Genomic DNA, 57,671 nt, shown 5'->3' on the forward strand with positions numbered 1-57,671 from the left:
AGTCGCCGACCAGGACGGTGTCGTTGACCTCGCCGTAGTGGAAGTCGTACTCGGAGTAGACGTTGGCGTTCTGGTTCGCGACGAAGTAGTGGTTGCCGCGACGGACCGCCAGGGTGTCCAGGTTGTTGGCGTCGTTGTCCCAGTCACCGACCAGGACCTGGTCGTTGGCGTCGCCGTACCAGAAGTCGGAGTCCGAGTAGCCGGTGCTGATCGAGTTCTTCACGAAGTAGTGGTTGCCGCGGCGGACAGCCAGCTCGTCCTCGGGGTCGGTGGTGTCGAAGTTGCCGACCAGCACCGTGTCGCCCTTGTCGCCGAAGAGGGCCATGGTGCCCTCGGCGCCGCGCAGGATGAAGCCGTTGCCGCGACGGACGATCGCCTCGTCACCCGGGGTGGCGGCGACGAAGTTGCCGAAGTAGACCTCGTCGTTGGCCTCGCCGTAGGCGAAGGCGTAGGCGGCCATGCCGTTGATGTTGCCGGCGCCGGAGAGGTAGTAGCCGTTGCCCGAGCCACCCACCGGGGCGCCCTGCGCCGCAGCCGGGGTGATGGCGGTGGCGAGGATGCCGGCCGAGAGGCCGGCGGTCAGGAAGCCGACCGCCAGCGCGCGCTTGTTGCTCATGGAATGGGACCCCCATAGATCCGCGCCCCGTGTTGGGCGACTGGCAGAAAGTTAGCAGTCACCGACCGCTGGGCAAGGACGTTCATTGGGCACATGTGTCCGTGTCGCCACCGATCGCGGGCGGTAGTTGTGCACCAGAGGCCTCCGTCGCCTGATCGACCGGAAAGTCTCCACAAAACCGACCCCACGCGGCTGGCAGACCTCTGCCATGGATGGTGGACACGCCGCGTCACCGACCACTGACGTTCTGCGAAACGTGCGGCGGGCGAGATTTCCCGTGGCGCGGCTCAACCACCCCCGGCGTCACACGGATCACTCGGCTCACGCCGACCTGACGCCGGGAGCGGGGCCGACCGGAGGACCACGTCCGGCACGCACCGGAGCGCCTCCTACCCTCTTCGTGAGCGCCGCTGGCGCATCGAGGGGGAAGCACGTTGCCGAGGGAACTGCCCGCCGTGGCCCGGCAGATCGGTCCGGTGGCCGCGGGGCTCGGCGTCCTGGGCCTGGCCTCGTTCGCCTTCCTCTCCGTCTGCGGCCACGCCCTGGGCCCCGCCGAGCTCGCCCCGCTGGGCACGCTGTGGGTGCTCATCAACGCGCTGGGCCCGGCGCTGTTCCAGCCGCTGGAGCAGGAGATCGGCCGCTCGGTGGCGCACCGCGCCGCCTCCGGCCAGGGCGCCCGCCCGGTCTTCCTGCGCGCCGCGCTGATCGCCCTCGGGGTCGTCCTCGTCACCGGCGTGGTTCTGCTGGCCGTCCGCGGCCCGCTGGCCGACGGCGTCTTCCACGGCGAGCACGTCATGGTGCTCGGGCTGTTCATCGGCCTCGTCGGCCTGTGCGCGGAGCACCTCACCCGCGGGGCCTTCGCCGGCTGCGGCTCGTTCGCCCGGTACGGCAGCCAGCTGGCCGTCGACGGCGTGCTGCGGATCGGCAGCGCCGCCGTCCTCACCATGATCGGGGTGGCCACCGCCGGCTGGTACGGCCTCTTCCTCGGGCTCGCCCCCGTCGTCTCCGTCCTGCTCACCGCCGGGCGGCTCGGGCCCGCCGTGCACCCCGGGCCGCACGCGTCCTGGGGCGAGATCGGGCACGCGGTCAGCTGGCTGACCGCCGGCGCGCTGGCGAGCCAGTTCGTGGTCAACGCCGCGCCGGTCGCGGTCAACGTCCTCGCCGGGCCCGGCGACCAGGCCCGTGCCGGCGTCTTCATCAGCGTGCTCGTGCTCGCCCGCGTCCCGCTGTTCCTCTTCGCCGCGATCCAGGCGTCCTTCCTGCCCGGCATGGCCGCGCTGGCCGCGGTCGACGACCGGGCCGGCTTCCGCCGGCGGCTGGAGCTGGTGACCGTCGGAGTCACGGCGCTCGGCGCGGCCGGCCTGGTCGTGATCGTCGCGATCGGCCCCTGGCTGGTGCGCCTGGTGTACGGCCCGGAGTTCATCACGGTGCGCGCCGACCTCTGGCCGCTCGCCGCGGCCAGCGGCCTCTACATGGTCGCCTCGGTGGTGGGGCAGGCGCTGGTCTCGGTGCGCGGTTACCGTTCCTCCGTCGCGGGATGGGCGTGCGGGGCCGCGACGTTCCTCGCCGTCCTCCTCCTGCCGCTGCGGCTGGAGCTGCGCGTCGGGTACGCCTTCCTGGCGGCCAGCGCGGTCGCCGCCGCCGTCCTGGTCGTGGCCGTGCAGCTGCGCCTGCGACACCCCTTGACCCCGGCGCCGGTCGTCCTCGACCCGGTGCCCACCGACCGGAAGGACTCCTCGTGGACGTGACCGCGGTGGTGCTCGCCTACGGGGACCAGCCCTACCTCTACGAGGTGGCCGACCGGATCCTCGCCTCGACCGGCGTCGACGTGGACCTCGTGCTCGTCGACAACGGGTGCACCAGCCCGTCGCTGGACCCGCTGCGCGACCGGCCCGGCGTGACCGTGCTGACCCCGGGGGCCAACACCGGGTTCACCGGGGGCTGCAACCTCGCGGCCTCGGTCAGCACCTCGGAGTTCCTGGCCTTCATCAACTCCGACGCCCTCGTGGAGCCCGACGCGCTCAGCGAGCTGGCCAAGGTCGCCGCGCGGCCGGAGGTGGGGCTCACGTCGGCGAGCCTGCGGCTGGCTGACCGGCCGGAGCTGCTGAACTCAGCCGGGAACCCGGTCCACGTCCTGGGCCTGTCCTGGGCGGGGCACCTCGGCGAGCCGGCCGCGGACTACTCCGTCGAGGCGCCGATCACCAGCGTCACCGGCGCAGCGATCCTGGTGCGGCGGCAGGTGTGGGACGCCCTGGGGGGCTTCACCGAGCCGTTCTTCGCCTACTGCGAGGACGCCGACCTCTCGCTGCGCTGCTGGCAGCAGGGCTGGGACGTGGTGTTCGTCCCGTCGGCCGTGGTGCTGCACCACTACGAGTTCGGCCGCAACGAACTGAAGTTCTACCTGCTCGAGCGGAACCGGCTGGCGATGGTGCTCAGCCTCTACGAGGCCCGGACGCTGCTCCTGCTGGCGCCGGCGCTGCTCGCGTTCGAGTTCGCGACGTGCGCGGTGGCGGCGGTGAGCGGCTGGCTGCCGGCGAAGGTGCGCGGGTACCGGTGGCTGCTGCAGGAGCGGGCGTGGCTGCTGGCCCACCGCCGGGCGGTCCAGCAGGCCCGGCGGCGCGACGACCGGTTCCTGTCCCGGCTGCTCGTCGCCCGCCTGGAGCAGAGCGTGCTGCCGCTACCGCGCGGGAGTGCGTTCCTCAACGGCACCATGGCCGCGTACTGGAGCGTGGTCCGCCGCCTCCTGTGACCGCTCCTGCATGGCCTCGACGTGCCGGAGGGCCGCGTCGGACAGCGCGACCTGGCGGGCCAGCTGGACCAGCCGGGCCTCCTGCTCGCGGAACCGGACGCTGGTGCTGCCGACCAGGTAGATGATCACCAGCGCCAGCACGTAGACCAGCAGGTCGGTGCCGCGGGTGACGCCCACCGCCTCGGCGAGGGTCTGCAGCGCGTCGGGGAACAGCACGGCCAGGACGCCGGCGACCATCGTCAGGGCGGCCAGGATCTTGCGCCGGGCCTGCCCGCGCAGCGACGAGCGCGAGCGCAGGGAGAGGACGACGGCCAGCACCAGCGCCGGCACGAGGAGGAGCTGGATGATCACTTGCGGCCCCAGTGGGTCACTCGGTGGGCGGCCACCTCGGCGAGGATGTTGATGCTGTTGAGCAGCGGCTGGCCCTTGGACTTGGAGTAGTCGGTGTACAGGATGTGCACGGGGTGCTCCACGATCCGGTACTCCGGCCGGGTCAGGTGCTGCTCCAACTGCGAGGCGTACGCCATGCCGGCGTAGGAGAGCTGGACGTCGGCGGCCACGTGCCGGGCCACGATCCGCAGTCCGTTGTGCGCGTCGGTGAGCTTGACGCCGCCGCCGCGGTTGAGCAGCTTCGCCGCCGTCCGCAGGATCACCCGGCGCAGCGGGCTCATCTGGGTCGGGCCGTCGCCCTCGAGGAAGCGGGAGCCCATGACGACGTCGTAGCCCTCGCGGATCTTCGCGATCATGCCCAGCAGGTCGTGGACCTGGTGCTGGCCGTCGGCGTCGAAGCAGGCGATGTAGCGCGCGTCGGTGAGCAGCAGCGCGGCCTCGAAGCCGGTTTGCAGCGCCCCGCCGGCGCCCATGTTGATCGGGTGCGACACCCGGAACGCCCCGGCCTTGTCGATCTCGGTGGCGGAGGTGTCGGTGCTGGCGTCGTCCACGGCGATGACCGACAGCCCGGCCGCGACCAGCTCGGCGATGACCCCGCCGACGACGGGTGCCTCGTTGAAGACCCGCACGATGACCACCGTGTCGTCCCAGGACTCGGCGGGCCGGTTGGGGACCTCGACCGGCCGCGGAGGCCTAACGGTCATCCCGTCCATCGCAACCGATGCTAGGTCGCTCGCCGACCACGGCCGGGCGTCCTCGAGTGCGTGGGCGCTCATCTGCAGGTCCTCCTCGATGGGTGCGGGCCGACCGTCCCCGGCAGCCGCCGGGCGCGCGGCCACCGCGAGGACTGACCGCCGCCGGTGACGACTGCAACCGCCCGGCACGCCCAACCATGCCCGAACCCGCGCACTCCGTACACCGACACCCCGACCGGACCGTTACGTCACAACCACGGACGGTGACTGCTGCCCCACGCGTAGCACCCGCCCCAACTCAGGAGAAGCGGGCTCCGTGCGCCTCCTCGACCGCGGCCAGCAGCTGCTTCACCCGCTCGGCGTCGGCCACCGGGCAGACCATCGTGACGTCGGCGGTGTGCACCACCACGCTGTCCCGCACGCCCACCAGCGCCACCAGGTGCTCGGGGTCGTCGGAGAGCACCACGTTGCCGGCGCTGTCCACGAGCACGGTCAGCCCGCGGGTGGCGTTGCCCGCTGCGTCGGTGGCCAGCGTGTTGGCCAGCGCCGGCCAGGAGCCGACGTCCAGCCACGCGACGTCCAGGTCGACGACGGCGACCCGGCCCGGCTCGGTGGCCGCGGGCTCCAGCACCGCGTAGTCGACGCTGATCTTCGGCAGCGTCGGGAAGACCTCGGCCAGGACGGCGTCCCGCTCCGGACCCGCCGGGGCGGCCACGATGCGGGCCAGCCCCGCCGCGGACTCCGGCAGGTGCTCCCGCAGCGCGTCGAGCACGGTCTGCGCCCGCCACACGAACATGCCGGAGTTCCAGACGTACTCCCCCGACGCGAGGTAGGCCTCGGCGGTCGCCCGGTCGGGCTTCTCGCGGAACGACGCGGCCTCGGCCGCGCCGCGCACCTCGGTCGGCGCGCCCTTCTGCACGTACCCGAAGCCGGTCGCCGGGGAGGTCGGTGTGACCCCCAGGGTGACCAGCGCGCGGGGACGGGCGGCGAGCACGTCGTAGGCGGTGCCCAGCGCCGCGACGAACCGGTCGACCGGCCGGATGACGTGGTCGGCGCTCACCACGGCGAGCTCCGCGTCCGGGTCGACGTCGGCGACGAGCGCGGCGGCGAGCCCGACCGCGTTCGCGGTGTCCCGCGGGACCGGCTCGAGCACCAGCCGGTCCGGGTGCAGCTCGGGCAGCGCGGCGCGCACGGCGTCGGCGTACCGGGCGGCGGTGCACACCCAGATCTGGTCCGCGGGCAGCAGCGTGCGCAGCCGGGCGAAGGCCTCGGCGAGCAGGCTGTGCGCCCCGCCGCCCTCCTCGGCGACCACGTCGAGCAGCTGCTTGGGACGGCTCGCCCGCGACAGCGGCCACAGCCGAGTCCCCGAGCCGCCGGCCATGACGACCGCGTGGCGCACGCGTGTCCTCCTCAGTCCAGTTCGTCGGCGCCGCGCTGGAAGCGGGCCCCGGCGGCCACCCGGCCGCTGACGTACGAGAGCAGCATCCGGGCGCCGAGCCCGGCCCGGAGCCCGGCGCGCAGCGGCGCGTTGCGCCAGCCGGGGTGCTCGGCGGAGAGGTAGCGCAGCGCGCTGGTGTGGTGCACCCGGGCCATCCGCTGCGGCTGACGGCGGGTCGCGTGGCCACCCTCGTGGACGACGACCGCCGAGGGCACGTAGACGTTGAGCCACCCCCGCCGGCCCAGGCGCGCGGCCAGGTCGACGTCCTCGAAGTACATGAAGTAGCCCGGGTCGAAGCCGCCGATCGAGTGGAACGCGGCGACGTCGACCAGCAGGCAGGAGCCGGACAGCCAGCCGGCCGGGCGCTCCCGCGGCGCCTCCCGCTCCCGGCGGTAGCGCGCGGTCCACGGGTTGGCCGGCCAGAACCAGCCGAACGCGGCGTGCCCGATGCCGGTGGACAGCGAGGGCAGGTCCCGCGCAGACGGGTAGAGCTCGCCCTCCGGCGTCCGGATCGCCGGGCCGAGCGTCGCCGCCCGCGGCCAGCGCGCGGTCGCGGCCAGCAGCTCGTCGATGGAGCCGGGCTCGAAGCGGACGTCGGGGTTGGCGACCAGCGCCCAGCCCTCGGTCAGGTCGGCGAGGCCGGCGTTGACCGCCGCGCCGTAGCCGACGTTGCCGCCGGTGCGCAGCAGCCGGACGTTCGCGCAGGCGGCCGCGATCCGCTCGGGCACGCCGTCGGTGGACCCGTTGTCGGCCAGGACGACGTCGGTCGGCAGCGCCGTCGCATCGGCCAGGGACTCGATGAACCCGTCGAGCGCCTCGCCCGGCGAGTAGGTCACCGCGACCACGCGCAAGGAAGTCGTCTGCGGGGAACCGGGCACGTGCCGACCCTGACACACCGCACCGGACAGCGTGCACCCGGCGCCCGTGCGCCGCGCCGACCCCGTGGCCGGTGGTGCCGATGTGACGGAACGGGTCGGCACAGGGGCCCGTCCGCCGGGCTCCGGACGGCCTTCTCCCCCGCCGCCGGGTAACGTCGGGCTCCGTGACTGACGCACGTCCCGACATCGTCATCGTGGGCTCAGGGTTCTTCGGACTCACCGTCGCCGAGCGGGTGGCCACCCAGCTCGACAAGAAGGTCCTGGTGATCGACCGGCGGGACCACATCGGCGGCAACGCGTACTCCGCGCCCGAGCCCGAGACGGGCATCGAGGTGCACGTCTACGGCGCCCACCTGTTCCACACCTCGAACCAGCGGGTCTGGGAGTACGTCAACCAGTTCACCGAGTTCACCAACTACCAGCACCGGGTCTTCAGCATCTACGCGGGCAAGACCTACTCGCTGCCGATCAACCTGGCCACGATCTGCCAGTACTTCGACAAGAGCTACTCCCCCACCGAGGCGCGGGCGCTCGTCGCCGAGCAGGCCGGCGAGTTCGACACCGCGTCGGCGGCGAACCTGGAGGAGAAGGCGATCTCGCTGATCGGCCGCCCGCTCTACGAGGCCTTCATCCGCGGCTACACGAAGAAGCAGTGGCAGACCGACCCGACCGAGCTGCCCGCCGCGGTCATCGCCCGCCTCCCCGTGCGGTACACGTTCGACAACCGGTACTTCAACGACACCTACGAGGGGCTGCCGGTCGACGGGTACACCGCCTGGCTGTCCCGGATGGCCGACCACCCGAACATCGAGGTGCGGCTGTCCACCGACTACTTCGACGTCCGGGAGCAGCTCCCGCAGGACGTGCCGACCGTCTTCACCGGGCCGATCGACAAGTACTTCGACTACCAGGCCGGCGAGCTGGGTTGGCGGACGCTGGACTTCGAGACCGAGGTCCTCCCGATCGGGGACTTCCAGGGCACGTCGGTGATGAACTACGCCGACGAGGACGTCCCCTTCACCCGGATCCACGAGTTCCGCCACTTCCACCCCGAGCGGGACTACCCGACCGACAAGACCGTCGTCGTCCGGGAGTACTCGCGGTCGGCCGAGACCGGCGACGAGCCGTACTACCCGATCAACACGCCCGAGGACCGGGCGAAGCTCGAGGTCTACCGGGAGCTGGCGAACAAGGAGGCCGCGGACAAGCGCGTGCTCTTCGGTGGCCGGCTGGGGACCTACAAGTACCTGGACATGCACATGGCGATCGGGTCGGCGCTGAGCATGTTCGACAACCGCATCCGCCCCTTCTTCGACCAGGGCGGCGCGCTCGACGGCCGCCTGGAGGACTGAGACCCGCCATGACCACCACGCAGAACCCCGTCTCCCCGGAGCGCGTGAGCGAACCGTCGGCGGCCGACCTGGCCTCCGGCAAGGCGGTCACGCTGCTGCAGCGGGTGATCCTCCCCCGCCCCGGTGACCCGCTGAAGGTCCGGTCGCTCTACGTCGACGAGACGGAGAGCCGGCGGGTGAAGTCGGCCAGCCGTTACGACGCCACCGTCGCCGCCGGCAACGAGACCTCCTTCGCGACCTACTTCAACGCCTTCCCGGCCAGCTACTGGCGGCGCTGGACGGTGCTGCCGAGCGTGATCCTGGGCATGCGGGTCTCCGGGCCCGGCCGGGTGGACGTGTACCGGTCCAAGGCCGACGGCAGCATCATCCACGTCACCGGCACGACCACCACGGGCGAGGACCGGACGCTGGAGTTCGAGCTGGACCTGACGCCGTTCGAGGACGGCGGCTGGTACTGGTTCGACGTCAGCGCCGACGACGCCCCGGTCACCGTGCACCAGGCGTCGTGGTGGGCACCCCAGTCCCCCGCCCAGGAGGCGCGGCTGTCCATCGGCATCTGCACGTACAACCGCCCCGACGACTGCGTCTCCGCGCTGAGCGCGCTCGCCGGCGACCCGGTGGTCTCCGCGCTCATCTCCCGGGTGATCGTCGCCGACCAGGGCACCAAGAAGGTCCGGGACGCCGGTGGCTTCACCGCCGCGTCGCAGGCGCTCGGCGACCGGCTGCTGCTGGTCGAGCAGGGCAACCTCGGCGGCAGCGGCGGGTTCTCGCGGACCATGTACGAGGCGCTGAACTCCACCGAGGCGACGCACCACGTGCTGCTGGACGACGACGTCCTGCTGGAGCCCGACAGCATCGCCCGGCTGTTCGCCCTCGCTCGGTTCGCCAAGAGCCCGATGCTGGTCGGTGGGCAGATGCTCGCCCTGCAGGACCGCTCGGTGCTGCACACCATGGGTGAGGTCGTCGCCCCGGACAAGTTCTTCTGGCGGGCCGCGCCCAACACCGAGTACGCGCACGACTTCGCGAAGAAGAACCTGCGCAAGGCGACCGACCTGCACCGCCGGGTCGACGTCGACTACACCGGCTGGTGGATGTGCCTCATCCCGCGCGAGGTGATGGAGCGGCTGGGCTTCGCCCTGCCCGTCTTCATCAAGTGGGACGACGCCGAGTACGGCATCCGCGCCCGTGAGCACGGCTACCCCGTCGCGACGCTGCCCGGGGCCGCCGTCTGGCACCTGTCGTGGAGCGACAAGGACGACACCGCCGGGTGGCAGGCGTACTTCCACACCCGGAACCGGCTGGTCGCCGCGGCGCTGCACACCGAGTACAAGCACGGCGGCACGCTGCTGCGGGACACCTTCAAGTTCGACCTGAAGTTCTTGATCATGCTGCAGTACGCGACGGCCGCGCTGCACCACCGGGCCTACGACGACTTCCTCGCCGGCCCGGAGAAGCTGTTCCCGCTGCTGCCGACCGCGCTGCCCACCGCCCTGGAGCACCAGGGTGACTACCCGGACGGCCAGGTCATCAGCTCCTCCTCGGACCTGCCGCTGCCCTCGATGAGCGGGGTGAAGGCCGAGCGGTTCATGAAGCCGCCGACCACGCCGCTCACCATCGGTCGCACGCTGCTCGCCGCCCTGGTGCACAACGTGCTCCCGCCCAAGCCGCAGGCGGCCGAGCGGCCGCAGCTGAACATCAGCGCGCAGGACGCCCGCTGGTTCCTGCTGTCCCGGCTGGACAGCGCCACGGTCGGCACCGCGGACGGCCGGGGGGTCACCTTCCGCCGTCGGGAGCAGGACACCTTCTGGCGGATGCTGCGCCACTCGGTGCGGGTGCACGTCCGGCTCTACAAGGAGTTCCCCAAGCTCGCCGAGCAGTACCGGGCGCACCTGGGCGAGCTCACCTCCCCGCAGAGCTGGGAGAAGGCCTTCCTCGGGAACTCCGACCCCCGCTGAGCTCCGGCGCAGGACGGCTCCGCACCGCACCGGTGCGGGGCCGTCCTGTTCCCGCGGGGTGGGCCGCAGCGCACAGACGGGGTCGCTCGATCGGCTGACCCGGTGTCACCCGGAAGCGGCGCACCAGCCGGTCTTCGCCGGGCACCCGGCAAGTTTGACGTAGGGTGACGCGATGTTCACGCGGATGGTGGTGTCGTCGGCGTTGCTCGTCGGTGTTTGTGTCATGGGACTCGCGGCCGTCGCGGGGCATCTCCTCGACGTGCCGCTGTCCTACATCACCGGTGACTACCACTGGACGTTCGACACGTCGCCGGCCCTGGGCTCCGTGACCGTGCTCAACGTCATCCTGTGGGCGATCGCCGGTGCCCTGGCTCTCTTCGTGGCGTGGATCCTCCCGGCGGAGCGCCTGGTCATGCGCGTCTTCGGGGCCCTCATGCTCATCCTCGTCGTGGACGACGCCTTCATGCTGCACGAGTCGGTCGGTCCCTACGCCCTGGGCCTCCCGCAGGTGGGGTTCTACGCCGTGTACGCCTGCCTGGGGCTCGGCGTCCTGTGGTTGCTGGCGAGGTCGGGCCAGCGCTCGGTGACCCGGGTGTACGTCCTCGGCGGCGCGCTCCTGGTGACCTCCATCCTCATCGACCTGGTGCGAGCGGACCTCGTGTACATCGAGGACGCCTTCAAGCTGCTCGGCACGCTGGTCCTCGTGACCGTGCCGATCCTGACCTTCGCCGGACGACGCAGCGTGTCCGGCGGCCCGGAGCGGGCCGCGGACGCCACCCGGACCCAGCCGTCCGACAGCTCGTTCGCCTCGGAGGACAGCACCCACTGAGCTCGACCAGGAGGGCCCCGCACCGGGACACCGGTGCGGGGACCTCCTGCTGATTCCAGGTGTGGACGGTCCACCCACAGGTGGCGGTCCTCCGCCACCCAGGGTGGCTGCTGACGGAGCGTGCGGAGCCCGACAGTGGGAGCAGGCCATCGCCGGGGAGTCCGGCGGAGGCAGCCCGATCGGGAGGGCCACCCACATGTTGCGTCAGTTGCCGAACCGCGCGGAGGACGAGTTGGCCACGCAGACGAGTGGGCTCCACGACCACCTGCTCCACGACCACGGCCACACCGAGGGCGAGCTCGAGGGCCTGCCGCTCGCGGACCTGCACCGCTTGGAGCACGTCGAGCACGAGATGGGCCTGCACCACCTCAGCCACCGCCACCCCGCGCCCCTGGGGTCCCGGACGCGCTGATCCGGCGCGGCGGCGGGAGGGACAGCGAGCGGTCACCTGCGGGTGACGACTGGAAGGACGCCGTGGGACGCCTGTCCCGCTGCTGCGTGACGCCCCGATGAGATGACCCCCGCGCGGAGGTGCGGCATGGCCTGCTGGATCGTCGAGCCGAACGCCCTCGGTGGCTGGGACGCCCGCGCGGCGTCGGCCGCCGGGCCGGCCCACCGGGGCTCTTCCAGGGAACGAGCCGAGGACCGAGCACGGTCTCTCGCGGCACCCGGCGACGAGGTGCTGGTGCTCGACAGCCGCGGCCGGGTTCTGGACCGCGTCGTCCAGCTCGTCGGCGCCACCGACCGACCGCGGCGATCACCGGGCGAGGGCCGAGCGCGGCCGTCGGCCGAGCGGCCGCCTCCGCCCTCGGCCGCCGCTGCGCCCGAGCCACCACCGGCCGCACCCGGCAGCCCGTCCCTGCGCGAACGCCTCGACACGGAAGGCGCACGGTGGAACGCGCTCCTGGAGTGGGTCCGGCCGATCGGCATGGTGTTCGGCACGACTGGGGTGTCAGCCGTGATGGCCGACGCGGGCGGAAACTGGATCGTCGTCGTCCTCGGGACGCTGACCTGGTCCGGTGGGATGGCCGGCGCCACATACGCCATCAAGGCCGGCCGGTTGACGCCCCCCTGGGCGGTCGGCGTCGCCGCCGTGTCCCTGCTGGCGGCGCTCGGAGTCGCCCATCTCGTCGGCGTCGGGGTGCTCGACGTGGACCTCCCGCCGATGGAGGTGAACCTGTACCTGCCCTACAAGATCATCTTTGCCTTCGCCTCGGCCGCTGTGCTCGCCTACGGGTTGATCGGCGCAATCCTGAGCGGCCTCATCGGCGTCTGGCTCGGCTGGCGGCTCGCCGAGCGCTTCCCCAACCGCAACCCTCCCGCACACCAGCCGGGCTGAGCGGTCCCGCCCCTCCCCTGCCGGGGCGCAGCTCAGGCGAGAGCGCGGCGCATGAGCACGCGGGGGAACCCGCCCGCGACGGCGTCCGTGTCCGCGGCCTTGGTGAACCCGGCCTTCTCGAACAGGCTCCGGGTGCCGACGAAGGCCATGGTCAGGTCGACCCTGCGGCCGTCGTTGTCGACCGGGTAGCCCTCGACGGCCGGGGCGCCCTGGGCCGCGGCGTAGTCCACCGCCCCGCGGACCAGCGCGTGCGCGATGCCCCGGCCGCGGTGCCCCGGCCGCACGCGGATGCACCACAGGGACCACACCGGCAGGTCGTCGACGTGCGGGATCCTCGTCGAGCGCTCGAACGGGAGCTCCGACCGCGGCGCGACCGCCGCCCAGCCGACCACCTCGCCGCCGTCGTAGGCCAGCACCCCCGGGGCGACCGGGCGCTCGGTCAGGCCGCGGACGTACTCCCCGCGGGCGGGACCGACGAGTTCGCGGTTGGTCCGGGAGTCGAGCCGGTGGCTGAGACACCAGCAGACGCTGGACGCCGGGTTCCTCGGACCGAGCATCGTCGCGACGTCGTCGAACCGGTCGCTGCTCGCCGGCTCGACCTCGATGCCCACCCGCCCACGCTAGCGGCGCTCGCGGGTGCCGGCGTCGCCCGTCCGCCCCTCGACGTCCCGGTAGCTCCAGTCGTACCCGTCGGCCCGTAGGGTGAGGAACAGGACGCCGGGCGTCCCGGCGAGAGCCACCGCGCTGTGCGACTCCCGGTCCTCGTCGAGCTTGCGCAGGTTGTGCCCCCCGTTGCCGGACACGAACTGGACGGTGCCGCCCGCACGGGGCTCCCCGTCCTCGTCCAGCGGCTCGAACCGCTCGTAGTGGTGGTCGTGCGCGTTCAGCACGACCTCCGCGCCGGCCTCGACGGCCGCCTCCCACAGCGGCTGGAGCTCCGGATCGGTCCCGTGGTGCCCGCTGGAGAAGCGCGGCGCGTGCCAGTACACGAGCAGCGGCGCGTCCCCGGCCGCCTCGCCCTCCTCCTCGATGAAGGCGGCCGCCTCGCTGACGCCGGCGTAGTGGTCCACCGAGACCAGGTGCCAGCCGCACACGTCGAAGGCGTAGTTGGGTTCCACGTCGAAGTAGTCGTCGTAGCCCTTCCGCTCCGACCGGTACTCGTGGTTGCCCGGCGTGGGGGCGGTGATGTCCCTGAACTCGCCCCAGGTGGGGTCGTAGAGGTCCGCGTACTCCGCCGCCGTGCCGTCCGGGTAGGCCAGGTCCCCCAGCGCGAGCACCTTCCGGGGCTCGGCCGCGGCGATGAGCTCCGCGGTCCGCTCCGCACCGTCGTCCAGGTCCTCCTCGCCGGCGACGTCGCCGGCGGCCGCGACGACGCAGGCCGTGCCCGGGTCGTCGCCGTCGCCGTCGCCGTCGCCGTCGGGCGGGGTGGCGACGGGGCCGGACGACTCCACCGGGGCCGACGCGCGGTCGGAGGACGTGCACGCCGACACCGCGACGAGGGTGACGGCGAGCACCACAGCGGGCGCCAGGGTCGGCCGGCCAGAGATCATGCCCCCTCAGTACCAGGTCCGGATGTCAGCCCTCGGCGACGACGCGCCGGACGAGCTCGCTGTCGCAGTTACCACCGGTCATGACCGCCGCGGCCACGGCAGCGGCGGGCCGGGCGGTGTCGGCGAGCAGTCCCGCGAGCGCGATCGCGCCGGCCGGCTCCGGCATCTGGTGCGTGGTCCGCCACAGCAGGCGCATGGCTCGCTCGGTCGCCTCGTCGTCGACCAGCACGAACCGGGCGGCACCGCGGAGCATCACGTCGACCGCGTCCTCGTCGGGGACGCGGGTGGCGACGCCGTCGACGAAGGTGTCGGCCACGGGCGTCGAGACAGGGCGCCGGGCCCGGAAGGAGAGCGCGTACGCCGGGGCACCCTGGGCCCCGACGCCGACGACCTCGGTGCGGCGGCCCAGCAGGTCGCGGACGGCGATGTTGGCGCAGAGCCCGGAGCCCTGGCCGACCGGGACGTAGACCACGTCGAGGTCGGGGGCCTGCTCGTGCAGCTCGGCGGCGTAGGTGGCGACGCCGGCGACCAGGTCCCGGCAGAACGATGGCACCAGCTGCAGCCCGCGCTCCTCGGCGAGCAGCAGCGCGTGCTCGCGCGCCTCCTGGAAGTCGCGCCCGTGCACCACCAGCTCGGCGCCGAACCCCTGCATCGCGGCGTTCTTGTCCGGGCTGTTGCCCTCGGGGACGACGATCGTGACCGGGATGCCGTGCACGCGCCCGGCGTACGCCAGCGACTGCCCGTGGTTGCCGCGCGTGGCCGAGACGATGCCGCGCACCGGGCGTCCGGCGTTCCGCAGCCCGGCCACGTGGACCAGACCACCGCGCACCTTGAAGGCGCCGGTCGGCGTGGCGTTCTCGTGCTTGACCCAGGTGGGTGTGCCGGTGACCTGCTCCAGCAGCGGCCAGCGGTACGCCGGGGTCACCGGCACGTGCGGCCGGACGGTGCGCAGGGCGGCGTCGAGCTCGGCGCGCGTGATCACGGGAGGACCCTAGCCAGCGCCCCGGTGGACGATGAGTTCCGGCGTCGGGGACCGTCTCCAGGTGGGACCCTCGACCCGGCGCCCCACGGTCGGCTGGACGACGGAAGGAACCGGGATGACCGAGAGCAGGCACGACGGGGACGCGCGCGACCTCCAGGCCTGGGTGGCGCGGACGTACGACGGCCTCGCCGACCTGCTGGCCGCCGGCCCCGCCGGGACCTGGGACGCCCCGTCGCTGTGCGCGGGATGGCAGGTCCGGCACGTGGTCGCGCACGTGACCATGCCGGCCCGGCTGTCGGCCGAGCAGTTCGGCGCCGAGATGGCGGCTGCGGGCGGCGACTTCACCCTGCTCTCCGACACCGTGGCGGCTCGCGACGCCTCCCTGCCGACCGCCGAGCTCCTGGACGCGCTGCGCTCGCCGGTGCTGCACGGGTGGCAACCGCCGGGCGGTGGCGCGGCGGGTGCGCTCAGCCACGCCGTCGTCCATGCCCTGGACGTGACGGTCGCGCTGGGCCGGCCGGCGGTCGCACCGGCCGAGGCCGTGGTCGCCGTCCTCGACCGGCTCACCGCCGCGGACGGCGCGGTCTTCGGGATCGACCTGGCCGGCGTCCGCCTCGAGGCCGCCGACACCGACTGGAGCTGGGGGGACGGCGCCCTCGTCCGCGCCGACAGCGGCGCGCTGGTCGCCCTGCTGAGCGGTCGCCGGCTTCCCGATGGGCGCGTCCTGCGCCGCCGCTGACCCGGGCCGTCCCGGCTGCCGGGCTCAGCTCAGGGACGGGTGAAGTGCTCCCGGCGGCCGGCGCGGACCAGGCGGAGCCACTCGAGCCACGCGGCCGGGTCCCGGCGGGTGGCCAGGAAGAACCAGCTGAACCGGACGAGCTCCAGCGGCAGCAGCCAGCGCATGCCCGGCTGGGACATCAGGTAGCCGCGGTTGCGGTAGGTGAAGTACCGCTTCACGTCGTTGGCCGGGTACTGCGCCGACAGCCGCCCGCCGAGGATCGGCTCGAACTCCGTCGTCCCCTCGGGGTGCAGGTACGCCGCGGCCGGGCAGGTGCCGAACGGCAGGCCGGACCGGACCAGCCGCCGGTGCACCTCGGTCTCGTCGCCGCGGAAGAACAGCCGGTAGTCCGGGACGCCGACGACGTCGAGCGCGGCCGCGCTGAACAGCGCGCCGTTGAACAGCGAGGCGTAGCGCGGCAGCAGGTCCAGCCCGGCGAAGTCGCTGCGGCGGCGCCGCCAGCGCAGGCCCCGGCGCAGCGGGAACGCCAGCCGGTCGGGATCGGCCATGTCCGTGACCAGCGGCGAGACCTCCGCCAGGCCGTGCCGCTCCGCGCAGTCCAGCAGCGTCTGCAGCACGGTGTCGTCGGCCGGACGCCCGTCGTCGTCGGCGCACCACACCCAGTCCGCGCCCCGCGCGAGGGCGACCAGCATGCCCAGCGCGAAGCCCCCGGCACCGCCGAGGTTGCGCTGGCTGGGCAGGTAGGTCACCTCCAGGCCGCTGGCCCGCACCACCGGCTCGGCCGACTCGTCGGGTCCGTTGTCGACGACCACCACGTGGTCGACCGGGCGGGACTGGGTGGCGATCGCGGCCAGGCTCCCGGCCAGCAGTTCCCGGCGGTGCCGGGTGACGACGACGGCGACCACCTGCGGCCGCGGGCCGGCGGCCGTGGTCACGCGCCGCCCTTGTAGGCGCGCAGCACGTCGTCGAGGTCGCCCTGCTGCTTCACGCGCCCGTGCTCCATCCAGATGGCGGTGTCGCACAGCTCGCGCAGGAACTCGTCGGAGTGCGAGGCGAACACCAGCAGGCCGGAGCGCTCCACCAGCTCCGACAGCCGCTTCTTGGACTTCTCCAGGAAGGCCGCGTCGACCGCCCCGATGCCCTCGTCGAGCAGCAGGATCTCCGGGTCGATGCTGGTGACGACGCCGAGGGCCAGCCGCACCCGCATGCCGGTGGAGTAGGTGCGCAGCGGCATCCGCAGGAAGTCGCCGAGCTCGGTGAAGTCGGCGATGTCGTCGACCCGGGACTCCATCTCCCTGCGGGTCATCCCGAGGAAGAGGCCGCGGATCATGATGTTCTCCAGGCCGGAGATCTCCGGGTCCATCCCGACGCCGAGGTCGAAGACCGGCGCGACCCGGCCGCGCACCTCGGCGACGCCGCGGGTGGGCTCGTAGATGCCCGACAGCAGCCGGAGCAGCGTGGACTTGCCCGCGCCGTTGTGCCCCACCAGGCCCACCCGGGAGCCGTGCTCCAGGTTCAGCGTGATGTCCCGCAGCGCCTCGATCACCGGCACCTTGGCGTCGCTGTCGATGTTGCCGCCGACCATCCCGATGACGGTCTTCTTCAGCGACCGGCTCTTGGCGTCGAAGATCGGGAAGTCGACGCAGGCGTCCTTGGTGGTGATGCCGATCGGAGGAGGGGAGCTCGCGGACACGTTCACACCCAATACGTGACGCGGGACCGGTACCGGCGCAGCACCACCAGGGTGAGCAGCCAGCCCACCACGGTGATGACCAGCACGATGACCCACTGCCGCAGCAGCAGGTCCTGGCCGAGCAACGGCCGGCGGACGATCTCGATGAAGTGGAGGAAGGGGTTGAACTCGGCCAGCCGGGCGCGCTCGGCGATGGTGGGGTTCGGGCTGTTCAGCAGGTCGTCGTAGATCCAGACGATCGGCGTCATGAAGAACATCAGCTGCACGAGGCTCTGCGTGATCGGTGCCAGGTCCCGGAACCGCGCGGTGACCATCCCGAACAGCAGGGCGACCCAGGCGCCGTTGAGCGCCAGCAGCGCCACCGCGGGCAGGGCGGCGAGGATGGTCCAGCTCAGCGGCTGGGGGAAGATCGCCAGCATGATCACGTAGACGAGCAGGTTGTGGGCGAACAGCAGCGTCTGCCGCCAGATCAGCCGGTAGACGTGCACGCTCAACGGGGCGGGCAGGTGCTTCATGAGGCCCTCGTTGGCGATGAAGACCTCGGCGCCCTCGAGGATGCAGCCGCTGATGAAGGCCCAGACGATGAAGCCGACCAGGATGTAGGGCAGCTGGACCGACAGGTCGTTGCCGAACAGCCCGGCGTAGAGGATGCCCAGCGCGATGGCGGTGACCGCCATGCTGATGGTGATCCAGATGGGCCCGAGCACCGACCTGCGGTACCGCTGCTTGATGTCCTGCCAGCCGAGGTGACCCCACAGCTCCCGCTGCCCCCATCCGCCGGTCAGATCGGCGAAGGCACGGGACCACGCCCGTGAGGTGGAGGGCACGGCAGCGCTGGACACGGGACCTGACGGTACCCGTCCCCTCCGGACCGGCTGGACACTTCCGCGGGACGGCGACAACCTCAGCCCCTGGACCCTCAGCGACCACGGCAACCCCACCACGGCCCCGGCTACCCTGATCCGTGGCGGCCGCCCGCGGTGCCGGCCGTCGGATCCGACCACGCTCCAGACGGGACCGCCTGTTCGTGCCTCCTCCGACACCGGTCCTGCTGCTGGTCTCCCTGGCGACGCTTCTCCTGCCCGGCGCGGCGGTCGCGGTCGCCGCCGGGCTCCGCCTCTCCCTCGCGCTGGCGGCCGCCCCGCTGGTCACCTACGGCCTCGCGACGGCGACCGGCACCGTCGCCACCGTGCTCCCGGTCTCCTGGCAGCCCTGGCTCCTCGCGGTCGAGGCCGCCGCGCTGGCGGGGCTGCTGCTGGCGGTGCGCCGGGGACGGCGACGCGCGCCGCGGCCCGGCGGGTGGCCACCGGCGCGGGACCTCGTGGTCGCCAGCGGCGTCCTCGCCGGGGCGGTGCTGTCCGCCGCGGTGCTGCTGGCGGGGTTCGGCGACCTCGGGCGACCCAACCAGGACTGGGACTACACGTTCCACGCGAACGCCACCCGGTTCACCGCCGACACCGGCCAGGTGGCCCCCGCGGCGCTGCGCGCGGTCAACGACTGGGAGTCCTCGTCCTTCTTCTACCCCGACGCCCTGCACGCGGTGGCCGCGGTGGTCCGGGACCTGACCGGCGCGCCGGTCTTCGCCGTGCTGAACAGCGGGACGCTGCTGATCGCGGGGACGGCGGGGCTGGGGCTCGCCGTGCTGCTCCGGGACCTCGGCGCGCCGACCGCCGCGACGGCGACCGCGCCGCTGCTGCTGGCCGGGGCGGCCGGCTTCCCGTACGACCTCGTCGCCCGCGGCCCGGTCCTCCCCTACGCCGCCGGGCTGGCGCTCCTGCCCGCCTTCCTGGCCCTGGTCCGCGAGCTGACCGTGCGGCCGGACCCGGGCCTCACCCTGCTCACCGGCCTCGGGGGCGCGGCGCTGTTCGGGCTGCAGCCGAGCACCGCGCTGGCGGCCGGGCTGGTCGCCGTGCCGATGCTGGTCCAGCAGTGGGCCACCCGGCGCTGGCGTCCTCCGGTGCTCCCCCTCCTCGCCGCGGCGGCCCTGGCCGGGCTGCTGGCCGCGCCGGTGGTCCTCGGCTCGGTCCGCACGAGCACCGGGGGGAACGACAGCGACTGGCCGGCCGTGACGACACCCGGCGGCGCGGTGCTGCAGGCGCTGACCTTCGACGAGGTGACCCGGCGCCCGCAGCTGGTCCTCGCCGTCCTGGTGCTGGCCGGCCTCCTCGTGGTGCGGTCGGCGCGGTACGTGTGGTGGTGCGCGGCCGCCGCGCTGGTGCCGCTCGGGCTGTTCGTGCTCGCCGCGTCGTCGGAGTCCGCCCTCGCCGCCGCCCTGACCCGCCCCTGGTGGAACGACCGCTGGCGGCTCACCGCCTGGCTGGTGCTCTGCCTGGTGCCGCTCGCGGCGCACGGGCTGGCGGCGTCGTCCGGCGCGCTCGCCCGGGTCGCCGGCCGGCTGCGGCGGCCGACGGCGGCCCGTCCCGCCCGGCCGGAGCTCGCCGCAGCGGCCGTGCTGACGGTGGTCGTCGTGGCCTCCGGGGGGTTGTACGCGGGCCCGAACAGCCACCGGGTCAGCGGCGCCTACCAGTCCGACCGGTACCTGGACGCCGACGAGACCGCGGCGATGGCCTGGCTGGCCGACCGGGTGGGCCCCGGCGAGCGGGTGATGAACGACGCGGGCGACGGGTCGGCGTACATGGCCGCGGTCGCCGGGCTGCGGCCGGTGTTCGGCCACCAGGTCAACGCCGAGACCGTGGGCCCGGTGCAGGCGCTGCTCCGCGATCGGTTCTCCTGCCTGGACAGCGACCGGGACGTGCGGCACGCCATCGGGACGCTGGGCATCCGGTACGTGTTCGTGAGCGAGGGCTACGTCCGCCGGAACAGGGAGCGGGCGGAGGGGCTGACCGGCCTCGCCGACTCGCCGTCGGTCGCCCTCGAGCACGCCCGGGGCGCGGTGCGGATCTACCGGGTGCAGCTCGGTGAGCTCAGTGCCGACCCGAGGCCGGCCTGCCGGGCCGGGCAGTCCCCGCCCTGAACGACGACGGGCGCCGGGGTCGTGGACCCCGGCGCCCGTCGGACGAGCCAGACCGTCAGTAGGAGCGCGCAACCCCGACGACGTCGCCGCCGTTCGCGGACTGCCAGCGCCCGGACATCGGCTTGTCGCCGAGGTCACCGAACACCACGGTCAGCTCGGACACCCCGGAGGCGGTGTCGTTGCGCAGGTAGAACACCCCGGCGCGGAAGACCCCGAAGGTGTCACTGCCGTTGCCGTCCCAGTCGCCGACCACGGGGGCGTCGGACGGGTCGCCGAGCGCCGCGGTGCCGTCCGTGGTGGCCACCAGGTTGCTGTTCGTCCAGTGGTACTTGCCGTTCCGCCAGATCGCCACCGTGTCGTAGGTGTCGTCGTTCCAGTCCCCGGCCACGATCCGGTCGCCGGCCTGCCCGAACGGGTAGCGGCCGTCGGCCACACCCGAGGTGTTGCTGTTGCGCAGGAACACCATGCCGTTGCGGTAGACGCCGACCGTGTCGGTGCCGTTGCCGTCCCAGTCGCCGCACACCGGCTGGTCACCCGAGTCGCCGTACAGGAACGCCCGCACCCCGGTGGACGCAGCCACGTCGTCGGTCACGAAGAAGGTCCCCTTGCGGAAGACACCCAGGCTGTCGACGCCGTCACCGTTCCAGTCGCAGGACAGCGGGACGTCGCCGGACTGGCCGAGCGGCACCCCCACGGCCCCGGCGCCCACGGCGTTGCCCGACGCCAGGTGCATCACCGGCTGCACGGCCGCCGGGACGCCCTGGGTCACCCCGGCGATGCTGAACCAGTCCGAGCGGAGCCCGAGCTTGGTCCGCACGTCGGTGCCGGTCGTGGTGACGGTCTTCGTCGTCCCGACGATCTGCACCGCGGTGACCCGACCGCCGTCCGCGCCGAGGCCGTTGCGCTTGGTCACCTTGATCTCGACGAGCTCGCCGACGCCGTAGGCGGTGGCGATGGTCGTCGCGCTGATCGGCTGGGACCAGTTGTGGTACGGGGACGCCGTGTCGCCGAGGTCGACGACGGCGGGGAAGGTGCCCCCCGCGGTGTGGCCACCGGTGGAGGAGCTGAACTCGGTGCGGACGACCGCGCCGTTGCCGCCGCGCAGCACGACCCCCGCGGTGCCCGCGATGGCCGCGTCGGTCCGCCGGTCCTCGATCGACCCGCCGTTGATCCCGGCACCGCCGTAGACCTGGCAGGTGACCGTGTCACAGGTCTTGGCGTAGGTCGTCCTGTTCTCCGACCACGCGTAGGAGCGCGCCGCGACCGCCTGCGCCTTCAGCGCCTCGATCCCCTTGCCGCCAGCGGCGTCGCCCCAGCTGGCCGGCGACTCCCGGGGGACGACGCCGCGCAGGTACTGCTCCATCCACACGCTGTTCACCGTGCGCTGCGCGTTGCTGGCCCACAGCACGGAGAGCTCGCCGCGGTACTGCCGCGTGCCGGTGGCCGTGCACAGGCTGAGCATGCCGCCGAGGTCGTTGCCCGGGTCGACGTTGGGCACGACCCGGCCGTTCTGGGCCGGCGACATCGCGCCGCCGGGGGCCGCGCACCCGCCGGTGACCGAGATCTGGAAGCTGCCGTCGGCGAGTGCCCGCAGCCGCGCGGCGGAGCCCGCCGGCACCTGCACGCCGCCGGCGGTGAAGTTCCGGCCGGAGGTGACCACGAGGTCCGCGCCGTCCTGACCGGACAGGCCGACCGTGATGACGCCGTCGGCCTGGCCGCCCAGGGTCGTGCCGCCGTAGTAGTGGGACACGATGTCGGTGTACTTGGCACCCGTGGTGGCGTACCCGTACGCACCCCACTGGCCCATCCCCCGGCCGTGGCCGTAGCCGTGCCCGGTGAACTGCACGGTGCCGGTGATCGCGGCCGACGCGGGCTCGGCCGGCACCTGCACGACCGCCAGCACCCCCAGCCCGACCAGCCCGACCAGCAGTCCGCGGCGAACGCGGTGCGTCCGCTCAGTACCCACGGATGACCCCCACGGTGTCGGTGTCGTCGTCGTCCCAGTCGCCGGTCACGGGCCGGTCGCCCCGGTCGCCGTACAAGATCACGTGGTCGGTGGTGCCACGCAGTCCGTCGGTGAGGAAGAAGGTGCCGTTCCGGAAGACCCCGATGGAGTCCCGGCCGGACCCGGTCCAGTCGCCCGCGACGACCCGGTCCGCGCCGTCGCCGAACGGCTGCCGGCCGTCGGCCGCCGGCCGCACGTTGCTGTTGGTCCAGAAGAAGACGTTCTTCTGGTAGACGCCGACGGTGTCGAAGGCGTCGCCGTTCCAGTTGCCGACCACGGGCTGCGCGTCGACGTTGCCGAACGCGAAGGCGCCCTGCGCGTAGCCACCCATGTTGTCGTTGCGCAGGTAGAACCACCCCTTGCGCCAGACCCCGATGGAGTCCTTGCCGTCGCCGTCCCAGTCACCGCAGATCGGCGTGTCACCGACGTCGCCGAACCAGAAGTCGGCGACGGGGGCCGCGCTCTGGTCGTTGGAGTCGAACAGGAAGAAGTGGCCGCGGCGGTAGACCGCGGCGGTGTCCCGCCCGTCGCCGTTCCAGTCGCAGACCAGCGGCCGGTCACCGACGTCGCCCCGCAGGACCCGGACGTCCGCGCCGCCGGAGCTGTTGGTGTTGCGCAGCAGCAGCTGCGGCGGGATCTTCACCTGCAGCGCCGGGTCGGCCATCTTCTTGGCGACCAGCGAGCGGATCTCGCCCATGCGGCTGTAGCCGTACCTGCCCGGGCACGCGGTGGCCCCGACGTCGCGGTGGCCGAAGATCGTCGGCAGCGTCACCGAGACGCCCGCGGCGTACCTCGCGGTGCCCCCGCCGGCCGAGGTCAGCGACACCTGGCCGCGCGGGTCGACGCCGTAGAGGGACAGCTTCCACGCGATCACGCCGGCGACCGTGTCGACCATCGCCGGGGTGGTGTCGACCACGTCGTAGTTGCCCAGCATGGAGACGCCGAAGGTGCTCGTGTTGAAGCCCCCGGCGTGGGCGCCGATCACCGTGCTGGCCAGGCCGCCGGAACGGCCCTCCCACGCCCGGCCGAACTTGTCGACGACGACGTTGTAGCCGATGTCGCCCCAGCCCAGGCTCCTCGCGTGGTACGCGTAGATCGAGCGCATGATCGCCGGCACGTCGGCGGCGCTGTAGTTGTTGCTGTCGGCGGTGTGGTGCACCGTCGCCGCCTTGATGGTGGGCGCGTACTCGTGGTCCCAGCCCATCAGGGCCTCGTCGGCACCCCACTGCGCGCGGGAGTAGATCGCCGGCTGGATCATCGCGGCCTCGGCCGTGTCGGTGACCTCCGGGGCGCCGGGCGTGGCGTCGGCCGGGCTGGTGCCCGGGTCGATGAGCTGGACCTGCACGTCGCGCGGGGTGGCGCCGTCCGCGGACTGGACGATCGCCTCGACGCCGTACGCCTCGTCGGTCCAGTACGGCGCGGTGCCGCCCCGGAAGACGGCGTCGTCGTCGGCGCCGGGGGTGGTCGCGGTCATCTGGACGTCGTCCTGCTCGACCGTCGTCCAGTCGCTCCACGTGCCCTGGGCGTTCCTCGTGCGCAGCTGGACGGTGACGTCCTGCACGCTCGGGTCGGCGGCCCAGGTGATCCCGACGCTGGCGAAGCGGGCGGTGTCCGGCTGGGACACCGTCAGCGCGGGGACGCCGGCGAGCTCTTCCCCGGAACTGGCCACCGCGCCGTCCTCGGGCTCCTCGCTCGGCGCGGGCACCGGCGTGGCCGGCTCGACGTCGGACTCCGGCCCCGCGTCGACGACCGCCCCGTCTGCGGTCACGACCGCCTCGTCCTGCGGGGCCTCGACCGACCCCAGGGAGACGGAGTCGATGGAGGGCTCCACGGGCTCCGCCTGCGGGAGCGGTGCGGCGTAGACGGGAACGGTGAGCAGGGTGCCCGTCATGATCAGGAAGGCCAGTGAGCCCCCGGCGAGTCGACGCACGGTTTCTGTACCTCCGGTTCAGCGACGTCGGTCCGTCCAGACATACGGAACGAACCCGACGCCAGCATCCATGGACACGGAGGCCAAATCGACTGAATCGGCAGGCGTAAGTAGACGAAGTACTACCTGTTCAGCATCTCCAGTTCACAAGTGACACTGCTGTCACTTCGTCACCGTTCGACGACGATCCGACGGCTGATCGTCCACCCGGTAGGAGGGGTCACGGGCGGCGTGGCCGGCTCGGGTCAGGAGTGCCGGGTGGGACGCCGCGCGCCGGACACGACCGCGGCGGGCCGTTCAACTGCCCGATCGGCGCAGCTGCGCGACGTAGAGTCGCGCCGACCACGCCGCTGGACGACGGGCCACCTGCGACGCACCGACGTCAGCACCCGACGTCGGCTCCCCGACGTGAGGAACCTCCGTGAACAGACCAGACGACGCGCACGACCGGCAGGGCACCTCGCGTGCGCTGCCGCCGCGCCTGGACCCGCGCCTGGGCCGGGGGTCGTCCGCCGCGCCGGCGGCCCCTGCCGCGACCGGGTCCGCCCGCGGGCGCCGGCTGGCCTGGACCGGTCGGGTCGTGGCCGCGGTGCTGTCGCTCACCCTGCTGGTCGCCAGCGGCTGGGGCTGGCACCTCGGCCGGGTCGCCGAGGCCGGGGTGAACCGCACCGACGCCATCCCCACGGAGGGCAACACGCAGGTGGTCTCCACCGGCGAGGCGATGAACCTGCTCCTGGTGGGCAACGACAGCCGGGCCTCCCTCACCGAGGAGCAGCTCGCCGAGCTGAACGCCGGCGCCGACTCCGGCTCCAACACCGACACGATGATCCTGGTGCACGTCCCCGCCGACGGGTCGAAGGCGTCGTTCGTCTCCTTCCCGCGTGACTCCTACGTGCAGATCCCCGGCTACGGCTGGGACAAGCTGAACGCCGCCTACGCGTACGGCAGCGAGGACGTCCCCGACACCGCCTCGGCGGAGGCCAAGAGCGCCGCGGGCGCGCGGCTCCTGGTGCAGACGATCAGCCAGCTGACCGGGCTGCGCATCGACCACTACGCCGAGGTGGACCTGCTGGGCTTCTTCGAGCTCAGCAGCGTGGTGGGCGGTGTCGAGGTGAACCTCTGCAACGCCGTGGACGACTCCTTCTACTCCGGCGCGGTCTTCCCGGCCGGGGTGCAGACCATCAGCGGCGCCGACGCGCTGGAGTTCGTCCGCCAGCGGCACGGGCTGCCCCGCGGCGACTTCGACCGCATCATCCGCCAGCAGGTCTTCATCGCCGGCGTGCTGCGCAAGATGCTCTCCGACGACGTCCTGCTCGACATGGGCAAGCAGCGCGAGCTGGTGCAGGCCGCCGCCCAGTCGCTCACCGTCGACCAGTCGCTGAACCTGCTCCGGCTCGCCCAGCAGATGCAGTCGGTGACCGCCGGCAGCATCGACTTCCAGACGGTCCCCTACGTCGGGGACGACGAGGACGAGGAGGGCCGCTACATCCTCCGGCTCGAGGACGAGGACGCCCTGCACGCCTTCTTCGCCGACCTGTCCGCCGAGGGCGAGGAGGCCGCGCCCGTCACCACCGCCGCCCCGGAGACGGTCGCCGCGGCCGACGTGTCGGTCGAGGTCCTCAACGGCTCGGGCACCCCCGGGCTGGCCGCGGGCGCCGCCACCTCCCTGGAGCAGGCCGGCTTCGGGGTGACCGGGACCGGCAACGCCGACTCCGCGGACTACGACGTGACCGAGATCCGCTACGCGCCCGGCGACGAGGCCCTGGCCACGACGCTGGCGGCCGCGGTCCCCGGCGCGACGACCACCCAGCTGGACACCGCGACCAGCGGCACCGTGCAGCTGGTGCTCGGCTCGGACTTCAACGGGGTCGGGCAGCCGGTCACCGCTCAGCCGCCGGCGCCCACCACCGAGGGCGAGGACCCGCGCACCGCGGCGGACACCAGCTGCATCAACTGAGCGCGCGGCGGACCGCCACCGCGACCGCCGAGCCCAGCGCGGCGCCGGAGAGGACGTCGCTCGGGTAGTGCACCCCGAGCAGCACCCGCGAGACGAGCATCGCGCCGAGGACCGTCCCCATCAGGGGGCGGCCGAGCATCGGCGCGAAGCCGACGGCCGCGGCGGCGGTGGAGCAGCTGTGCGCGCTCGGGAAGGACAGCCGGCTGGGCGTGGCCACCAGCGGCGGGACGTCCTGGAGGTCCGGCCGGACCCGGCGGACGACGCGCTTCACCACCACACCGGCGGCGTGGGCGGCGAACACCCCGGCCGTCCCGGCCACCCACTCCGGCCGGCGGCGCCCGCCCGCCCAGCCGGCCGCGCCCAGCGCCAGCCAGCCGACCGCGTGCTCGCCGAAGTGCGACAGGGCCCGGGCGGCCGGCACCGCGGGGGTCTCCCCCAGCGCTCGCCGGGTGGCACGCAGGAGCGTGTGGTCGAGGCGGGTCAGCGGGGACCCGGGGGTGGCGGTCATCGACGCGGAACTGTAGCGACGCCCTCGGGCCGCCCGGCCGGCCGCGCCGGGCAGCTGCCAGGCTGGAGCCGTGCCCCATCCCGCCGCCCTGCTCGAGGCCGCGCTGCGCCGCGATGCCGCGAGCCCGCTGATCACGTTCTACGACGACGTCTCCGGTGAGCGCACGGAGCTCTCCGGCACCACGCTCGCCAACTGGGTGGCCAAGACGGCCAACCTGCTGCAGGACGAGTTCGACGTGGGGCCGGGCAGCACCGTCGCGGTCGCGCTGCCGGTCCACTGGCAGACCGCCGCCGTCCTGCTGGGCGTGTGGAGCTGCGGAGCCGCCGTGCTGGACACCGCGGCCGAGGACGACGGCCGGCTCGCCGCCGTCGACGTGGTGCTCGCCGCGCAGGACCGGCTGCCCGCGCTCGAGGAGCAGGACCTGCCCGACCTGATGGGACTCTCGCTGCACCCGCTGGGCATGGGCATGGCCGGCTACGCGGGCCCGGCGCGGGACTTCGCGCTGGAGGTGCGCGTGCACGGGGACACCTTCACGCCGTGGCAGCCGGTCGACCCGGCCGGCCCGGGGCTGCGGGCCGGCGCGCTCGAGCTGCCGCTGGGCGGCCTGGCGTCCGCGGCCACGGAGCTCGCCGGTCGGCTGGGCATCGAGGCCGGCGACCGGGTGCTGGTCGACGAGCGCGCCGCCACCGAGGCCGGACCCGTCGCGTGGCTGCTGGCACCGCTGGCGGCCGGCGCCTCGATCGTGCTGTCGCGGGCGACCCAGCCGGAGGCTCTCCTCCGGCGGGCGTCCGCGGAGCGGGTCACCGCTACGCTCGGGTTGACTCTCGACGGGGTGCGCGAGCTGGGCCGCCCCACATGATGACCGGCCAGCCGGCCAGCCCAGCCTGCGAGAAACGGTGGACACCTGCATGGACAAGGTCGTTGCCAGCGCCGGCGAGGCGGTGGCGGACATCCCGGACGGCGCCACGCTGTCCGTCGGCGGGTTCGGGTTGTGCGGGGTGCCGATCGCGTTGATCGACGCACTGCTGGAGCAGGGCGCGCGGAACCTCACCACGATCAGCAACAACTGCGGCGTGGACGACCAGGCGCTCGGCGTGCTGCTCTACGCCGGGCGGATCACCCGCACGATCAGCTCCTTCGTCGGCGGCAACAAGGAGCTGGCCCGGCTCTACCTGTCCGGGGAGCTCGAGGTGGAGCTCACCCCGCAGGGCACGCTGGCCGAGCGGCTGCGCGCCGGCGGCATCGGCGTCCCGGCGTTCTACACCCCCACCGGCGTCGGCACGATGGTCGCCGACGGCGGCATCCCGATCCGCTACGACGCCGAGGGCAACGTGGTGGAGACCAGCCGGCCCAAGGAGGTCCGAGAGTTCAGCGGCCGCCAGTACGTGCTGGAGACCGCGCTGACCGCCGACTTCGCGCTCGTGCGCGCCGCCAAGGGCGACCGGCACGGCAACCTGGTCTTCCGCGAGTCGGCGCGGAACTTCAACCCGCTGGCCGGCATGGCCGGGCGGATCACCCTCGCCGAGGTCGAGGAGCTCGTCGAGCCCGGCGAGATCACCCCCGAGGACGTGCACCTGCCCGGCGTGTTCGTGCAGCGCGTCGTCGTCGTGGGCCCCGAGGGCAAGAAGATCGAGAAGCGGACCACCCGTCCGCGCGCCGAGGCCGCCGCCCCGGCTGCCGCGGGCGACGAGGCGACGGAGGCGACGGCCTGATGGCACTGACCCGTGACGAGCTCGCGGCCCGCGTGGCCCTGGAGCTGATCGACGGCCAGTACGTCAACCTGGGCATCGGGATGCCCACGCTGGTGCCCAACTTCGTCCCCGACGACGTGCACGTGGTGCTGCACAGCGAGAACGGCATCCTCGGCGTCGGCCCCTACCCCTTCGAGGGCGAGGAGGACCCGGACCTGATCAACGCCGGCAAGGAGACCGTGACGATCCTGCCGGGGGCGAGCTACTTCGACTCCTCGCTGTCCTTCGGCATGATCCGCGGCGGCCACCTGGACCTCGCGATCCTCGGCGCGATGCAGGTCAACGCCCGCGGCGACCTGGCCAACTGGCTGATCCCCGGCAAGATGGTCAACGGCATGGGCGGGGCGATGGACCTCGTCGGCGGCGCCAAGCGGGTGATCGTGATGATGGAGCACGTCGCCCGCGACGGCTCCGCCAAGATCGTCGAGGAGTGCACCCTGCCGCTCACCGGCAAGGCGTGCGTGAACCAGGTCATCACCGACCTGGCCGTCATCGACGTCACCCCCGACGGCCTGGTGCTGCGCGAGGTCGCCCCGGGCGTGAGCGTCGACGAGGTCGTCAGCCGGACCGGTGCTCCGCTGCAGGTGGCCGACGACGTCCCGGAGATGCGCCTGCCGGCGGTTGCGTGACGTTCTCGGTCATCGCGCGGGACGCCGGCACCGGCGACCTGGGCATCGCGGTCAGCTCCTGCATCCTCGCCGTCGGCCGGGCGGTGCCCAACGTCCGGCCCGGCGTGGGCGTCGTCGCGGTGCAGGCCCGCAGCCGGCGCGGCCTGGGCGGGTCGCTGCTCACCGGGCTGGCCGAGGGCGTCATGCCGGAGGACCTCGTCCGGCGGGCCGCGCACGCCGCCGAGGACGTCGACCGGCAGATCGCCGTCCTGGACGCCGCCGGCCGGGTGGCCGCCGACACCGGGCGTGGGTCGCTGCCGGCCAGCGGCCACGTGCTCGGCGACGGGTTCAGCGTGCAGGGCAACATGCTGGCCTCGGCCGAGGTGCTGCCCGCGATGTCGCAGGCGTTCACCGCCACCGGCGGCACGCTCGCCGACCGGCTGCTCGCCGCCCTGACCGCCGGCCAGGACGCCGGCGGCGACCTGCGCGGCCGCCAGTCGGCGGCGCTGCAGGTGGTCAGCGGCAGCCCCGCCACCGACGAGGACGACGGTGTCCGGATCGACCTGCGGGTCGACGACTCCGGCGACCCGGTCGCCCAGCTGCGCATGCTGCGGAACCTTCAGCGCGCCTACGACGAGCGCGACTACGAGACCCTCGCCGTCTTCGCCCCCGAGGGTGCCCGCGACCTCTACGCCGCGCTGGCCGCGTCCCGCCGGGGCGACCGGGAGGCCGCCCGGAAGGCGCTGGAGGCGGTCCGGACGCGCCCGGGGTGGGCGACGTGGCTCGCCTCGATGGCCGGGGACTCGCGGCTCTCGGCGGTCTCCCGGCTGCTGGGCTGAACCCGGCGCCGGGTCACCGCAGCGCGCAGGTCTCGTCCGCCCGCGCCTCCTCCAGCGGCACCAGCTCGATCTCGTAGACGGTCGCGCCGTCCCGCTCGTAGACCGGGCGCAGGGACTCGACGTCCGACAGGTCGTGGAACCCCTCGTTGGGGCTCGGCGTCCCCAGGACCGTGGTCGTCGAGGAGTAGACGTAGCGGACGCCGAGCTCCTCGACCGCCCCGCGCACGTCCTCGTCGGAGTCCAGGCAGTTCAGCCCGTCGACCAGCAGCTGCCGGGACCCCGGCAGCGGCGGGCTGACCGGGTCGGTCAGCGCGGCGCCGAACACCGGCCGGACGCCGGCGAGCGCCCACATCCACGGCGAGCCGTCGTTCGGGTCGTTCAGCACCGGCGCCCCGTCGGCGACCTCGGCCAGGAAGTCGAACGCCACGACGTCGGCCGGCCCGACCGAGCCGCCGCCCTCCGGGACGTAGGCCAGCCGCAGCCGCTCGACGTTGTCCTGCACGTAGAAGCCCTTGCTCAGCACCCCCACGACCAGCACGACCAGCGCGAGGGCGCCGACGGCGACGAGGCCGCGGGGGGCCACCGCCCGGTCGCGACCGCGGGCGGCCACCCGGCTCAGCCGGCCGGCGAGCAGGTCCCCGATCCGGACGACCCCGACCGCGGCGAACACCGCGAGGAACAGGAACACCAGCGCCGCGAAACGGAAGCGGTCGTTCCACCAGGGGCCGGTCAGCACCGAGACGACCCGCCCCTCGTAGGCGGCCGCCAGCACGCACAGCCCGGCGAACACCACCGTCCCGCCGTACCACCAGCGCAGGGCGGGGACCCGCCAGCCGAGCGCGAGCCCGAGCAGCGCCGGGACGGCCAGCCACACCTGCGGGTAGTCGGTGCCGTAGTTGTAGAGCAGCAGCTCGCCGACGGCCTGGCCGGGTGACTGGGCCACCGGCCAGTCGACGATCGTCCCGCCGCCGGAGTCGAGGAGGGCCTTGCCGATCAGCGGCAGGGCGACCACCGCGGCCAGCACCGCCGCGCAGCCGAGGACCACCACGTCCCGGGCGGCGTCCGCCGGCCGGGACACCCAGCGGGAGACGAGCAGGAAGACCGCGGCCAGCACGGCGGCCATGGCCGCGCTCGGGTGGACCAGCGCCAGCCCGGCAGCGGCCAGGCCCAGCAGCACGACGCCGACCACCGACCGCTCGCGCAGGCAGGAGTGGAGCAGGACCAGGAACGCCGGGATCAGGGCGACGCCGAACGCGAAGACCCAGATCGGCCCGTGCCAGATCGGGTCCATCGGGTACCCCGTCGTCGCCGAGAGGAGCACGGGCGCGACGGCGGCCTCCCGGACCAGGCCCAGTGCCCGCAGCAGCGCCACCAGCCCCACCCCGGCGATCAGCGGGATGCACGCCATCAGCGCGTTGATGCTGGTGACGGTGTCGCCGTGGAGCTGGGCGACGAGCGAGGCGATGGCGTGCAGCGCGTCCGGGTAGACCGACGCGCCCTCGGGGTACCCGTTGAGCAGGCTGGCGACCGAGGGGCTGGCGTTCCCGGTGCTGGTGATCGCCTCGACGGCGTTGACGTGGAAGAGGGCGTCGAACCCCTGGTTGGGCACCCGGAAGCTCCCGGTCCCGCGCCCCACCACCAGGAAGCCGACGACGCCGCCGACCGCGACGCCCACCAGGGTCAGCGCCGACCACAGCCGCGCGTGCTCCGGCGCAGCCGGCTCGTCCCGGTCCGGGCCCGCCGGCTCGCGGCGCCGGGCCGACCAGACCCCGAGGAGCGCCGCCAGGACCAGCAGCCCGGCGGTCACCGCGCCGGCCGCCAGCGGCGTCCAGCGCAGACCGGCCGCGGACGACACCACGATCGCGAGCACGACCAGCGCGGCGGTGAGCAGCGGCGCGACGCCGAGGCCCGCCCATCCCCTGATCCGGAACGCGAGTGCGAGCAGGAGTCCGGGTGCGAAGACCAGCAGCACCGCGACGGTGAGAGTCAGGAGCGCGTACAGGTGGTGCCGCCGTCCAGAGAGTCGGCTCCGCGGTGTCGCGGACGGGTCACCCTCAGACTAGGACAGGGCCCGGGCCGGACGGCCGGGGACGACGGACTCCCCCGGCGCACCGACCCCACCGTTCCCACGCACCACAACCGGCGCGTCAGCGCGTGAGGACACCCGCCACGACCAGCCCGAGCCACAGCGCGCCCAGCCCCAGCAGCACCCGGTCCCCGAGGACGACGTCCTCCGGCGCACCGGCCTGACCCCGGTCGACGTCGACCGCGTAGCGCAGGAGGCCGAGGACGAACGGTGCGATGGACGCGGTCTCCCAGGGGAAGCCGTCGTGCGCGGCGCGCAGCTCGAACGCCCACAGGCCGTACGCGGTGCAGGCCACCCCGGCCGACAGGCTCCAGACGAACCGCAGGTAGCTCGCCGAGTACTCGGCCAGCGACTTGCGCGTCTGGGCCACCTCGCCGACGGCGACCAGCTCGCCGTACCGCTTCCCCGCCACCATGAACAGCGCGCCGAACGCGGCCACCAGGAGGAACCACTGGGAGAGCGGGATGCCCGCCGCCGCGCCACCGGCCACCCCGCGCAGCAGGAAGCCGGAGGCCACCACCGCGAGGTCGATGACCGGCTGGTCCTTGAGGAAGTAGGAGTACGCCAGCGAGATCACCACGTAGGCGCCGAGGACGCCGGCGAGCTGCGGGCGGCTGAGCAGGGCGGCGGCGGCCAGGACGCCGGCCAGCAGCACCACGCCCACCACCACGGCCACGGGCACCGGCACGATCCCGGCGGCCACCGGTCGCCAGCGCTTTCGGGGGTGCCGGCGGTCCTCGGCGACGTCGTGGACGTCGTTGAGCAGGTAGATGCCGCTGGCGGCCAGGCAGAACAGCACGAAGGCCAGCGCCGTGGGCAGCAGCACGGCCGGCTGGGCGAGGGTGCCCGCGGCGAGGGGCGCGGCGAGGACGAGCACGTTCTTCAGCCACTGCCGTGGCCGCATCGTCCGGACGACGCCGCCGACGACCGCGGCCGGCGACCGCTGGGGATGCCCCTCCGCCACGCCGGTCTCCGGTCGCAGCGGGTGCTCGCCGTGCTGGTGCACCGGGGACCGCGCCGCCTCCGATGTCACCGATCGTCCTCCTCTGCCCTCGCGTCCACCGACGCGCGGCGGCCCGGGGCGCCGCTGCGCCCCGGGCCACGGTAGCGCCCGCACCGGTGGACGGGGTCCGGCCGGCGGCGCGGCACCGCCCGCCGGGGTCGGCCGATCACCGGGCGGGGCGGTCCCCCCAGCCCAGCGGCGGCGCCCAGCCACGGGTGGTGGTGGTCTCCGTCCTGAGCTCGTACCGCCCCTCGGGGTACGGGTGCTCGAACCGGTAGACGCCGACGTCCTGGACCTGCGGTGCCCCCGGGAGCCGGGTCGGGAGCGCGGTCACCGACGCCTCCCGCAGGACCGGGGCGTAGAGCCCGCCCCGGTCGACGAGCCAGGTCGCGTCCGCGAGCTGCGCCCCCATCGAGCCGCCGTAGAGGACGCCGTCCTGCACCGGCTCGGTGATGCCGTACTGGACCCGGGGCTGCTGCTGGCAGGGGAACAGCAGGGCGATCTGCCAGGCCACGGCCACCGGCTGGTCGCCGCCGAGGTGGGACTCGACGGAGACCCACGCGCGCAGCGAGGGCTCGGAGAAGGCGAGCCACCCGCCGACGTCGGTGGTCGAGTCGAGGGCGACCAGCCGGACGGCGTCGGCCCCGGCCTCCCCGGACACCTCGGGGTCCAGGGTGAGGGTCCGCCAGAACGGGGTGCTCTGCTCGTCGCCGAGCTCCTCCCGGGCGACCACCTGGACCCCGTCGGGGGTCGACCGGCCGTACTCGGCCACCAGGGCGTTGCCCCCGCCGAGGTTCCCGGCGGCGGTGAGCGCCACCGCCTCCCGGTCGGTGTCCAGCTCCGGCAGGGAGTACCAGCCGGTGAAGCTGGTCCCGGTCACCCCGTTGAACGTCGGCGGCAGGAGGCTGCCCCAGATCCGGCCCGCCGAGCCCGCCGGGGGCACCGCCGCGTACCAGCCGGCCCCCTCGGTGAAGACGCCGACGTCGCCGGCGGACTGCTCGTCCAGGGGCCGGCCCTCGTCGCCGAGCACCTCGAAGGCCCCCGACGCGTGGCAGTTCCGGGCCAGCGGGTCGCGCAGCGTGTCGCCCCACGGTGTCCACGACTCCTGGTCGGCCACCGCCGCGTACGCGAACGTGCCCACCAGGTAGGTGCCGCCCACGGCCAGCCCGACGGTCAGCACGACGGGCAGCGCCCGGGTCACCGCGACCGGCCAGGCGGAGTCGTCTCCGCGGCGGCGCGCCCGCCACCACATCACCACGGCGACCAGCACCAGGCCGGCGAGCCACGGGACCGGGCTCTTCAGCGGGATGCCGAGCGACGGCGGGACGTTCGCCTGCGGGACGCCGAGCATCCAGGACGACGGCCAGGCGTTCGACCCGGCGAAGGACAGCGCGACGGTGAGCACCACCGCCAGGGCGGCGAACAGCACGGTCGGCACCGGCAGGGACCGGCGGGCGTGCACCTGCCGGGTGGCCCGGACCAGCCCGCAGAGGAACAGGGTCACGAACACCGACCCCACGCCCACCAGGCTGCCGAAGTGGAAGGACCACTTGCTCGGGGTCAACCAGAGCAGCAGCAGGCTCAGGCCCAGGCTGACCGCCGACAGGTGCAGCAGCACCGGCAGCGGGCGGCCGCGCCCGCGCAGGGCGGCGGCCAGCACCAGCCAGCCCACCAGCGCCACGATCGCGATCAGCACCGGCAGCCGTTTGGCGTAGGCGCCCATGAAGTCCTGCTGCAGCAGCATCGTGTAGCGGGAGTACTCGTCGGTCCAGCCCAGCTGCGGCTGCGCCGCCAGGAAGATCTCCTGGCCGCGGATGAAGTCACGCAGCGTGCCGTCCCCGAACGCCAGCACGCTGGCGACCGCGCCGGGGGCCACGATCGCGACGACCCGGCCCAGGGTGGCCGGCAGCCGGCCGGTCCGGACCAGCCGGGCCATCGCCGGCAGCCCGGCCGCCAGCGGCGCGAGGGTGACGAAGCCGGTCGGGTGGCAGACGAAGCCGACCGCGGCGACCAGGACGGCGACGCCGTACCAGATCAGCCTCCGCCGGCGGACCGCCGTCACCACCGACAGCAGCGTGCCGGCGCCGGCCAGCGCGACCACCGCCTCCGGCCGGATGCCCATGTCGTAGGGCATCCACCAGACAAGGAAGACCAGGGCGAGCAGCGCGTGCCCGCCGAGCCGGGTCCACTGCCCCCGCCACGGGGCCACCGCGACCAGGCGGGCGGCCAGCACGTACGTGCCGAGGCCGGCCAGCAGGGCCGGCACCCGCAGCGCCGCCGGCGCGTCCCCCGCCACCTGCTGCCACCAGCCGAGCAGCCGGTAGAACCAGGTGAACGGGGTGAAGCTCTGGTTGAGCAGCTGGAAGTAGTTGCCCACGTAGCCCTCGAGCGGGGCGTTGCGGGCCATGGCGGCGTAGTAGCCGTCGTCCCCGGTCATCGGCGTCAGGAGCGTCCAGAGGAGCAGCACGGCCACGACGACGAGGTCGACTCCCCGGCGCAGCCAGAAGGCCACGCCCCAGCTCCGCCGTCGTCGGGGCCGCCGGGACCGCGTGCCCGCCCGCCACAGCCACACGAGCGTGAGGACCGCCCCGCCCAGGCAGACCGCGACGAGGCCGACCTTCAGCCCCGTGGGGCTGGTGGCGAACTGGTCGTCGACGCCGATGCGGACGCTCAGCTCCTCGTCGTCCGCCGCGGACAGCGACCCGAGCGAGGTGGCCAGCACGTCGATCCCGGGCAGCGCGGTGGCCCGCGCCCGGCCGACGACCTCGCCGTCCCGGCTGACCTCCAGGCCGCTGCCGTCGCCGTGCAGCGCGTAGGTGCACGCACCGGCCGGGACCGGCTCCTCGAGCAGCACCCGGTCCATCGACTCGATCCGCAGCACGCCCCCGCCGGCGGTGATCAGCAGGCCCTGGGTGCCGGCGACGGCCGCCCCGGGGCGGATCGTGGAGAACACGACGCCGTCCGCGGTCCCGGCCGCGGCCCGCAGCGCGCCGCAGCTCATCTCGACGTCGAGGGTCACCGGCTCCTGGGACGTGAGCACGAGCATGGTGGAGACCGGCTGCCCGGGGACCTCCGGCCAGGTGACCACGGGGGTGCTCATCTCGACCGGCGCGAACGGCAGCAGCACCGCGGCGACGATCGTGAGGGCGGCGACCAGCGGGCCCCACCAGGACGCGGTCCGACCGCGCCCGGGGAGCTCGTCCCGCGCGGGTCCCCCGGGCGACGGCGGGAGGTCCGGGACCGCCTCCTCGGCCGTTCCCGTCTGCGCCGCCACTCCGCCGGCCACCGGTCCTCTCATGTCGTCGCCGCGTCCCGGGTGCCCGGTGGACACGGGGATCGCCTCGTCCCGCACGGGGAGAGTCTGACGTGGCGGTCTTCCGCGCCCCCGCCCAACACCCCGACTACGGTCCCCTGGTGGTCATCTGGCGTCGGCGCGCGCACCGCTCGGCGCCGGTGGCGGACCGGCCCGACGCAGCACGCACGCGCGGCGTCACCGTGGGCTTGTCCTGGGTCGCGGTGTGCATCGTCGTCTCCGGCGTGCTCACCTACGGCTACCAGGCCCTGGTCGCCCGCGCGGTGCCCGTGGCGGACTACGGCTGGTTCGGCTCGTACTGGTCCCTCGCCCTGGTCATCGGCTTCGGCGCCTTCCTCCCCGTGGAGCTGGAGCTGGCGCGCCTGCTGCAGCAGCGGCCGGCCGGGGCGCGGCTGCCGGCCGGCACGCTGCGGACGGTCCTCGGGCTGACCGGTCTGAGCACGGGGTGCCTGCTGCTGGCCAGCCCGCGCCTGGTGGCGGCGCTCGGCGACGACGCGGCGTTCCTGCTGGCCCTGCTGTGCATCTGCGTCATCTCCGCCGGCCAGTTCCTGGTGCGCGGGTTGCTGCTGGGAACGGGCCGGCTGCGCACCCACGGCACGGTGCTGCTCGTCGACTCCGGTCTCCGGGTCGTCCTCGCCCTGACCCTGGCCCGGAGCGCGCCGGACGCCGACGGCGGCAGCTACGCCTGGACGCTGGTCGCCGCGATGGGCCTCGCCCACCTGCCGCTGCTGGGCTGGCTGCTGCTCCGCCGCCGCCCCGCCCCGCGCGAGCCCGGCGAGCGCGGCGACCCCGGCGCCGGCACGTTCGTCCGGGCGGTCGGCCACCTGCTGGTCGGGTCGCTGTGCGCCCAGGCGCTGCTGAACGCCGCCCCGGTGCTGATCACCGCGCTCGCCGCGCCGGGTGAGGAGGTGCGGGCCGCACAGTTCGTCGCGTCCTTCACCCTGGTCCGGCTGCCGCTGTTCGTCGCCGTGCCGCTGCAGAGCGCGATGATCCCGGCGCTCGTGCAGCTGCAGGCCGAGGAGGACGGCCGGCGGCTGGCCGGGCTGCTGCGCCGCGGGCTCGCCGCCGTCGTCCTGCTGGGGGCGGCCGCGGCCGCGATCGGGCTGTGGCTGGGGCCCTGGGTGGTCCGGCTCGTCTTCGGGGACGCCTACGCCCTGCCCGGCAGCGAGATCGCCGTCCTGGCCGTCGGCAGCGTGCTGCACCTGGGGCTGCTCGTCGCCGGCCAGGCGCTCCTGGCCGCCGGCCGGCACCGGGCCGTGGCGGCGGTCTGGATCGCCGGGCTGCTCGCCGCCTGCCTCTGCCTGCTGCTCGTCCCCGACCTCGTGCTGCGGGCCGCCCTCGCCTTCACCGGAGGATCGGGGGTCGCGCTCGCCTGCGCCGTCGTCGCCCTCCTGCGCCACCACGCGACCCGTGCGGAGGCCGTCGCCCGGGCATCGGCCACCGGACCGGAAGGACGGTCATGAGCACCGACCACGACCTGCTGATCGCGCTGAACTACTACGCGCCGTACGTCAGCGGACTCACCAACGTCGCCCGGGACGTCGCCGTCGGCCTGGCCGAGCGCGGCCACCGGGTGAAGGTGGTGACCAGCCGGCACGACCCGTCGCTGCCGGAGTCCGAGACGCTGGACGGCGTCGAGGTCGAGCGGACCCCGGTCGTCGCCCGGCTGGGCAAGGGGGTCATCAGCCCCGCCCTGGTGACCCGCACCGTCCGGGCGAGCCGGCGGGCCCGGCTGACCAACCTGCACCTGCCGATGCTGGAGGCGGGCGTGATCGCCGGCCGCTGCGCCTCCCCCGTCGCGCTGACGTACCACTGCGACGTGAGCCTGCCCCCGGGGGCGGTCAACGCCGTGCAGCGGACCGTCGTGGACGCGTCCAGCCGGCGGGCGATGCGGCACGCGCAGTCCGTCGTCGTCACCAGTGACGACTACGCGCGGCACAGCCGCCTCTGGCCGTCGATGGCCGGCCGGACGGTGGCGATCCCGCCGCCGTGCCACGAGCGCCCGGCGGGTGTCCCCCGGTTCCGCGACGGCGCGGGGCTGCACGTGGGCTTCCTCGGCCGGATCGTCGAGGAGAAGGGCCTGCAGTACCTGGTGCGCGGCTTCCAGGCGCTGGACGACCCCGACAGCCGGCTGGTCATCGGTGGGGACTTCGCGAAGGTGGCCGGCGGCTCGGTGGTGGACGAGATCCGCCGCCTGGTCGACGGCGACCCGCGGATCCGGTTGCTGGGCTTCCTGCCCGACGAGCAACTGGCGGACCTCTACGCCTCGCTCGACGTGTTCGCGCTGCCCTCGGTCAACGCGTTCGAGGCGTTCGGCATCGTGCAGGTCGAGGCGATGATGGCCGGCGTCCCCGCGCTGGCCAGCGACCTGCCCGGGGTGCGGGTGCCGGTGCAGGAGACCGGCTTCGGCCGGATCGTGACGCCGCGGGACGTCGACGGCATCGCCGCCGCGCTGCGCGAGCTGGCCGCGGCGGACCTGGACCGGCGCGCCGGTGCACAGCGGGCGCGGGAGCGGTTCGCCCTGGAGACGGTCCTCGACGCCTACGAGCGGCTGGTCACGGAGGCCTCCGCGGGGTGACGCCGCGCGCAGGAACGTCTGGCCCGGGACACGGCCGCGGGCCAGACTGCGGTCCCGTCCTCCTCGGAGCCAGCGATGCTGCGGACCCGGTTGTGCGACCTGCTGGACATCACGGTGCCGATCGTGGTGGCCCCTTTCGGCCCGTGGGACGAGACGCGGCTGGCCGTGGCGGCCTGCCGGGCCGGTGCCCTCGGCAGCCTGGGGACCGCCCTCCGCGGGCCGGCGGAGCTGCGCGCGCAGTGGGAGCGGGTGCGCGAGCAGACCGATCGCCCCTTCGCCGTCAACCACACCGGGCGCCCGTTCGACCCGGAGGCCTTCGCGGCCACCCTGGACTTCGCCCCGGCGCCGATCAGCTTCCACATGGGGATCCCCGCAGACCTCGTCGCCCGGGCCCACGACGCCGGCATCCGCTGGATCCAGTCCGTCGGGGACGTTCCCGCCGCGGAGGCCGCGCTCGCGGCGGGGGCGGACGTGCTGGTGGCCCAGGGCACCGAGGCCGGCGGCAACGCGGGCTGGGTGAGCAGCCTGGTGCTCGTGCCGGCCGTGGTCGACGTCGCCGGGACCGTGCCGGTGGTCGCCGCCGGCGGCATCGCCGACGGGCGCGGCCTGGCGGCCGCGCTCGTCCTCGGTGCGCAGGGCGTCAGCCTGGGCACCCGCTTCCTCGCGACCCCGGAGATGGCCGTCGACCAGGAGTGGAAGGACCGGGTGGTGGCGGCTGCCGCCACCGACGCGGTCAAGGTGCCGCACGCCGAGCGGGTCATGCCGCCGTTCACCCTCCCGCAGGTCGGGCAGCCCTACGCCCCCCGGGCGCTGCGGACCGAGCTGGTGTCCCGGCTGGAGCGGGCCCCGGAGACGGTCGACCCCGCCCGGGTGGGGCACGAGGTGCGCGCCCGGGTGCTGGCCGGTGGGGGCCATGACCTGCTGCCGTTCGCGGGCCAGTCCGTGCAGCTGGTGCACGACGTCGTCCCGGCCGGCGAGCTGATCTCGCGGCTGGTCGCGGAGGCCGAGGCGCTGCGGGCGGCGCAGCAGGCCGTCGTGCCGGCGGCCGGGAGCCGGGGGCGCCGGTACTCCGTGCCCGGGGACCTGGAGTGAGCGCCACGCCCATCGCCGAGGCCGGGCACGGGCAGGTCCGGCCGGCCGTCGCAGACCGCGGCGCCGGATCCCGCGCCGGGACGGGCCGCTCCCGGGCATAGTCCCTCCATGACCTGGGTCACACGTGCCGCCGCAGCCGGACTCTCCGCCCTCGCCGGGGTCGCCGCCCGCGACCTGCTGCAGCGCGAGCACACCCTGCTGCGCAACTTCCCGGTCCTCGGGCACGCCCGCTACCTGCTGGAGTCCGTCGGCCCGGAGCTGCGCCAGTACCTCGTGGCCGGCAACAACGAGGAGCGGCCGTTCACCCGCGACCAGCGCCGTTGGGTCTACGCCTCGGCGAAGAAGCAGAACAACTACTTCGGCTTCGGCACCGACAACGACCTCGAGTTCACCGCCGGCTACCCGGTGATCAACCACCGCACGTTCGGCCGGGCGGTGCCGACGACGCACGTCGAGGCCGGCCACGAGACGCCGCTGCCCAGCGCCAAGGTGCTCGGCGCCGCCCGCGGCCGCGCCCAGGCGTTCCGGCCCACGTCGGTGGTCAACATCTCGGCCATGAGCTTCGGCTCCCTGTCCGGGCGCGCGGTCGAGGCCCTCAACCGCGGGGCTGCGCTGGCCGGCTGTCTGCAGAACACCGGCGAGGGGGGTCTGTCGGTGCACCACCGCCACGGCGGTGAGCTGGTCTTCCAGATCGGGACGGCGTACTTCGGCTGCCGGGACGAGGACGGCCGCTTCGAGTTGGCCCGGCTGAAGGACCTGGTCGCCTCCGCACCCGTGCGTGCCTTGGAGGTCAAGCTCAGCCAGGGCGCCAAGCCCGGCCTCGGCGGCGTGTTGCCGGCCGCCAAGGTCTCGGCCGAGATCGCGGAGGCCCGCGGAGTGCGCGAGGGCGTCGACTGCATCAGCCCGTCGCGGCACGCCGAGTTCTCCGATCCCGACAGTCTGCTGGACTGGGTGGAGCTGCTGGCCGCGGAGACCGGGCTGCCGGTCGGCATCAAGTCCGCGGTGGGCGACATGGACTTCTGGCACGAGCTCACCGAGCTGATGGCGAGCACCGGACGCGGCGTCGACTTCGTGACGATCGACGGCGGGGAGGGCGGCACCGGCGCAGCGCCGCTGATCTTCACCGACTCGGTGTCCCTGCCGTTCCAGCTGGGCTTCGCCCGGGTCTACTCGACGTTCGCCCGGGCCGGGCTGCAGGAGCAGGTGACATTCATCGGTGGGGGCAAGCTCGGCCTGCCCGACAACGCCGTCGTCGCCTTCGCGCTCGGCTGCGACATGGTCAACGTCGCCCGCGAGGCGATGCTGGCGATCGGCTGCATCCAGGCGCAGAAGTGCCACACCGACACCTGCCCCACCGGGGTGGCGACCCAGAACCCCTGGCTGGCGCACGGTCTGGACCCGGCGCTGAAGTCGGTGCGGGCGGCGACCTACATCGGGACGCTGCGCCGGGACCTGCGCAAGGTCGCCGAGGCGTGCGGCGTGGAGCACCCCGGGTTGATCGACAGCTCCTCGGTGGAGATCCTCACCGGGCGGACCGCCTCCCGCCCGCTGGGCGAGGTCTACGAGTACGAGCCGGGTTGGGGGCTGCCGTCGGCGGCCGACCAGGCCGAGATCGTGCAGATCATGACCGAGCAGGCGCCGCAGGGCGGCAGCGCTCCGCCCTCACCCACCGCGGTCGGCTGAGCCGCGCCCCCGTCAGGCCAGGGCGCGGCGGCAGGCCGCGACGAGCTCCTCCCGGTGCCCGTCCAGCCAGAGCAGCCTGTTGTCCTCCAGGCGGATCTTGGCGTGGTCGTTGTCCGACAGCTGCTCCCCCGCCCGGGCCCGGTTGATCCGGCCGAGGGCCCGCTTGAGCCGCTTGGCCTCCGCGAGCAGCGGCAGCGCCTCCGCCTCGGCCGGCGCGGTGCGGACCTCCGCACGGTAGGCCGCCAGGACGGCGGTCACGCGGTCGAGGTCGAGCGCGACCTTGTGGTCCTCGTCGCCGAGGCGGGTGTAGACCTTGCCGACGTCGTGGACGGCGACCGCGAGGTCCAGCACCCGCACGTCGGCGTGCGCACTGTCGAAGTCCAGGACGCCGACCACCCGCTCGCCGTCGAAGAGCAGGCTCCCCCGCCGGGCGCCGCCGTGCACGACCACCCGGGGCAGCTCCGGCAGCAGCGCGGTCAGCCTGCCGACCACGTCCACCGCCCGGGCCTGCAGCGCCGGGTCGACGTCCGGCCGCGCGGCCCGCAGCCGCAGCTCGGCGAGCGCCGGCGGCTCGGCCATCACCGCGGGCAGGTCGGCCACGAGCCGGTGATAGCGCCCCAGCACCTGACCGAGGGCCCGCAGGTGCGCCCGGGAACCGTCGTCGAACGGCGTCCCGGCGATGCCGCGGGTGACCACCCACCACCGCCCCTGCACCTGGACGTGGTCGGCGCCGGCCCGGGTGGGGACCACCTCGGGGGCGGGGAAGCCGCGACTCCGGAGCAGCCGCATGAGCTCGAGCTGGGCGACGAGCTCCTCCTCCGACTTCGTCCGGGGGGAGCGCCGGAGGTAGTGGACACCGTCCCCGGTGACGAGGCGCAGGTGCTCGTTCTTGCCCCCGAGCACCCGGTCGACCGACTGCCAGCCGCCCAGTGGCCACAGGTCCGCGAGCTCGGGGAGCGGCAGCGGCTCCCCACTGCGGTCCAGCAGGGGCGCAGTCGCCGCCGTCACGCCCCAGCCCGCCCCGACACGACCCGGTCGAACTCGTCGCGGTAGAGCCCGAACTCGGCGTTCCCGCCGTCCGCCCAGTCGGCCTCCCCGGTCTTGATCTTGCGGTTGAGGCTGTGGAAGACGTAGCGCGCCCAGTGGAAGCGCAGGTTCACCAGCGGCCGGTCGCCCCGGGCCGTCCGGTAGGCGTCGAGGAAGGCGGCGCACGGCTCGTCCGCCCGCCCGACGTCACCGGTGGCCGAGTGCACGCCCAGGCGCAGCCGGTGGAGGAACTCCGCCACGTCCCGCGCGGGGTCGGCCGGGGCGCTGCGGTCCAGGTCGATGACCGTCACGACGTCCTCGGTGAGGAAGACGTGGATCGGCCGGTACTGCCCGTGGCTCTGGGACCGGACGTCGTCCACGGTGTCCCGGGTCAGGACGTCCAGGCGCTCGAGCATGCCCAGGGCGGCGTCGACGTAGCCGGGGTGGTCGGCGGCCACCTTGGCCAGGCGCTTGGCGAGGCTGGTGAGCTCCCCGGTGACCAGGAGGGACTGCGGCGCGCCGATGCGCAGCTCCGAGCCGTGCAGCCGGGCCAGCCACGACCCGGCTCGGGCGCACGCCCCGGCGAGCTGCTCGCCGGGGCCGCCGAGCAGCTCCGACAGCGGCCGACCGGGCGCTCCGCGGCACAGGAGGACCTTCTCCTCCCCGTACCAGGCGAGGGGCTCGACGGCCTGGTACGGAGAACCGGCCCCGAGACCGGCGGCACGCAGGGCCTGCAGCTTCTCGTGGACGGCGGGACCGTCGTCGAAGGGGAACAGCTTGGCGAAGACGGGGGCGCCGCCGTCGAGCTCCATCTGCACGGTGGCGGCCCCGGTGCCGTCCAGCTGGATCACCTTGGTCGTCCACGTCCCACCGGTGGCCGGTGTGTCGGGGCCCAGGTGGGGGCGGACGTACCGGTCGAGGAACTCCGGGGTGCAGACCTGTTCGGCGCGGCCGACCTGGTGCTCCTTGACCTGGCGGCTCTGGGTGCGGCTCTCGGTGCGGTTCATGCGTACTCCGTCAGGGTGAAGGGGTTGTCGGTGAGCCAGCGCACGCGGGCGCACTCGCGCTCCAGGACCAGCGAGAACTTGACCGCGTCCTTGGCCTGCTGCGGGATCATCGCCTGCTTCGTCAGCAGGTTGTCGCACTTCTTGACGATCTTGACCAGCCGCTGGGCCTCGAAGACCTCCGGCATGGCGGCGAGGTCCGCCTCCGCCAGGGGGGCCTGGCTGCGGTAGTGCTGGAGGAAGGCGCGACACCGGTCCGGGTCGATGCCGACCACGGAACGGCGGAGCTCCCCCGAGCGGCAGAACGCCTTCAGCGCGTAGGCCAGGTCCAGGCCCAGCAGGTCGTCCCCGGCCCGGTCGAGGTCGAGGACCGCGGTCAGCCGGCCCTCGCCCAGCAGCACCGCGGACTGGCCGTAGGACCCGTGGATGACCAGAGCCGTGAGGGTGTCCTGGCGCTCCCCGAGCTCGGTGCTGAGCCGCTCCATCCGGTCGGCCAGGTACCGGGCGTCCGCGCGCAGCACCGTGCCGGCGTCGGGGGACAGCAGCGGCGCGACGACCTCGACCGCGGAGTACAGGTTCTCCCGCCCCGACGGTCCGAGGGAGGCCAGCGCCGAGGAGCCCTTCCGCTCGGCCGGGACCGTCAGCTCGGAGACGAGGGCGTGGTAGCGGCCGAGGCCGTGGGCCACCGCCACCAGGTGCGCGGGGTCGTCGGGGTCGTAGCCGGAACCGGGCATCAGGCGCATCACCATGTGCAGGACGCCCTCGACCTGCACCAGGATTGCGCCGTCCCGGGTGCGGACCACGGGTGGGGCGGGATAGCCGTGCCCGCGCAGGTGGTCGATGAGGGCGCACTCGAACTCCGCCCCCGCCACCGTCTTCAGGTTGTGCGAGCGGCGCAGCACGACGTCGCCGGCGTCCGTACGGACGAACCAGCTGGTGTTGGACGACCCCTTCTCCGTGCGACGCCAGGAGCGCCAGCGGCCCAGGTCGTAGGCGTCCTCCAGCACGGCGAACAGGCCGTCCTCGTCGATCGCCGTGATCGGCAGCCGGCCTCCCTGGCGGTACACCGAGCTGCGCAAGAGCAGGTGGTCGGTAGGGTCGGCGACCGGCTCGGCGACCTCGGAGAGGACCGCGAGGACACCGTGGGCGGATCCGGTCGTGATGACCACCGGATCGCTCGGTGCAGGCTCCAACTCGTGCTGTGTCACGGTCGCGCTCTCCTCAGGTGGGTGTCGGTCGGGCTGGTTCGGCGACGGACCGGGCGGCGTGGCGGCCGTAGCTCGGGGCGCTGCCGTGGGCATCGGGCTGGCGGCCGGTGAGTCCCTGCAGCCGGCACATCTCGGCGTAGAGCCCGCCGCCAGCGACCAGGCTGTGGTGCGTGCCGCGCTCGACGACCCGGCCCTCGTCGAGGACGACGATCTCGTCCGCGGTCATCGCCGCCGCCATGCGGTGGGTGATCAGCACCGTGGTGCGCCCCGCGCTGACGCGCTCGAGCGCGCGGAGCACGGCGTGCTCGGACCGGGCGTCCAGGCCCGTCGTCGGCTCGTCCAGCACCAGGACCGGCGGGTCCTGCAGGACCGCGCGGGCCAGGGCGAGCCGCTGCCGCTGGCCGCCCGACAGGGTCGTCCCACGCTCGGCGATGACCGTGTCGTACCCGGCGGGCAGCGCCAGCACGAAGTCGTGGGCCTGGGCGAGCCGGGCGGCGTGCTGCACCTCCTCGAGCGAGGCGTCGGGCCGCGCGTAGGCGATGTTCTCCCGCACCGATGCCCGGAACAGCAGCGCTTCCTGCAGGACCAGGCCCACCTGGCGGCGCAGGCTCGCGCTGGTCAGGTCGCGCAGGTCCACGCCGTCCAGGAGGACCCGGCCGCTGGTGGGGTCCTGCAGCCGGCACAGCAGTGCGGCGATCGTCGACTTGCCCGCACCCGTGGGTCCGACGACCGCGACGGTGGTGCCCACCGGCACGGTCACGTCGACGTCCCGCAGGACGGGGGGGCCCGCTGTGTAGGCGAAGCCGACTCCGTCCATGCTCAGGCTCTCGCGGGGTCGACCGGCCACTTGGGCACCGGGTCTGTCCACGACGGCCGGAGGACGGTGGAGGGTGTCGGCGATGCGCGCCGCGCGGACACCCGCGCGGGCCAGCTGGGCCGGCAGCTTCGACAACGCCCGGGTGGGGCCGAAGAAGTCGCGCAGGTAGGAGGTGAAGATCACCAGGTCGCCCGGTGTGAGGGCGCCCGCCAGGACGCGCTGGGCGCCCAGCCAGACCAGGCCGGCGACGGCGACGGCGACCACCGCGTCGACGGCGCCCCCGAAGACGGCACTCGTGCGGGTGGCGCGCAGCACCGCCGCCACGGAGGCGGTGGACCGGTCCCGGAAACGCCGGGCCTCGTGCTCCTCCCGGCCGGTGGCCTTCACCAGCTTGACCGCCACGAGCGACTCCTGCGCCATCGCGGCGAGGTCGCCCTCCACCTCACGGGCGTCCTCCTCCACCGACCGGATCCGCCGGCGGAAGGAGGCGACGGTCACCAGCAGCACCGGCAGGACCAGCAGCAGCGCCAGGCTGAGCTGCCAGTCCAGGACCAGCAGCACCCCCGCCATGCCGGCCAGCGTCAGGATGTTCGTCGAGGCGTCGACGAGTGTGCCGGTCAGCAGCCCCCGGACCTTGTCGACGTCCCCGGTCAGCCGCGTGGTCAGCTCACCGGTCGGCGTCCGTTCGTGGTAGCTGAGCGGCAGCCGCTGCAGGTGGTCGTAGAGACGCGTGCGGATGGCGGCGGCAACCCGCTCGCCGACGACGGTCAAGGTGTAGGTCCGCGCTGCCCCGACCAGGGAGTCGAGGATCGCCACGCCCGCCAGCGCCACGACGACGAGGAGGAGGATGCCCTGCACGTCCTGGTCGACCCGGGCACCGCTGGGCAGCAGCACCTCGTCGAAGAGGAACTTCAACGGCCACGGTTTGAGCAGTGCGACGCCCGTCCCGGCGACCGAGAGCAGCCCGGCCAGGACGCAGCCGGGCCACTGGGGCCGCAGGAACGGCCCGAACGTCCGCAGGATCACGCGGGCGGGCATCACGGGCACCGCAGAGGTGGCCGCGGTGCCAGGGGCGGCCGGAGCGTCCGGTCCCCTCACGGGCGGCTGCTCCTCACCACGCCGTCCAGGGCGGCCTCCCAGGCGTCCAGCCAGGCCGGCACGAACGACCAGTCCCGCATCGGCCGGACGACCAGGCGGTAGAAGAGCACCTCGGCGAAGGTGCGCGCGACGTACGTCGACGCGGCAGCGACGGCCGCCCGGTCCCCTCCCGCGGTGGCGTAGCCGCGCAGGAACGCGCCGACCCACGGGGTGGCGGCGTCGAGGGAGCCGTGCCGCGACGCCCCCATCGTGAGGGTCTGGCCGATGAAGTGCCCCAGGTCGCGGGCGGCGGGGGCGTACGCGGCGCGGTCGAAGTCGATGACGACGACCCGGTTCCCGCCCAGGTGGATGTTCCCCGGCTGGAAGTCGCCGTGCGTCACCACGCGGGGTCCCGTGTCGCGGGCCAGCCCGTCGAGGGTCCGCTCGGTCAGCGACCGCAGCCGGTCCTCCGCGTGCGGCAGCACCTCGGCCAGCGCGGAGGCGTACTCGGTCAGCTTCCCTCGCTCGAAGTCCTCGACCAGGACGGGGACGTCGACGCCCGTCACCCCGTGGAGGCGGGCCAGCCAGCGGCCCACCTGGGCGACCACGGGCGCGGCGCGCCCCGGATCGCCGTCCAGCAGCGAACGCAGGGTGGTCGGTGGCGCCTCCTCCTGCGCCAGCACCCGCCGGACGGGGTCGAAGCCGAACGGCGCGGGCACCTGCAGCCGGGGGTGGTCGAAGCCGGCCCGCCGGAGCTGGCGGAGCAACCGCCCGGCCTCCTCGCCGCCGCCCTTGCGGTACCCCTTGCCGATCACCGCCAGCGGTGCGGGGCCGGAGCCCGCGTCCACGGTGAGCTCCCACCGGACCACCGGGCGGCTGCGGGAGGGGTGCACGACCGACCCGGCCCGCACGACCACCCGTCCCGGCCCGAGCTCCTCGAGCGGCGGCGGCGACTCGAGCAGCGATGCGGCGATGGCCAGGCGCTCGGCCCGCCGGGCCTGCGCGGCCGGACCGGGGCCGGCCGCCGTCCCGGTGGTCATCTCAGCGCCCCGGCCACGGCCGTACCGGTCGTGCGGGCCAGCCGCTCCCGCCCGGCGAGGACCGCGGCCGCCGCCGTCTCCCCGTCGACGGTCCCCGTGGCGAGGAGGAGGTGGAACCTGCGCGTGTCCGCCCGCAGCCGCACGAGGAGCCCGTGGCCCGGCTCGGGCTCCGCACGGGAGCACCAGGAGGTGTCCTCGTCGGCGGCGAGCGCGATCCAGACGTCCACGGCGCCGGCACCGGCGCCGCGCCGGTTGCGCCCGTCGAGCCGGCGGAGCGCGCCGGCGCCCTCGCGGAGCAGTTCGTGGTAGTCCGGGGACAGGCAGGTCTCCACCGTGAGCCCGGGCACGTCCAGCGGCAGGTCGTAGCCGATCAGCAGGGCGGCGCTGCCGGCGTCGAGCAGCACGCGCTTGCGCAGTCCGCACAGCGGGCTGTCCGGCTGGACGTCCTCGAGCTCGACGGCCAGGGCGCCGTCCCCGGGATGGACGGTCACCACGTGCCGGTCGTGGACCGAGCCGAGGTCCGCCAGGGCACCGGGGTGGTTGGCCGGCACGTCCATGTACCGGTTCATCTCCTCCTGGCAGTTCCAGTCGTCGGTCGGGTTGCCCACCACCAGGGCGCCGCCGTCGGGCCCGTCCACGGCGAGGTAGACCAGGCGCCCGCCGTGGTCCGGCGCGAACACCGCGAACAGGCGCTCGTTGCGCAGCACCAGCTCCACGTCACCGTCGTCGTCGACGTCGACCTGTTCGGCTCCCAGCGGACGGTCGGACCGCCCGAACCAGCGGGCCGCCGCGGCCAGCACGGTGGCGGCACGGGCGTGGCTGGCCACGGCCTTGGCCCAGGCGGCCGGCGGCCGGTCCGGGCGGTCGGTGTCGTGCCACGCGGTCTCGTAGGCCGAGGCGAGCAGGTGCTTCCAGGCCAGGGCGGTCAGCCGCGGCTCCGCACCGGCGGCCTCCGCGCCGGCCACGGACGCCCGGGCCCGCGCGAGGTGCTCCTGGTACGGGCGCCAGGCCTCGTCCTGCTGCCAGCCCCGGTAGTCCTCCCCGGCGTGCCAGTCCTGCGCCAGCTCCACGAACGTGCCCGGCTCGACGGTCCGGACGCCCGGGGCGCGCCGGCGCTTGCGCAGCCACGCCGGCAGGGACACCGGCGCCAGCGTGGGCTGGGCGGCCAGCCAGCACAGGAACGTCTCGTAGCGCTCCAGGGCGCTGGGGTGCCAGGGCCCCACGCCGGCGCCCTTCTCCATGTCGTCGGCGTACACGAGCACGGTGTCGTCACCGGGGGCGGTGGTCAGCTCCGCCACCCGGGACAGGCTGCGCCAGTGGCTCTTGTCCTCCGGCGGGATCCAGTACCGCAGGCGGGTGGACATCGGCACGATCTCCAGCCCGTTGCCGCCGGCGATCGCGTAGGGGCGCAGGGCGTCGGCCGGCGGAGGGCTGGTGGGGTCCGCGCCGTCGAAGTCGGCACGGTCGCTGCCGCCGTCGGCACCGTCGGTCGGGTACAGCAGCCGGTCGTCGAGCAGCACGTACCGGTAGCCCCCGTTGGGCAGCCCCGGATCGGTCAGGACGCCGGAGAGCCGGTCGGTGTCCCAGACCCGCTCGGGGACCCAGCAGATGTCCAGGTCCTGCGGCTCGCAGCCGAGGTGACGCCGGTACAGCCAGAACAGCTCGTGCAGCTGACGCCGGTTGAACTCGGGGTCGAAGGCGGTGAGCACGTTCTCGGCGTAGGTGCCGCCCACCAGCGAGAGCAGGCCGGTCTCCCGCAGCCGGCGGATGCAGTCCAGGAACTCGGGGTGGTACCAGGCGGCCGCCTCGACGAGGGTGCCGGACACGTGCAGGTTGACCGGGATCCGGTACTTCTCGTGCAGGCGGAGCAGGCCGGTGTACCCGGTGACGAGCGAGCTGAGGCCCTCCCGGTCGACGTAGCCGTCGGTGATCAGGTACTGGTTCGCGTGGTGCACCAGGGCCAGCGGCAGCGGCGCCGACCGCCGCCGCCGCGTCCGCGTGCCGGCGTACCCCTGCGTCCCGGAGCCCAGGGACGGTGTCTCCGCGTCCCGGCGCACCCGCACGGCAGCCTCGTACAGGTCGAGGTACTCGCGGGCGGGCAGCTCCCAGGAGAAATCCGCCGCCATCGCCCGCCGCTGCAGGTGCTGCCACTCGGGGGGCCGCCGGTAGACCGCGAGCGCGGTGTCCACCGCGGACAGCAGGGAGGCGACCCGGCGGTGCACGAACACGAAGCCGAGCCCCGCCGCCGGGTCCCCGGCGTAGTCGCTCACCGTGTCCGCGAGCCCGCCGGTGCGCCGGACGACGGGGATGGTGCCGTAGCGGAGGGCGATCAGCGGGGTCAGCCCGCAGGGTTCGAAGACCGACGGGGCCAGGAACAGGTCCGACCCGGCGTACACCTGGCGGGCCAGCGCCTCCCGCGTGGTGGCGTGGTAGGCGACGCTGCCGGGGTGGCGGCGGACCGCGGCCTGGAGCTCGCGCCGGTACCGCGGCTCCCCCTCCCCCATCACGACGACCTGGGCTCCCCGGGCGACCAGCTGGTCCAGTGCGGAGCACAGCAGCCCGACGCCCTTCTGCCGGACCAGCCGGGCGACCATGCCCAGCAGCGGCCGGTCCGGCGCCTGCTCGAGGCCGCTGATCCGCTGCAGGACCTGCTTGTTGGCCCTCTTGCCAACCACGAACGACCCGTTGTACCGCGTGTCGATCCACGGATCGTGCTCGGGAGTGAACTCTTCGTAGTCAACCCCGTTGAGGATGCCCCGGGCCGCATCCCCTCGGGCCTGCAGCAGCTCCTCCACGCCGCATCCCTGGGCCGGGCCGAGGATCTCCTGCATGTACCGGGGACTGACGGTGTTCACCCGGTCGGCGAAGGCGATCCCCCGCTCGAGCAGCGACCCGGCGTGCGGCAGCCCGATGAGCTGGTCGGTGGCCACCCCGACCGGGCCCTGGTACGCGAGGTTGTGGATCGTGAAGACGATCGCGGTGTGCTCGAGCGCGCGCCGGTGACGGCCCTGCCGGGCCTCCTGCGCGACCAGGCCGGTGTGCCAGTCGTTGCAGTGGATGACGTCCGGGCGCCAGTCGGCCTGGGCCGCCAGCTCGGTCACCGCCCGGGAGAAGAGCACGAACGGCAGGACGTCGTCGTCCCGGTAGCCGTAGGGCTGGTCGCGGTCGAACCAGCCCTCGACGACGAGGGTGAGGACGTCGACGCCGTCCCTCCGCGCGATCCGCCGCACCTCGACCCGCTCGGCGATCGGGCCGAGCGAGACGTCCAGCGTGGTCATCAGGTCCCCGCCCAGACCCCGGTAGCCCGGGAGCACGAGGTGGACGTCCAGGCCCAGTCCCGCGAGCGTCTTGGGCAACGCGCCGCTGAAGTCGGCCAGGCCGCCCGCCTTCACGAAGGGGTAGGCCTCGGCGCTGGCGAAGAGCACGCGTTGCGGACGCGACGGCCCCCGGTCGCCCATCGCTCTTTCACCTCGCGTCGGATCGCAGGAATGCACATCAAATGGTTTGACGTCCGCCGCGCGCACGTCGTGGAATGGCCACCGCGCGCCGAAGACGCGGGCGCGTCGAATGGCCCGCGCACGGCAGGACGGCACCGGCCCGCAGCACGGGCCGGGGTTGCGGCCACGTCCGTCCAGGACGAGCGGCCGGTATTACAGTCGGTGTGGAAAACGCAGGTCAGGTTGCGGGTCTTACAGCAGGACAGTGGATGAACTCTGGGTGTCTGATGAAGCGTGGCGAAGCGTAGTTCCGCAGCTAGTGCGCTGCCAGAGGTTTTGTGAAGGAACACTCATCTTCTGAGAATTGCGGTGCGAAGCTGCGCATTGCACAGGGTTGACTGCGGAGAGTCCCGGCCGTTCTCAGAGCTGCCGGCGACGAGGACACTGGCACGGGGACCACGGAGGTGCGTCGTGCGAGTGCTCGTCGTGGAGGATGAGCCCAAACTGCGCGCGGTGTTGTGCCAGGGCATACAGGAGGCCGGCTACGCCGTCGACAGCGCCGGTGACGGGCCGACGGCGCTGGAGCTGGCCCAGCGGTCCATCTACGACGCCCTGGTGCTGGACGTGATGCTCCCGGGCTTCGACGGCATGGAACTGCTGCGCCGGCTGCGGGCGGACGACGTGTGGACACCCGTCCTGATGCTCACGGCTCGCGACACCGTGTCGGATCGCGTCTCCGGGCTCGACGCCGGGGCGGACGACTACCTGGTCAAGCCGTTCGCCTTCACCGAGCTCGTCAGCCGGGTCCGCGCGCTCATCCGCCGCGGCAGCACGTCCCACCAGGTCGTGCTGCGCTGCGGCCCGCTCGAGCTGGACCCGACCACCCGGCGGGTCACGGTGTCCGGGAACCCGGTGGAGCTGTCACCGCGGGAGTTCGCGGTCCTGGAGCTGCTGTTGCGCCGGCGGGAGCACGTCGTCTCCCGGGCCGAGATCCTCCAGCACGTCTGGGGCGTCTCCTCCGGCGAGAGCTCGAACGTCGTCGACGTCTACGTGAAGTACCTCCGGGACAAGATCGACCGTCGCTTCGGGACGGAGCTGATCCACACGGTCCGCGGTGCGGGCTACCGGCTGGCGGAGCCCTCGTGAACCGCGCCACGCTCGCGCCGGGACGGCTGGTCCGGCGGCTGCCCATCAGCGTGCGGCTCGGCGGGACGCTCGCCGTCGCCGTCCTCGCCGTCCTCGCCGTCCTGGCCGGCCTGGCGTACTGGGGCCTCGGCCAGGTCCTCCGGTCGGAGGTGGACCGGACCCTGGTGGCTGCCGCCGACTACTTCTCCGGGCCCCGGGCTCGCCGGGACGACATCAACGAGGAGGAGCTCGGCGGAGTGCAGTCACCGGAGTTCGAGACGCAGGTCCTCGCCCGGGACGGTCGGCTGGTCAGCGGCTCCGGTCCCCGCTTCAGCCGCGTCCCGCTCCTCTCCGACGCACAGCTCGCCACCGCGTACCGGGACGGCGCGCTGTTCGCCGACGTCGACGTCCCCGAGGACGACGACGGGCCACAGCGGGCGCTCGCCATCCCGCTCGACCGCGGCGAGGTCCTCGTCGTGGTCGCCGAGCTCGACGGCGTCCGCGATGCCCAGGCGGGTCTCCTGCGCCTCGTGCTCGTCCTGGCGCCCCTCGCCGCCCTGCTCGCCGGCCTCGCGGGCTGGCGCGTGGCCCGGCAGGGCCTGCGCCCGATCGCCAGGATGACCGCCGACGCCCAGGCCATCGGCGCCGAGGACCTCTGCGCCCGGCTGGCCCTGCCGTCCTCGCGCGACGAGGTCCACCGGCTGGGGACGACGCTCAACGGCCTGCTCCTCCGGATCCAGGAGGCGCGGCGCCGGGAACGCGACTTCACCGCCGACGCGAGCCACGAGCTGCGCACGCCCCTCGCGATCCTGCGTGCGGAGCTGGAACTCGCCCGTGTCCGCGCCACCGGGGACGACCTCATCCGGGCACTGGACAGCGCACTCGAGGAGACCGACCGCCTCGGCCACCTCGTCGACGACCTGCTCCTGCTCGCCCGGGCCGACGCCGGCCACGTCACGCGGCGGATGCTCGTCGATGTCGCGGAGGCCGTGGACGGACTGCTGCCCGGGTTCCGCGCCCTCGCCGATCGACGGGGCATCACGCTGACCCGGATCGGCGACGCCGTCGTCCGGGCCGACGGGCGGGCACTGGCGCGGGCGACAGCGAATCTGCTGGACAACGCGATCCGCCACGCGCCGGACGGCGGGCACGTGGCCCTGGTCATCGAGCAGCGGCCCGACGGCACGGCGATCAGCGTCAGCGACGACGGCCCGGGGGTGCCGGTCGAGGAGCGCGACCGGTTGGTGCAGCGCTTCGCCCAGCTGGACCGCACCGGCACCCGAGGCGGTGGCGCCGGGCTCGGCCTGGCCATCGTCGCCTCTGTCGCCGCGGCCCACGACGGGCGCATCGAGGTGACGGAGGGGTCCTCGGGGTGCGGCCTGACCGTCACCATCCACCTGCCCCTCGCGGCCGGAGCGGACCCCTCCGGCACGCGGCCCGGCTGATCAGGAGTTGCCGCGTCCTGCTCGCGCTCGATCGGCTCGAACAGCGCCTCGCCGTTGCGCGCCCACAGCTCCGGGTCCGGCTCGTCGAGCGGGATCCAGGCCCTACCGAAGCCCGCTGAACCGGGATTCCATGTCGGCAGGGACAGAGCCGTTCCGACCCGAGGAGGCATCCGCATGGCGTTCTACCGGCAGGTGGGGAGCGTTCCGCCCAAGCGGCACACCCAGTTCCGCCGTCCCGACGGCGGCCTGTACTCCGAGGAGCTGATGGGCGAGGAGGGCTTCTCGTCGGACTCCTCGCTGCTCTACCACTCCGGCATCCCCTCGGCGATCGTCGACGCGCGCCCGTGGGAGCTGCCCGACCAGTCCCTGACGCCGAACGCGCCGCTGCTGCCCCGGCACCTGAAGCTGCACGACCTGTTCCCCGGCGAGGAGCACAAGGCGACCGACCCGGTGACCGGCCGCCGGCTGGTGCTGGGCAACGCCGACGTGCGGATCTCCTACGCCGTCTCCGCGCTCACCAGCCCCTACTACCGCAACGCCACCGGCGACGAGTGCGTCTACGTCGAGCGCGGCACCGCCACGGTGGAGACCGTCTTCGGGGCGCTGGAGGTGGGCCGGGGCGACTACGTGGTCATCCCGCGGGCCACCACCCACCGCTGGGTGCCGACCGGCACCGAGCCGCTGCACACCTACGCGATCGAGGCCAACAGCCACATCGCCCCGCCCAGGCGGTACCTGTCCAAGTACGGACAGTTCCTCGAGCACGCCCCGTACTGCGAGCGCGACCTGCGCGGACCCACCGGGCCGCTGACCGCCGAGGGCACCGACGTCGAGGTGTACGTCAAGCACCGCGGCGCCGGCCCGGGCGGGCTGGCCGGAACGGTGCACGTCGTCCCCGAGCACCCGTTCGACGTGGTCGGCTGGGACGGCTGCCTCTACCCCTACGCCTTCGACGTCGCCGACTACGAGCCGATCACCGGCCGGGTCCACCAGCCGCCGCCGGTGCACCAGGTGTTCGAGGGCGCCAACTTCGTGATCTGCAACTTCGTGCCGCGCAAGGTCGACTACCACCCGCTCGCGGTGCCGGTGCCCTACTACCACTCCAACGTCGACTCCGACGAGGTGATGTTCTACGTCGACGGCGACTACGAGGCCCGCAAGGGCTCGGGCATCGGCAAGGGCTCGATCTCCCTGCACCCCGGCGGCCACTCCCACGGCCCACAGCCGGGTGCGGTCGAGCGGTCCCTCGGCGCGGAGTACTTCGACGAGCTGGCCGTCATGGTCGACACCTTCCGGCCCCTGGCGCTCGGCGAGGCCGGCACCGCCGCCGACGACGGGAAGTACGCCTGGTCCTGGTCGGGACGGGGCCCGTCGGCGTGACGGCGCCGCTCCGGGGGCCGATCGGCGGCGAGGCCGACTGACGGGATTGTGACGGATCCCTGACGTTGACGCTCCTGTGGCAGGGGCCACAGCCTGGACCCCGACGCGGCCGGCACGGGCGGGCCGCACAGGGAGTCGAGGAGGGTGTCGTGGCGCTGGACGTCGGGGTCATCGGGGTCGGCATGATCGGCCAGGAGCACATCCGTCGCCTGGATGGCGGCCCCGGCGGCAGCCGGGTGGTCGCGGTCGCCGACGCGGACGCCGAGCGCGCGTCGGCCGTGGCCGGCCGGCTGCCGGGCGCGAAGGCGCTGTCCGGTGGCGAGGAGCTGATCGCCTCCGACGCCGTGGACGCCGTCGTCGTCACCTCCTGGGGACCCACCCACGAGGGGTACGTGCTGGCGGCCATCGCGGCCGGCAAGCCGGTGTTCTGCGAGAAGCCGCTGGCCACCACCCAGGAGGCGACCCGGCGGATCGTCGACGCCGAGGCCGCCGCGGGCCGCCGGCTGGTCCAGGTCGGCTTCAACCGCCGCTACGACCCGGCGCACCGGGCGCTGAAGCATGGCGTGGACAGCGGCGTCATCGGCGCTCCGCTGCTGGTGCACTGCGCGCACCGCAACGCCTCGGTGCCGCCGCACTACACCCGGGACATGTCCATCGCCGACACCGCCATCCACGAGATCGACGAGCTGCGGTGGCTGTTCGATCAGGAGATCACCGCCGTCCAGGTGTTCACCCCGCGGAAGAGCGGCCGCGGCGGGGACTTGCAGGACCCCCTGCTGGTGCTCTTCGAGATGGCTGACGGCGTCCTGGTGGACGTCGAGGTGTCGGTCAACGTCCACTACGGCTACGAGATCCGCTGCGAGGTCTCCGGCGAGACCGGCACGGTCCAGCTGGCCGACCCGGCGCCGGTGCACATCCGCCGCGAGGGCGCCGTCGCCGCCCTCGTCCCGGCGGACTGGCGGGAACGCTTCGCCCTCTCCTACGACATCGAGCTCCGCGAGTGGGTCGACACCGTCGCGGCCGCGCGGCCGGCCGAGGGGCCCAGCGCCTGGGACGGCCACGTCGCGCAGGTCGTCTCCGACGCGGCGCTGCGGTCGCTGCACGACGGCGGCCGGGTCGCGATCGAGCTCCCGGCTCGGCCCGGTCTCTACGCCCCGACGGAGACGCCATGACACCCCGTCCGCCCATCGGCAACGCTCGGGGTAGGTGAGGACACCGCGGCGGCGTCCTCGCGGCTGGACGACGCGCTGGGCGTCGCTCTCGTGGTGGACGCCTGCTACCGCTCCGAGCAGGCCCGCGGCGCCGACACACCGCTGGCCGAACCCGTCTGACGGACGGCGTCATAGCCGTCGGAGACGACGAGCAACTCCGCCCGCAGCCCGAGGGCCACCCGGTGCTCCCCGCCGAGGCCGGCCAGACCGTGCGCTCCACCGGCAGGACCACCCGCCGAGCCCGACGCCGCCCTCGACGACCGGCGCGGAGAGGTCCAGCGCGCCGACCGCTGCCGTGGACGAGCCGGGGTAGATGCGGGACGCGCCCACGTAGCCGACCAGGACCATCAGTGCCCTCCTGCTGCGACGTCGCTCGGGGAGGGACCGGATCGGTCGGTACGTCGGCTCAGGTGGCGGGCAGCCAGACGCGCATGGTGCTCGGGCCCCGGTTGGCCAGGCCTGGTAGGGCACGAGCGGGATGTCGATCTCGTCCTCCTGCGGCGCGGACACCTCCTCGGCGTACGGCCACGGCTGGTCCTCGTACCGGACCTGGCGCGCCCGCAGCTGGGCGATCGGGACCACCGGACCGACCGCGCCCTCGTGCCGCGGTGCGTCGCTGAGCGACCCGGGGAGGACCCGGAAGTAGTCGACTGTTCGCGGCGATCGACGGCCACCCGACGTCCGGTGTCGAGTCGGTGAGCTGCCGGCTGGTCCCCCGCGGCTCGACCGCGGTCCTGGACTGACGCCCGAGCCAGTCCCACTCCTCCCACCCGGCCCCTAGGGTCTGGGGGTGGCCGGCTGCTGCGACCCGCGGGGCTGCGACCGGGTGTTCGGCGACCGGTTCGCGCGGCGGCGGGCGGCCCGCTACCGGAGGAAGGGCCTGGATCGGACGGCCCGCCGGATGGTCGCGCTGCTCGCCGAGCGTGACGTGCGGGGCCGGACCGTGCTGGAGATCGGCGGCGGGGTCGGCGAGATCGGCCTCGAGCTGCTGCGCCGCGGTGCGGCCTCGGTCACCAACCTGGAGCTCTCGCCGGCCTACGAGGTCGCGGCCGCGGCGCTGGCCGCCGAGGCCGGGCTGAGCCACCGGGTGGACCGCCGAATGGTCGACATCGCCGCGGAGCCGGACGCGGTGGAACCGGCCGACATCCTCGTCGCGCACCGGGTGGTCTGCTGCTACCCCGACTACGCGGGCCTGCTCGGCACGGCGGCCGACCACACCCGCCGGCAGGTCCTGTTCAGCTTCCCGCCGCGCAACCCGGTCTTCCGGGCGGTCACCGCCACGGAGAACGCGATGCTCCGGCTGTCCGGGCGGGAGTTCCGCACGTTCGCGCACCCGCCGGCGGCGATGCTCGCCGTCCTCGCCGAGCGC

The 57,671-nt window shown here is 73.9% G+C and carries 47 protein-coding genes (1 of these 47 running past the window's edge); 23 read left to right on the forward strand and 24 right to left on the reverse strand.

Annotation, left to right across the window (positions count from 1 at the left end; all coding sequences use genetic code 11):
• Positions 1-616 (reverse strand): hypothetical protein (locus HK417_RS13415; protein WP_222267250.1); only part of this gene is annotated, 616 nt, incomplete at its 3' end.
• A 434-nt stretch (positions 617-1,050) separates the two neighbouring features.
• Between HK417_RS13415 and HK417_RS13420 the strand changes: the two genes are divergently transcribed.
• Together HK417_RS13420 and HK417_RS13425 are read left to right on the forward strand one after the other, a co-directional pair.
• On the forward strand, positions 1,051-2,364 hold the full coding sequence (locus HK417_RS13420; RefSeq protein WP_222267252.1) for a lipopolysaccharide biosynthesis protein: 1,314 nt from the start codon (positions 1,051-1,053) through the stop codon (positions 2,362-2,364).
• A complete protein-coding gene (locus tag HK417_RS13425) occupies positions 2,355-3,365 on the forward strand; it encodes a glycosyltransferase family 2 protein (RefSeq protein ID WP_222267254.1) in 1,011 nt (336 codons plus the stop codon). Before HK417_RS13420 ends, HK417_RS13425 begins: the two co-directional genes overlap by 10 nt.
• On the opposite strand, the gene HK417_RS13430 is transcribed toward HK417_RS13425, so the two are convergent.
• The 4 genes from HK417_RS13430 to HK417_RS13445 all read right to left on the reverse strand — a co-directional run bounded on the left by HK417_RS13430 (position 3,294) and on the right by HK417_RS13445 (position 6,766).
• Entirely contained in the window at positions 3,294-3,716 is a 423-nt protein-coding gene (locus HK417_RS13430; protein WP_222267256.1) for a DUF2304 domain-containing protein, read from the reverse strand. The two genes, HK417_RS13425 and HK417_RS13430, sit on opposite strands and share 72 nt — an antisense overlap.
• Complete coding sequence (locus tag HK417_RS13435; protein ID WP_222267258.1) at positions 3,713-4,531, reverse strand: glycosyltransferase family 2 protein; 819 nt, start codon at positions 4,529-4,531, stop codon at positions 3,713-3,715. Before HK417_RS13435 ends, HK417_RS13430 begins: the two co-directional genes overlap by 4 nt.
• 217 nt (positions 4,532-4,748) lie before the next feature.
• Positions 4,749-5,849 (reverse strand): mannose-1-phosphate guanylyltransferase, encoded by a 1,101-nt coding sequence (locus HK417_RS13440; RefSeq protein WP_222267260.1) that lies wholly within the window; start codon positions 5,847-5,849, stop codon positions 4,749-4,751.
• 11 nt (positions 5,850-5,860) lie between these two features.
• Complete coding sequence (locus HK417_RS13445) at positions 5,861-6,766, reverse strand: glycosyltransferase family 2 protein (protein WP_222267262.1); 906 nt, start codon at positions 6,764-6,766, stop codon at positions 5,861-5,863.
• Between the two features lie 164 nt (positions 6,767-6,930).
• Here HK417_RS13445 and glf point away from each other — a divergent pair, with 164 nt between their 5' ends.
• From glf to HK417_RS13470, 5 genes are all read left to right on the forward strand, one after another.
• Positions 6,931-8,118 carry a UDP-galactopyranose mutase gene (gene glf / locus HK417_RS13450; protein ID WP_222267264.1) on the forward strand — a complete coding sequence of 396 codons (1,188 nt, stop codon included), beginning with the start codon at positions 6,931-6,933 and terminating at the stop codon, positions 8,116-8,118.
• An 8-nt stretch (positions 8,119-8,126) separates the two neighbouring features.
• Positions 8,127-10,073 carry a glycosyltransferase gene (locus HK417_RS13455; RefSeq protein WP_222267266.1) on the forward strand — a complete coding sequence of 649 codons (1,947 nt, stop codon included), beginning with the start codon at positions 8,127-8,129 and terminating at the stop codon, positions 10,071-10,073.
• 172 nt (positions 10,074-10,245) lie between these two features.
• Complete coding sequence (locus HK417_RS13460; RefSeq protein WP_222267268.1) at positions 10,246-10,902, forward strand: hypothetical protein; 657 nt, start codon at positions 10,246-10,248, stop codon at positions 10,900-10,902.
• A 196-nt stretch (positions 10,903-11,098) separates the two neighbouring features.
• Positions 11,099-11,314, forward strand: a complete 216-nt coding sequence (locus HK417_RS13465) for a hypothetical protein (protein ID WP_222267270.1) — start codon at positions 11,099-11,101, stop codon at positions 11,312-11,314.
• 126 nt (positions 11,315-11,440) lie between these two features.
• Entirely contained in the window at positions 11,441-12,241 is an 801-nt protein-coding gene (locus HK417_RS13470; protein ID WP_222267272.1) for a hypothetical protein, read from the forward strand.
• Between the two features lie 32 nt (positions 12,242-12,273).
• Here HK417_RS13470 and HK417_RS13475 read toward each other — a convergent pair whose 3' ends face one another.
• Genes HK417_RS13475 through HK417_RS13485 form a run of 3 tightly spaced genes read right to left on the reverse strand, consistent with a single transcriptional unit; the run spans position 12,274 to position 14,773 of the window.
• Positions 12,274-12,852 carry a GNAT family N-acetyltransferase gene (locus HK417_RS13475; RefSeq protein WP_222267274.1) on the reverse strand — a complete coding sequence of 193 codons (579 nt, stop codon included), beginning with the start codon at positions 12,850-12,852 and terminating at the stop codon, positions 12,274-12,276.
• A gap of 9 nt (positions 12,853-12,861) precedes the next feature.
• Positions 12,862-13,791 carry a metallophosphoesterase family protein gene (locus HK417_RS13480; protein ID WP_222267275.1) on the reverse strand — a complete coding sequence of 310 codons (930 nt, stop codon included), beginning with the start codon at positions 13,789-13,791 and terminating at the stop codon, positions 12,862-12,864.
• Between the two features lie 25 nt (positions 13,792-13,816).
• Complete coding sequence (locus HK417_RS13485; protein WP_222267276.1) at positions 13,817-14,773, reverse strand: threonine dehydratase; 957 nt, start codon at positions 14,771-14,773, stop codon at positions 13,817-13,819.
• Between the two features lie 115 nt (positions 14,774-14,888).
• Here HK417_RS13485 and HK417_RS13490 point away from each other — a divergent pair, with 115 nt between their 5' ends.
• Positions 14,889-15,512: a maleylpyruvate isomerase family mycothiol-dependent enzyme gene (locus tag HK417_RS13490; protein WP_222267277.1), complete on the forward strand. Its 624-nt coding sequence runs from the start codon at positions 14,889-14,891 to the stop codon at positions 15,510-15,512.
• 29 nt (positions 15,513-15,541) lie between these two features.
• Here the strand turns inward: HK417_RS13490 and glfT1 are convergent, their stop codons facing one another.
• From glfT1 to wzm, 3 genes are read right to left on the reverse strand one after another with little or no spacing between them, the layout of a single operon-like run.
• Positions 15,542-16,447 carry a galactofuranosyltransferase GlfT1 gene (gene glfT1, locus HK417_RS13495; protein ID WP_308123567.1) on the reverse strand — a complete coding sequence of 302 codons (906 nt, stop codon included), beginning with the start codon at positions 16,445-16,447 and terminating at the stop codon, positions 15,542-15,544.
• Positions 16,444-17,205 carry a galactan export ABC transporter ATP-binding subunit Wzt/RfbE gene (gene wzt, locus HK417_RS13500; protein WP_308123568.1) on the reverse strand — a complete coding sequence of 254 codons (762 nt, stop codon included), beginning with the start codon at positions 17,203-17,205 and terminating at the stop codon, positions 16,444-16,446. The genes glfT1 and wzt overlap by 4 nt, the downstream gene beginning before the upstream one ends.
• 2 nt (positions 17,206-17,207) lie before the next feature.
• Positions 17,208-18,047: a galactan export ABC transporter permease subunit Wzm/RfbD gene (gene wzm, locus HK417_RS13505; RefSeq protein ID WP_308123569.1), complete on the reverse strand. Its 840-nt coding sequence runs from the start codon at positions 18,045-18,047 to the stop codon at positions 17,208-17,210.
• A gap of 185 nt (positions 18,048-18,232) precedes the next feature.
• Here wzm and HK417_RS13510 point away from each other — a divergent pair, with 185 nt between their 5' ends.
• The gene (locus HK417_RS13510) at positions 18,233-20,179 is read left to right on the forward strand and encodes a DUF6541 family protein (protein WP_222267278.1); all 1,947 of its coding nucleotides are present in this window, start codon (positions 18,233-18,235) and stop codon (positions 20,177-20,179) included.
• A gap of 55 nt (positions 20,180-20,234) precedes the next feature.
• On the opposite strand, the gene HK417_RS13515 is transcribed toward HK417_RS13510, so the two are convergent.
• Together HK417_RS13515 and HK417_RS26160 are read right to left on the reverse strand one after the other, a co-directional pair.
• Positions 20,235-22,145: a SpoIID/LytB domain-containing protein gene (locus HK417_RS13515; RefSeq protein WP_222267279.1), complete on the reverse strand. Its 1,911-nt coding sequence runs from the start codon at positions 22,143-22,145 to the stop codon at positions 20,235-20,237.
• Positions 22,135-24,114: a peptidoglycan recognition protein family protein gene (locus HK417_RS26160; RefSeq protein WP_222267280.1), complete on the reverse strand. Its 1,980-nt coding sequence runs from the start codon at positions 24,112-24,114 to the stop codon at positions 22,135-22,137. Before HK417_RS26160 ends, HK417_RS13515 begins: the two co-directional genes overlap by 11 nt.
• Positions 24,115-24,535: 421 nt before the next feature.
• On the opposite strand from HK417_RS26160, the gene HK417_RS13525 reads away from it, so the two are divergent.
• Positions 24,536-26,071: an LCP family protein gene (locus HK417_RS13525; protein ID WP_222267281.1), complete on the forward strand. Its 1,536-nt coding sequence runs from the start codon at positions 24,536-24,538 to the stop codon at positions 26,069-26,071.
• Here HK417_RS13525 and HK417_RS13530 read toward each other — a convergent pair.
• Positions 26,064-26,579 carry a phosphatase PAP2 family protein gene (locus tag HK417_RS13530; RefSeq protein WP_222267282.1) on the reverse strand — a complete coding sequence of 172 codons (516 nt, stop codon included), beginning with the start codon at positions 26,577-26,579 and terminating at the stop codon, positions 26,064-26,066. The two genes, HK417_RS13525 and HK417_RS13530, sit on opposite strands and share 8 nt — an antisense overlap.
• 70 nt (positions 26,580-26,649) lie before the next feature.
• On the opposite strand from HK417_RS13530, the gene HK417_RS13535 reads away from it, so the two are divergent.
• From HK417_RS13535 to HK417_RS13550, 4 genes are read left to right on the forward strand one after another with little or no spacing between them, the layout of a single operon-like run.
• Positions 26,650-27,438: a TIGR03089 family protein gene (locus HK417_RS13535; RefSeq protein WP_222267283.1), complete on the forward strand. Its 789-nt coding sequence runs from the start codon at positions 26,650-26,652 to the stop codon at positions 27,436-27,438.
• 49 nt (positions 27,439-27,487) lie between these two features.
• Entirely contained in the window at positions 27,488-28,291 is an 804-nt protein-coding gene (locus HK417_RS13540) for a CoA transferase subunit A (protein WP_222267284.1), read from the forward strand.
• Positions 28,291-28,959: a CoA transferase subunit B gene (locus tag HK417_RS13545; RefSeq protein WP_222267285.1), complete on the forward strand. Its 669-nt coding sequence runs from the start codon at positions 28,291-28,293 to the stop codon at positions 28,957-28,959. Before HK417_RS13540 ends, HK417_RS13545 begins: the two co-directional genes overlap by 1 nt.
• Positions 28,956-29,777, forward strand: coding sequence for a DUF1028 domain-containing protein (locus tag HK417_RS13550; RefSeq protein ID WP_222267286.1), 822 nt, complete (start codon positions 28,956-28,958; stop codon positions 29,775-29,777). The genes HK417_RS13545 and HK417_RS13550 overlap by 4 nt, the downstream gene beginning before the upstream one ends.
• Before the next feature lie 13 nt (positions 29,778-29,790).
• Here the strand turns inward: HK417_RS13550 and HK417_RS13555 are convergent, their stop codons facing one another.
• The 3 genes from HK417_RS13555 to HK417_RS13565 all read right to left on the reverse strand — a co-directional run bounded on the left by HK417_RS13555 (position 29,791) and on the right by HK417_RS13565 (position 36,218).
• Positions 29,791-31,749: a DUF6541 family protein gene (locus HK417_RS13555; RefSeq protein WP_222267288.1), complete on the reverse strand. Its 1,959-nt coding sequence runs from the start codon at positions 31,747-31,749 to the stop codon at positions 29,791-29,793.
• Between the two features lie 175 nt (positions 31,750-31,924).
• Entirely contained in the window at positions 31,925-32,896 is a 972-nt protein-coding gene (locus tag HK417_RS13560; protein ID WP_308123570.1) for a decaprenyl-phosphate phosphoribosyltransferase, read from the reverse strand.
• Positions 32,897-33,032: 136 nt separating this feature from the next.
• Complete coding sequence (locus HK417_RS13565; RefSeq protein WP_222267289.1) at positions 33,033-36,218, reverse strand: arabinosyltransferase domain-containing protein; 3,186 nt, start codon at positions 36,216-36,218, stop codon at positions 33,033-33,035.
• Positions 36,219-36,280: 62 nt separating this feature from the next.
• Here HK417_RS13565 and HK417_RS13570 point away from each other — a divergent pair, with 62 nt between their 5' ends.
• The 4 genes from HK417_RS13570 (at position 36,281) to HK417_RS13585 (ending at position 41,532) form a co-directional block, all read left to right on the forward strand.
• Positions 36,281-37,642, forward strand: a complete 1,362-nt coding sequence (locus tag HK417_RS13570; RefSeq protein ID WP_222267291.1) for a lipopolysaccharide biosynthesis protein — start codon at positions 36,281-36,283, stop codon at positions 37,640-37,642.
• A complete protein-coding gene (locus HK417_RS13575) occupies positions 37,639-38,757 on the forward strand; it encodes a glycosyltransferase family 4 protein (protein ID WP_222267293.1) in 1,119 nt (372 codons plus the stop codon). The genes HK417_RS13570 and HK417_RS13575 overlap by 4 nt, the downstream gene beginning before the upstream one ends.
• Positions 38,758-38,832: 75 nt before the next feature.
• A complete protein-coding gene (locus HK417_RS13580) occupies positions 38,833-39,849 on the forward strand; it encodes an NAD(P)H-dependent flavin oxidoreductase (RefSeq protein WP_222267295.1) in 1,017 nt (338 codons plus the stop codon).
• Positions 39,850-39,957: 108 nt separating this feature from the next.
• Positions 39,958-41,532: an FMN-binding glutamate synthase family protein gene (locus HK417_RS13585; RefSeq protein WP_222267297.1), complete on the forward strand. Its 1,575-nt coding sequence runs from the start codon at positions 39,958-39,960 to the stop codon at positions 41,530-41,532.
• A 12-nt stretch (positions 41,533-41,544) separates the two neighbouring features.
• On the opposite strand, the gene HK417_RS13590 is transcribed toward HK417_RS13585, so the two are convergent.
• From HK417_RS13590 to HK417_RS13615, 6 genes are read right to left on the reverse strand one after another with little or no spacing between them, the layout of a single operon-like run.
• Positions 41,545-42,540 carry a phosphotransferase enzyme family protein gene (locus HK417_RS13590; RefSeq protein ID WP_222267299.1) on the reverse strand — a complete coding sequence of 332 codons (996 nt, stop codon included), beginning with the start codon at positions 42,538-42,540 and terminating at the stop codon, positions 41,545-41,547.
• Positions 42,537-43,565 carry a phosphotransferase family protein gene (locus HK417_RS13595; RefSeq protein ID WP_222267301.1) on the reverse strand — a complete coding sequence of 343 codons (1,029 nt, stop codon included), beginning with the start codon at positions 43,563-43,565 and terminating at the stop codon, positions 42,537-42,539. The genes HK417_RS13590 and HK417_RS13595 overlap by 4 nt, the downstream gene beginning before the upstream one ends.
• Positions 43,562-44,770, reverse strand: a complete 1,209-nt coding sequence (locus tag HK417_RS13600; RefSeq protein ID WP_222267303.1) for a phosphotransferase — start codon at positions 44,768-44,770, stop codon at positions 43,562-43,564. The genes HK417_RS13595 and HK417_RS13600 overlap by 4 nt, the downstream gene beginning before the upstream one ends.
• A gap of 13 nt (positions 44,771-44,783) precedes the next feature.
• A complete protein-coding gene (locus HK417_RS13605) occupies positions 44,784-46,685 on the reverse strand; it encodes an ABC transporter ATP-binding protein (protein WP_222267305.1) in 1,902 nt (633 codons plus the stop codon).
• Positions 46,682-47,704 carry a phosphotransferase gene (locus HK417_RS13610; RefSeq protein WP_222267307.1) on the reverse strand — a complete coding sequence of 341 codons (1,023 nt, stop codon included), beginning with the start codon at positions 47,702-47,704 and terminating at the stop codon, positions 46,682-46,684. Before HK417_RS13610 ends, HK417_RS13605 begins: the two co-directional genes overlap by 4 nt.
• Positions 47,701-51,162, reverse strand: a complete 3,462-nt coding sequence (locus HK417_RS13615; RefSeq protein WP_222267309.1) for a glycogen/starch synthase — start codon at positions 51,160-51,162, stop codon at positions 47,701-47,703. Before HK417_RS13615 ends, HK417_RS13610 begins: the two co-directional genes overlap by 4 nt.
• A gap of 450 nt (positions 51,163-51,612) precedes the next feature.
• On the opposite strand from HK417_RS13615, the gene HK417_RS13620 reads away from it, so the two are divergent.
• The 4 genes from HK417_RS13620 (at position 51,613) to HK417_RS13635 (ending at position 56,263) form a co-directional block, all read left to right on the forward strand.
• Positions 51,613-52,287, forward strand: a complete 675-nt coding sequence (locus tag HK417_RS13620; RefSeq protein WP_222267311.1) for a response regulator transcription factor — start codon at positions 51,613-51,615, stop codon at positions 52,285-52,287.
• Entirely contained in the window at positions 52,284-53,711 is a 1,428-nt protein-coding gene (locus tag HK417_RS26480) for a sensor histidine kinase (RefSeq protein WP_222267313.1), read from the forward strand. The genes HK417_RS13620 and HK417_RS26480 overlap by 4 nt, the downstream gene beginning before the upstream one ends.
• A 174-nt stretch (positions 53,712-53,885) precedes the next feature.
• Entirely contained in the window at positions 53,886-55,091 is a 1,206-nt protein-coding gene (locus tag HK417_RS13630; protein WP_222267315.1) for a homogentisate 1,2-dioxygenase, read from the forward strand.
• Positions 55,092-55,240: 149 nt separating this feature from the next.
• A complete protein-coding gene (locus HK417_RS13635; RefSeq protein WP_222267317.1) occupies positions 55,241-56,263 on the forward strand; it encodes a Gfo/Idh/MocA family protein in 1,023 nt (340 codons plus the stop codon).
• Positions 56,264-56,431: 168 nt separating this feature from the next.
• On the opposite strand, the gene HK417_RS13640 is transcribed toward HK417_RS13635, so the two are convergent.
• Entirely contained in the window at positions 56,432-56,884 is a 453-nt protein-coding gene (locus tag HK417_RS13640) for a hypothetical protein (RefSeq protein ID WP_222267319.1), read from the reverse strand.
• 208 nt (positions 56,885-57,092) lie between these two features.
• Between HK417_RS13640 and HK417_RS13645 the strand changes: the two genes are divergently transcribed.
• Positions 57,093-57,671, forward strand: the 5' portion of a protein-coding gene (locus HK417_RS13645; RefSeq protein ID WP_222267321.1) for a methyltransferase domain-containing protein. Its footprint extends 63 nt past the window's final position; 579 of the gene's 642 nt are visible here — the first part of the coding sequence; its start codon is at positions 57,093-57,095; the stop codon falls past the right edge of the window.

Origin of the sequence: Modestobacter marinus, assembly GCF_019799945.1 — a bacterium.
Lineage (GTDB): Bacteria > Actinomycetota > Actinomycetes > Mycobacteriales > Geodermatophilaceae > Modestobacter > Modestobacter marinus_B.

Excerpts from the sequence above, each read along its gene's own strand:
- HK417_RS13435 (WP_222267258.1), bottom strand. The coding sequence starts at position 4,531 with ATGAGCGCCCACGCACTCGAGGACGCCCGGCCGTGGTCGGCGAGCGAC.
- HK417_RS13455 (WP_222267266.1), top strand. The coding sequence starts at position 8,127 with ATGACCACCACGCAGAACCCCGTCTCCCCGGAGCGCGTGAGCGAACCG.
- HK417_RS13460 (WP_222267268.1), top strand. The coding sequence starts at position 10,246 with ATGTTCACGCGGATGGTGGTGTCGTCGGCGTTGCTCGTCGGTGTTTGT.
- HK417_RS13465 (WP_222267270.1), top strand. The coding sequence starts at position 11,099 with ATGTTGCGTCAGTTGCCGAACCGCGCGGAGGACGAGTTGGCCACGCAG.
- HK417_RS13470 (WP_222267272.1), top strand. The coding sequence starts at position 11,441 with ATGGCCTGCTGGATCGTCGAGCCGAACGCCCTCGGTGGCTGGGACGCC.
- HK417_RS13480 (WP_222267275.1), bottom strand. The coding sequence starts at position 13,791 with ATGATCTCTGGCCGGCCGACCCTGGCGCCCGCTGTGGTGCTCGCCGTC.
- HK417_RS13490 (WP_222267277.1), top strand. The coding sequence starts at position 14,889 with ATGACCGAGAGCAGGCACGACGGGGACGCGCGCGACCTCCAGGCCTGG.
- HK417_RS13530 (WP_222267282.1), bottom strand. The coding sequence starts at position 26,579 with ATGACCGCCACCCCCGGGTCCCCGCTGACCCGCCTCGACCACACGCTC.
- HK417_RS13540 (WP_222267284.1), top strand. The coding sequence starts at position 27,488 with ATGGACAAGGTCGTTGCCAGCGCCGGCGAGGCGGTGGCGGACATCCCG.
- HK417_RS13545 (WP_222267285.1), top strand. The coding sequence starts at position 28,291 with ATGGCACTGACCCGTGACGAGCTCGCGGCCCGCGTGGCCCTGGAGCTG.
- HK417_RS13575 (WP_222267293.1), top strand. The coding sequence starts at position 37,639 with ATGAGCACCGACCACGACCTGCTGATCGCGCTGAACTACTACGCGCCG.
- HK417_RS13580 (WP_222267295.1), top strand. The coding sequence starts at position 38,833 with ATGCTGCGGACCCGGTTGTGCGACCTGCTGGACATCACGGTGCCGATC.
- HK417_RS13585 (WP_222267297.1), top strand. The coding sequence starts at position 39,958 with ATGACCTGGGTCACACGTGCCGCCGCAGCCGGACTCTCCGCCCTCGCC.
- HK417_RS13595 (WP_222267301.1), bottom strand. The coding sequence starts at position 43,565 with ATGAACCGCACCGAGAGCCGCACCCAGAGCCGCCAGGTCAAGGAGCAC.
- HK417_RS13610 (WP_222267307.1), bottom strand. The coding sequence starts at position 47,704 with ATGACCACCGGGACGGCGGCCGGCCCCGGTCCGGCCGCGCAGGCCCGG.
- HK417_RS13615 (WP_222267309.1), bottom strand. The coding sequence starts at position 51,162 with ATGGGCGACCGGGGGCCGTCGCGTCCGCAACGCGTGCTCTTCGCCAGC.
- HK417_RS13630 (WP_222267315.1), top strand. The coding sequence starts at position 53,886 with ATGGCGTTCTACCGGCAGGTGGGGAGCGTTCCGCCCAAGCGGCACACC.